Source organism: Citrobacter sp. JUb117 (genome assembly GCF_024809055.1).
Lineage (GTDB): Bacteria > Pseudomonadota > Gammaproteobacteria > Enterobacterales > Enterobacteriaceae > Citrobacter > Citrobacter gillenii.
Genome location: NZ_JANUFB010000001.1, coordinates 114597 through 172267 on the forward strand (window position 1 = coordinate 114597; position 57671 = coordinate 172267).

53 protein-coding genes and 7 tRNA genes (1 of these 60 only partly in view) are annotated in these 57671 nt (G+C 52.1%); 10 read left to right on the plus strand and 50 right to left on the minus strand.

Translation table 11 applies throughout. The features are described from left to right. Nucleotides 1–113: 113 nt before the first annotated feature. The 8 genes from ybeD to M2374_RS00565 form a co-directional block, all read right to left on the minus strand. The gene (ybeD, locus tag M2374_RS00530; protein WP_003022706.1) at nt 114–377 is read right to left on the minus strand and encodes a DUF493 family protein YbeD; all 264 of its coding nucleotides are present in this window, start codon (nt 375–377) and stop codon (nt 114–116) included. Between the two features lie 106 nt (nt 378–483). Beyond that, a complete protein-coding gene (gene dacA / locus M2374_RS00535; protein ID WP_096757902.1) occupies nt 484–1695 on the minus strand; it encodes a D-alanyl-D-alanine carboxypeptidase DacA in 1212 nt (403 codons plus the stop codon). 142 nt (nt 1696–1837) lie between these two features. Then, complete coding sequence (rlpA, locus tag M2374_RS00540) at nt 1838–2929, minus strand: endolytic peptidoglycan transglycosylase RlpA (protein WP_137362432.1); 1092 nt, start codon at nt 2927–2929, stop codon at nt 1838–1840. Nucleotides 2930–2939: 10 nt separating this feature from the next. Next, a complete protein-coding gene (mrdB, locus tag M2374_RS00545) occupies nt 2940–4052 on the minus strand; it encodes a peptidoglycan glycosyltransferase MrdB (protein ID WP_096757900.1) in 1113 nt (370 codons plus the stop codon). 2 nt (nt 4053–4054) lie between these two features. Continuing rightward, nucleotides 4055–5956, minus strand: a complete 1902-nt coding sequence (gene mrdA, locus M2374_RS00550) for a peptidoglycan DD-transpeptidase MrdA (RefSeq protein WP_181219187.1) — start codon at nt 5954–5956, stop codon at nt 4055–4057. Between the two features lie 30 nt (nt 5957–5986). After that, nucleotides 5987–6454: a 23S rRNA (pseudouridine(1915)-N(3))-methyltransferase RlmH gene (rlmH, locus tag M2374_RS00555; RefSeq protein WP_003022725.1), complete on the minus strand. Its 468-nt coding sequence runs from the start codon at nt 6452–6454 to the stop codon at nt 5987–5989. 3 nt (nt 6455–6457) lie between these two features. Continuing rightward, nucleotides 6458–6775 carry a ribosome silencing factor gene (rsfS, locus tag M2374_RS00560; RefSeq protein WP_096757898.1) on the minus strand — a complete coding sequence of 106 codons (318 nt, stop codon included), beginning with the start codon at nt 6773–6775 and terminating at the stop codon, nt 6458–6460. 254 nt (nt 6776–7029) lie between these two features. Then, nucleotides 7030–7641, minus strand: coding sequence for an adenosylcobalamin/alpha-ribazole phosphatase (locus M2374_RS00565; protein ID WP_115259102.1), 612 nt, complete (start codon nt 7639–7641; stop codon nt 7030–7032). 96 nt (nt 7642–7737) lie between these two features. Here M2374_RS00565 and cobD point away from each other — a divergent pair, with 96 nt between their 5' ends. Continuing rightward, a complete protein-coding gene (cobD, locus tag M2374_RS00570) occupies nt 7738–8832 on the plus strand; it encodes a threonine-phosphate decarboxylase CobD (protein ID WP_181688372.1) in 1095 nt (364 codons plus the stop codon). Here cobD and nadD read toward each other — a convergent pair. Genes nadD through leuS form a run of 4 tightly spaced genes read right to left on the minus strand, consistent with a single transcriptional unit; the run spans nt 8807 to nt 13671 of the window. Further along, nucleotides 8807–9448 (minus strand): nicotinate-nucleotide adenylyltransferase, encoded by a 642-nt coding sequence (gene nadD / locus M2374_RS00575; RefSeq protein ID WP_115259978.1) that lies wholly within the window; start codon nt 9446–9448, stop codon nt 8807–8809. The genes cobD and nadD overlap by 26 nt on opposite strands. Before the next feature lies 1 nt (nt 9449). Continuing rightward, complete coding sequence (holA, locus tag M2374_RS00580) at nt 9450–10481, minus strand: DNA polymerase III subunit delta (protein ID WP_181688371.1); 1032 nt, start codon at nt 10479–10481, stop codon at nt 9450–9452. Next, on the minus strand, nt 10481–11074 hold the full coding sequence (gene lptE / locus M2374_RS00585) for an LPS assembly lipoprotein LptE (RefSeq protein WP_181688370.1): 594 nt from the start codon (nt 11072–11074) through the stop codon (nt 10481–10483). Before lptE ends, holA begins: the two co-directional genes overlap by 1 nt. Nucleotides 11075–11088: 14 nt before the next feature. Continuing rightward, on the minus strand, nt 11089–13671 hold the full coding sequence (gene leuS / locus M2374_RS00590; RefSeq protein ID WP_181688369.1) for a leucine--tRNA ligase: 2583 nt from the start codon (nt 13669–13671) through the stop codon (nt 11089–11091). A 235-nt stretch (nt 13672–13906) separates the two neighbouring features. Between leuS and M2374_RS00595 the strand changes: the two genes are divergently transcribed. Next, complete coding sequence (locus tag M2374_RS00595) at nt 13907–14389, plus strand: zinc ribbon-containing protein (RefSeq protein ID WP_115259097.1); 483 nt, start codon at nt 13907–13909, stop codon at nt 14387–14389. 60 nt (nt 14390–14449) lie between these two features. On the opposite strand, the gene rihA is transcribed toward M2374_RS00595, so the two are convergent. The 5 genes from rihA to gltI form a co-directional block, all read right to left on the minus strand. Then, complete coding sequence (gene rihA, locus M2374_RS00600; protein ID WP_117342226.1) at nt 14450–15385, minus strand: pyrimidine-specific ribonucleoside hydrolase RihA; 936 nt, start codon at nt 15383–15385, stop codon at nt 14450–14452. Nucleotides 15386–15501: 116 nt separating this feature from the next. After that, the gene (gene gltL / locus M2374_RS00605) at nt 15502–16227 is read right to left on the minus strand and encodes a glutamate/aspartate ABC transporter ATP-binding protein GltL (RefSeq protein WP_096757890.1); all 726 of its coding nucleotides are present in this window, start codon (nt 16225–16227) and stop codon (nt 15502–15504) included. Next, nucleotides 16227–16901 (minus strand): glutamate/aspartate ABC transporter permease GltK, encoded by a 675-nt coding sequence (gene gltK, locus M2374_RS00610; RefSeq protein WP_096757889.1) that lies wholly within the window; start codon nt 16899–16901, stop codon nt 16227–16229. Before gltK ends, gltL begins: the two co-directional genes overlap by 1 nt. Then, nucleotides 16901–17641, minus strand: coding sequence for a glutamate/aspartate ABC transporter permease GltJ (gene gltJ / locus M2374_RS00615; RefSeq protein WP_096757888.1), 741 nt, complete (start codon nt 17639–17641; stop codon nt 16901–16903). The genes gltK and gltJ overlap by 1 nt, the downstream gene beginning before the upstream one ends. Nucleotides 17642–17799: 158 nt before the next feature. Further along, complete coding sequence (gene gltI / locus M2374_RS00620) at nt 17800–18708, minus strand: glutamate/aspartate ABC transporter substrate-binding protein GltI (RefSeq protein WP_096757887.1); 909 nt, start codon at nt 18706–18708, stop codon at nt 17800–17802. Between gltI and M2374_RS00625 the strand changes: the two genes are divergently transcribed. Next, nucleotides 18703–19044: a hypothetical protein gene (locus M2374_RS00625; protein WP_170974161.1), complete on the plus strand. Its 342-nt coding sequence runs from the start codon at nt 18703–18705 to the stop codon at nt 19042–19044. The two genes, gltI and M2374_RS00625, sit on opposite strands and share 6 nt — an antisense overlap. A gap of 34 nt (nt 19045–19078) precedes the next feature. Here M2374_RS00625 and lnt read toward each other — a convergent pair whose 3' ends face one another. From lnt to miaB, 5 genes are all read right to left on the minus strand, one after another. After that, nucleotides 19079–20617, minus strand: a complete 1539-nt coding sequence (lnt, locus tag M2374_RS00630; RefSeq protein WP_096757885.1) for an apolipoprotein N-acyltransferase — start codon at nt 20615–20617, stop codon at nt 19079–19081. Between the two features lie 24 nt (nt 20618–20641). Continuing rightward, nucleotides 20642–21520, minus strand: a complete 879-nt coding sequence (corC, locus tag M2374_RS00635) for a CNNM family magnesium/cobalt transport protein CorC (protein WP_096757884.1) — start codon at nt 21518–21520, stop codon at nt 20642–20644. A gap of 98 nt (nt 21521–21618) precedes the next feature. Further along, entirely contained in the window at nt 21619–22086 is a 468-nt protein-coding gene (gene ybeY / locus M2374_RS00640; RefSeq protein ID WP_096757883.1) for an rRNA maturation RNase YbeY, read from the minus strand. Continuing rightward, nucleotides 22083–23129 carry a PhoH family protein gene (locus M2374_RS00645; protein ID WP_167456046.1) on the minus strand — a complete coding sequence of 349 codons (1047 nt, stop codon included), beginning with the start codon at nt 23127–23129 and terminating at the stop codon, nt 22083–22085. The genes ybeY and M2374_RS00645 overlap by 4 nt, the downstream gene beginning before the upstream one ends. Before the next feature lie 254 nt (nt 23130–23383). Further along, nucleotides 23384–24814, minus strand: a complete 1431-nt coding sequence (gene miaB, locus M2374_RS00650; protein WP_181517417.1) for a tRNA (N6-isopentenyl adenosine(37)-C2)-methylthiotransferase MiaB — start codon at nt 24812–24814, stop codon at nt 23384–23386. A 145-nt stretch (nt 24815–24959) separates the two neighbouring features. On the opposite strand from miaB, the gene ubiF reads away from it, so the two are divergent. Beyond that, a complete protein-coding gene (ubiF, locus tag M2374_RS00655; RefSeq protein WP_115259092.1) occupies nt 24960–26135 on the plus strand; it encodes a 3-demethoxyubiquinol 3-hydroxylase in 1176 nt (391 codons plus the stop codon). A gap of 120 nt (nt 26136–26255) precedes the next feature. Here ubiF and M2374_RS00660 read toward each other — a convergent pair. From M2374_RS00660 to nagB, 12 genes are all read right to left on the minus strand, one after another. After that, nucleotides 26256–26330, minus strand: a tRNA-Gln gene (locus tag M2374_RS00660). 36 nt (nt 26331–26366) lie between these two features. Continuing rightward, a tRNA-Gln gene (locus M2374_RS00665) sits at nt 26367–26441 on the minus strand. Nucleotides 26442–26485: 44 nt separating this feature from the next. Further along, a tRNA-Met gene (locus M2374_RS00670) sits at nt 26486–26562 on the minus strand. Nucleotides 26563–26583: 21 nt separating this feature from the next. Beyond that, nucleotides 26584–26658 (minus strand) — tRNA-Gln (locus M2374_RS00675). Between the two features lie 36 nt (nt 26659–26694). Further along, nucleotides 26695–26769: transfer RNA gene (locus M2374_RS00680), tRNA-Gln, on the minus strand. Between the two features lie 23 nt (nt 26770–26792). Continuing rightward, nucleotides 26793–26877: transfer RNA gene (locus M2374_RS00685), tRNA-Leu, on the minus strand. Between the two features lie 8 nt (nt 26878–26885). Beyond that, nucleotides 26886–26962, minus strand: a tRNA-Met gene (locus tag M2374_RS00690). A gap of 223 nt (nt 26963–27185) precedes the next feature. Then, nucleotides 27186–28850 (minus strand): asparagine synthase B, encoded by a 1665-nt coding sequence (gene asnB, locus M2374_RS00695; RefSeq protein ID WP_181688368.1) that lies wholly within the window; start codon nt 28848–28850, stop codon nt 27186–27188. Nucleotides 28851–29103: 253 nt separating this feature from the next. Continuing rightward, complete coding sequence (gene nagD, locus M2374_RS00700; RefSeq protein ID WP_096757877.1) at nt 29104–29856, minus strand: ribonucleotide monophosphatase NagD; 753 nt, start codon at nt 29854–29856, stop codon at nt 29104–29106. Between the two features lie 103 nt (nt 29857–29959). After that, a complete protein-coding gene (locus M2374_RS00705; protein WP_115259091.1) occupies nt 29960–31180 on the minus strand; it encodes an N-acetylglucosamine repressor in 1221 nt (406 codons plus the stop codon). Between the two features lie 8 nt (nt 31181–31188). Further along, nucleotides 31189–32337, minus strand: coding sequence for an N-acetylglucosamine-6-phosphate deacetylase (nagA, locus tag M2374_RS00710; RefSeq protein ID WP_115259090.1), 1149 nt, complete (start codon nt 32335–32337; stop codon nt 31189–31191). Between the two features lie 60 nt (nt 32338–32397). Beyond that, on the minus strand, nt 32398–33198 hold the full coding sequence (gene nagB, locus M2374_RS00715; protein WP_003022803.1) for a glucosamine-6-phosphate deaminase: 801 nt from the start codon (nt 33196–33198) through the stop codon (nt 32398–32400). 344 nt (nt 33199–33542) lie between these two features. On the opposite strand from nagB, the gene nagE reads away from it, so the two are divergent. The 4 genes from nagE to chiQ all read left to right on the plus strand — a co-directional run bounded on the left by nagE (nt 33543) and on the right by chiQ (nt 39718). Next, entirely contained in the window at nt 33543–35489 is a 1947-nt protein-coding gene (gene nagE / locus M2374_RS00720; protein WP_117342231.1) for a PTS N-acetyl glucosamine transporter subunit IIABC, read from the plus strand. Nucleotides 35490–35701: 212 nt separating this feature from the next. Beyond that, nucleotides 35702–37369 (plus strand): glutamine--tRNA ligase, encoded by a 1668-nt coding sequence (glnS, locus tag M2374_RS00725; RefSeq protein WP_117342232.1) that lies wholly within the window; start codon nt 35702–35704, stop codon nt 37367–37369. A 560-nt stretch (nt 37370–37929) separates the two neighbouring features. Next, complete coding sequence (gene chiP / locus M2374_RS00730) at nt 37930–39336, plus strand: chitoporin ChiP (protein WP_115259087.1); 1407 nt, start codon at nt 37930–37932, stop codon at nt 39334–39336. A 49-nt stretch (nt 39337–39385) separates the two neighbouring features. Then, nucleotides 39386–39718: a ChiQ/YbfN family lipoprotein gene (chiQ, locus tag M2374_RS00735; RefSeq protein ID WP_181688367.1), complete on the plus strand. Its 333-nt coding sequence runs from the start codon at nt 39386–39388 to the stop codon at nt 39716–39718. A 49-nt stretch (nt 39719–39767) separates the two neighbouring features. Here the strand turns inward: chiQ and M2374_RS00740 are convergent, their stop codons facing one another. The 11 genes from M2374_RS00740 to ybfF all read right to left on the minus strand — a co-directional run bounded on the left by M2374_RS00740 (nt 39768) and on the right by ybfF (nt 48871). Then, nucleotides 39768–40586: a PTS system mannose/fructose/sorbose family transporter subunit IID gene (locus M2374_RS00740; protein WP_115259085.1), complete on the minus strand. Its 819-nt coding sequence runs from the start codon at nt 40584–40586 to the stop codon at nt 39768–39770. After that, nucleotides 40570–41331 (minus strand): PTS sugar transporter subunit IIC, encoded by a 762-nt coding sequence (locus tag M2374_RS00745; protein ID WP_115259084.1) that lies wholly within the window; start codon nt 41329–41331, stop codon nt 40570–40572. Before M2374_RS00745 ends, M2374_RS00740 begins: the two co-directional genes overlap by 17 nt. Nucleotides 41332–41341: 10 nt before the next feature. After that, nucleotides 41342–41815, minus strand: a complete 474-nt coding sequence (locus tag M2374_RS00750) for a PTS sugar transporter subunit IIB (protein ID WP_115259083.1) — start codon at nt 41813–41815, stop codon at nt 41342–41344. After that, nucleotides 41808–42539, minus strand: coding sequence for a BtpA/SgcQ family protein (locus M2374_RS00755; RefSeq protein WP_197970841.1), 732 nt, complete (start codon nt 42537–42539; stop codon nt 41808–41810). Before M2374_RS00755 ends, M2374_RS00750 begins: the two co-directional genes overlap by 8 nt. A 14-nt stretch (nt 42540–42553) precedes the next feature. Further along, nucleotides 42554–42976 (minus strand): PTS sugar transporter subunit IIA, encoded by a 423-nt coding sequence (locus M2374_RS00760; RefSeq protein ID WP_115259080.1) that lies wholly within the window; start codon nt 42974–42976, stop codon nt 42554–42556. A 149-nt stretch (nt 42977–43125) separates the two neighbouring features. Further along, nucleotides 43126–45852: a sigma 54-interacting transcriptional regulator gene (locus M2374_RS00765; protein ID WP_181688366.1), complete on the minus strand. Its 2727-nt coding sequence runs from the start codon at nt 45850–45852 to the stop codon at nt 43126–43128. Nucleotides 45853–46128: 276 nt separating this feature from the next. Beyond that, on the minus strand, nt 46129–46581 hold the full coding sequence (gene fur, locus M2374_RS00770) for a ferric iron uptake transcriptional regulator (protein WP_115259076.1): 453 nt from the start codon (nt 46579–46581) through the stop codon (nt 46129–46131). Further along, entirely contained in the window at nt 46574–46660 is an 87-nt protein-coding gene (locus M2374_RS00775; protein WP_115259075.1) for a ryhB-regulated fur leader peptide, read from the minus strand. The genes fur and M2374_RS00775 overlap by 8 nt, the downstream gene beginning before the upstream one ends. Nucleotides 46661–46870: 210 nt before the next feature. Beyond that, nucleotides 46871–47401, minus strand: a complete 531-nt coding sequence (gene fldA / locus M2374_RS00780; RefSeq protein WP_167456047.1) for a flavodoxin FldA — start codon at nt 47399–47401, stop codon at nt 46871–46873. 280 nt (nt 47402–47681) lie between these two features. Beyond that, entirely contained in the window at nt 47682–47969 is a 288-nt protein-coding gene (ybfE, locus tag M2374_RS00785) for a LexA regulated protein (RefSeq protein WP_096757867.1), read from the minus strand. A 128-nt stretch (nt 47970–48097) separates the two neighbouring features. Continuing rightward, the gene (gene ybfF, locus M2374_RS00790) at nt 48098–48871 is read right to left on the minus strand and encodes an esterase (RefSeq protein WP_181688365.1); all 774 of its coding nucleotides are present in this window, start codon (nt 48869–48871) and stop codon (nt 48098–48100) included. Nucleotides 48872–49066: 195 nt separating this feature from the next. Here ybfF and seqA point away from each other — a divergent pair, with 195 nt between their 5' ends. Continuing rightward, entirely contained in the window at nt 49067–49609 is a 543-nt protein-coding gene (seqA, locus tag M2374_RS00795; RefSeq protein ID WP_181688364.1) for a replication initiation negative regulator SeqA, read from the plus strand. Nucleotides 49610–49633: 24 nt separating this feature from the next. Continuing rightward, nucleotides 49634–51274 carry a phosphoglucomutase (alpha-D-glucose-1,6-bisphosphate-dependent) gene (gene pgm, locus M2374_RS00800; protein WP_181688363.1) on the plus strand — a complete coding sequence of 547 codons (1641 nt, stop codon included), beginning with the start codon at nt 49634–49636 and terminating at the stop codon, nt 51272–51274. Between the two features lie 98 nt (nt 51275–51372). Here the strand turns inward: pgm and kdpE are convergent, their stop codons facing one another. The 5 genes in view from kdpE to kdpA are tightly spaced (at most 20 nt apart) and all read right to left on the minus strand, a layout consistent with a single transcriptional unit that may run on beyond the window. Then, nucleotides 51373–52050, minus strand: coding sequence for a two-component system response regulator KdpE (kdpE, locus tag M2374_RS00805; RefSeq protein ID WP_115259071.1), 678 nt, complete (start codon nt 52048–52050; stop codon nt 51373–51375). Further along, nucleotides 52047–54731 (minus strand): two-component system sensor histidine kinase KdpD, encoded by a 2685-nt coding sequence (gene kdpD / locus M2374_RS00810; RefSeq protein ID WP_181219198.1) that lies wholly within the window; start codon nt 54729–54731, stop codon nt 52047–52049. Before kdpD ends, kdpE begins: the two co-directional genes overlap by 4 nt. Before the next feature lie 10 nt (nt 54732–54741). Then, entirely contained in the window at nt 54742–55308 is a 567-nt protein-coding gene (gene kdpC / locus M2374_RS00815; protein WP_115259069.1) for a potassium-transporting ATPase subunit KdpC, read from the minus strand. Between the two features lie 8 nt (nt 55309–55316). Beyond that, nucleotides 55317–57365 (minus strand): potassium-transporting ATPase subunit KdpB, encoded by a 2049-nt coding sequence (gene kdpB, locus M2374_RS00820; protein ID WP_181688362.1) that lies wholly within the window; start codon nt 57363–57365, stop codon nt 55317–55319. 20 nt (nt 57366–57385) lie between these two features. Beyond that, nucleotides 57386–57671, minus strand: the end of a protein-coding gene (gene kdpA / locus M2374_RS00825) for a potassium-transporting ATPase subunit KdpA (RefSeq protein ID WP_181688361.1). The gene runs 1394 nt beyond the window's last position; only the last 286 of its 1680 coding nucleotides appear in the window; its start codon lies off the right edge, out of view; the stop codon is at nt 57386–57388.

The following is a 57671-nucleotide window of genomic DNA, read 5'->3' on the forward strand; positions in this document are numbered from 1 at the left end:
GGTATCTCCGTAGATACTCACATCGAGTAGAGAATATAAAGAGGGGAAAGTATATCACAGGGGAAGGAGAGAGAGGTTACCCGAGCAGAATGCAACGGGTAACCGATAGGCTGTTACAGCACCATACGTACGATGTCGATGTTGCCTAATTCTTCGTACAGGGTTTCAACCTGCTCAATGTGCGTAGCAGTGATGGTGATAGAGACCGAGTGGTAGTTGCCTTTGCTGCTCGGTTTTACTGTTGGAGAGTAATCACCTGGCGCATGGCGCTGTACCACTTCAACCACCTGATCAACCAACTCCGGCAACGCCTGCCCCATTACTTTGTAAGTAAATGGAGTAGGGAATTCAAGTAGTTCGTTAAGTTTGGTTTTCATGTCAGCTCCGGCGTTACATCAAAAAATAATAACTCCCACGCTGAGTGGGAGTTATCTGGATACCTAGTATATGGGGACGTAAATCACACTTTCAAGTGCTCAATTTTTAGCCAAACCAGTGATGAAACATTAATTTAATGTAATCAATGATTTTACCAAAGAAGTTGCCTTCAGGGATTTCCTGCAGGACCACCAGCGGGCGCTGTTCAATGGTTTTGCCATCGAGCTGGAAATTGATGGTGCCGACAACCTGGTTTTTCTGCAGCGGCGCGTGCAGTTCAGTGGTGTTCAGCACATAGCTCGCTTTCAGATCTTTCATACGGCCGCGCGGAATGGTCAGGTAGACATCTTTATCAACACCTAACGAGGCACGATCGGTATTACCAAACCAGGCCGGTTCAGAGGCAAATTCTTTGCCGACCTTCAGTGGGTTCACGGTTTCAAAGAAACGGAAGCCCCAGGTCAGCAGCTTTTTGCTTTCGGTTTCACGACCTTTATAGGTACGACCGCCCATGACGGCAGAGATCAGACGCATCTGACCTTCGGTTGCGGATGCCACCAGGTTATAGCCTGCTTTATCGGTGTGACCGGTTTTAATCCCGTCAACATTCAGGCTGTTATCCCACAGCAGGCCGTTACGGTTTAACTGACGAATGCCGTTGAAAGTGAACTCTTTTTCTCGGTAGATAGAGTATTCGTTAGGCACGTCGCGAATCAGCGCCTGACCAATCAACGCCATGTCACGTGCTGAGCTGTACTGACCTTCAGCATCCAGACCGTGGACGGTCTGGAAGTGGGTGTTTTTCAGTCCCAGCGCATTAACATAGCTGTTCATCAGGCCGACGAAAGCATCCTGACTACCGGCAGCAAAGTCAGCCATTGCCACGCAAGCGTCGTTGCCGGATTGCAGGTTAATACCACGGATCAATTGTGAAACGGGAACCTGCATTCCCGGTTTCAGAAACATCAGCGATGAACCTTTAAACACCGGGTTACCGGTAGCCCACGCGTCATTGCCCACGGTGACCAAATCGGTTTCTTTGAATTTCCCGGCTTTCATGGCCTGACCGATGACATAGCTGGTCATCATTTTGGTCAGGCTGGCGGGGTCGCGGCGAGTGTCCGCATTCTGTTCGGCCAGAACCTTTCCTGAATTGTAATCAATCAGGATATAGGACTCCGCGTCGATCTGCGGAACGCCCGGGATCATGGTTTTAATATTCAGGTCATCGGCATGGGCAGCAGAGAGAGAGGCTGCGCAGAGAGCCGCGGTGAGCGCGATGCGCTGCACGAAACGAGCGGAAAAAGTGGTCTTCATGGTCTGAACTACGACGTCCGTGATGAAAGTAAAAAAAGTGCCCTACTATAGCAAATGCGTAACTTACAGGCATCCGACTTTCCACATGACTTTGTTAATGTCATTGACAGAAATTGACAGAACGGGTGCCTGCTTTACGTTACTACACGCCGGTGATGAAGGACTGTAATTGCGCTTCGGATTGCAGGCGCTGCTGCAATGTACTGGCTTCCGCTTTGCTGGTGAACGGCCCCATCTGGATACGCCATACGGCACCGTTTTGTACCACGCGGCCCGGCACGCCAAACTGCTGGCTCAGTCGTTTTTGGTACTGCTGCGCACGGGCCTGCTCGCTGACGGCACCCACCTGAACGACATAACGGCCATTGGTTGCAGCAACGGGTGTAGCAGCGGCCGGAGCAGATACCGGTGCTGACACTGTTGCAGGCGCTGTTGTTACGGGCTGTGGAGCCGGTGTGGGTTCGCTGCCTTCGAGCACGCCTGCGGCGAGCGTAGTTGGCGCACCAAGGAAACCATTGCTGTTAACTGGCGCACCGGTAGCGTCATCGCTTTTCAGCGTTGAATTACTGATAGGACGAATATCGCCTTGCGGCTGGTCTGCGTCCGGTGCAGAAGGCATAGTGTTACCCCCGCTTAAATCAGGACGAGACGGCAGGGCGTAAGTCTGTTTTGCGACCGTCGTACACGCCATACCAGGGCCTGACAACGAACCGTCTTGCGCGACGATTATCGGATCAATACGCACTTTCGTATTGTTCGAGGTGTTCAGACGATCGGCCGCAGCGCGTGAAAGTGAAATCACGCGATCGTTGCCATAAGGACCACGATCGTTAATCCGTACGACGATCATCCTGCCGTTTGCCAGGTTGGTAATTCGGGCGTAGCTGGGAACCGGTAATGTTGGATGCGCAGCGGTGAGCTGCATGGGATCAAATGCCTCACCGGATGCGGTTAAATTGCTGCCGGGTTCCGCATCATAGATTGCGGCCAATCCGGCCTGGCTAAAGCGAGAGGGATCCTGAACAATTTTATAGCTTTTACCATCACGCTGGTAATCCTGATTAGCCGTTGGGTTCAGGGGTTCAAAACGCGGATCGGCTCCGCTGATTTCAACAATCGGACCATTACACACCGCTGGTTGCGGCGCGACAGCACCCTGTTGCTGACCATCATCATTCGAACACGCCGCGAGCATTCCTGCTGCGATGCAGATTCCAAGCCACTGCTTACGCATTGCGTACCCCTTACACGCTTTTCGACAACATTTTTCTATGGGTGTGGATCGACATCACAATCCCGAACCCGGCCATCAGCACAATCAGTGCAGAGCCTCCGTAACTGACCAGCGGGAGTGGAACCCCTACTACGGGCAGAATACCGCTCACCATACCAATATTTACGAAGACATAAACGAATAATATCAACATTAAACCACCGGCCATGACGCGACCAAAAGTGGTTTGCGCTCGGGCGGCAATCCATAGCCCACGCATAATCAGCAAAATGTACAGCGCCAGCAGAATTAAGATCCCTACTAGCCCAAGCTCTTCGGCTAACACCGCAAAGATAAAGTCGGTGTGGCGTTCGGGTAAAAATTCAAGCTGTGACTGCGTACCGTGCAGCCAGCCTTTGCCGCTCAGACCGCCGGAACCAATAGCAATTTTAGACTGAATAATGTGATATCCCGCGCCCAGTGGGTCGGTTTCAGGGTCGAGAAGCATCATCACGCGCTGACGCTGGTAATCATGCATCAAGAAGAACCACAGTATCGGGATAAATGCGGCGACCAGAACTACGGCCACGCCGATTAAGCGCCAGCTTAAGCCCGACAGGAACAGCACAAACAGGCCGGAAAGGGCAACAAGGATAGAGGTCCCGAGGTCAGGTTGCGCGGCAACCAGCAGCGTAGGCATGAAAATCAACACCAGCGCGATAGCGGTATTCTTCAGCGACGGCGGACAAACATCACGGTTGATAAAGCGTGCTACCATCAGCGGGACTGCAATTTTAGCAATTTCAGACGGCTGAAAACGCACAATGCCGAGGTCCAGCCAGCGCTGTGCGCCTTTAGAAATGGCCCCAAAGGCATCTACCGCTACCAGCAGAATAATACAGACAATATAGAGATAGGGGGCCCAGCCTTCGTAGACCCTGGGAGGGATCTGCGCCATCACCACCATGATGACCAGACCCATGGCTATTTGGCCGACCTTACGCTCCATCATGCCAATATCCTGGCCGCTGGCGCTCCAGATAACCAGCGAGCTGTAAACCAGCAGTGCCAGCAAAATAAGCAACATCGTGGGATCGATGTGAATTTTATCCCAGAACGTTTTTTTGTTCGGATTATCCGTCACGATTATTGGTCCTCACCTGCGGCAGCCACCGGGTTTTCCGCAGGCAGATTGGTGTTGTTGTCGCCCAACATAATATGGTCAAGGATCTGGCGCATGATGGTACCTACAGGTGCACCGGCCCCGCCGTTTTCGAGGATAATCGCGACAGAGACCTCGGGTTTATCGTAGGGCGCAAATGCGATCATCAGCTTATGGTCGCGTAAACGCTCGGCAATTTTATGCGCATTATAGGTTTCATTGGCTTTCAGACCGAAGACCTGAGCGGTACCGGATTTTGCCGCAATTTTATACGGTGCACCGGCAAAATATTTATGCGCGGTACCGTTAGGACGGTTTGCAACACCGTACATACCGTCTTTGGCAATTTCCCAGTAACCGGAATGAATGTCACCCACCGGCGGCTCATGTGGCTGAACCCATGGCACCTGCTTGCCGTTTTCCGTGGTGCTCATCAGCAGATGCGGGACTTTTACCACGCCGTCGTTGATAAGAATCATCAGCGATTTGCTCATCTGAATAGGGGTTGCTGTCCAGTACCCCTGACCGATGCCCACCGGAATAGTATCACCCTGGTACCATGGCTTTTTAAACCGTTTTTGCTTCCATTCACGCGTTGGCATATTACCGGCTCGCTCTTCGGCCAGATCGATCCCCGTATAATGGCCATAGCCGAATTTACTCATCCACTCTGAAAGACGGTCTATCCCCATATCATAGGCGATTTGGTAGAAAAACGTATCCGCAGACTCCTCCAGTGAGCGGGTTATGTTCAGATGACCATGCCCCCACTTTTTCCAGTCGCGATAACGTTTTTCAGAACCGGGCAACTGCCACCAGCCTGGATCGAACAGCCCGGTATTACGGGTAATCACGCCCGCGCTTAGTGCGGATACCGCCACGTAAGGCTTAACGGTTGAGGCAGGGGGGTAAACACCTTGCGTCGCGCGGTTAACCAGTGGGGTATTGGGGTCATTGAGCAACCCTGCATAATCTTTGCTCGAGATACCGTCTACAAACAGGTTGGGATCGTAGCTGGGCATAGAAACCAGCGCCAGCACGCCGCCGGTACGCGGGTCTGTGACCACCACGGCGGCACGACTGCCGGCCAGCAGGGTTTCAATATACTGCTGGAGCTTTAAATCCAGCGTTAAATAGATATCGTGCCCGGCCTGAGGCGCCACTTCTTTCAATTGGCGAATCACGCGACCACGGTTGTTGACTTCAACTTCTTCGTAACCGGTCTGACCATGCAGAACGTCTTCGTAATAACGTTCAATACCCAGCTTGCCGATATCGTGGGTAGCGGCGTAGTTGGCGAGCTTGCCGTCTTTGTCCAGGCGTTCAACGTCTTTATCGTTAATTTTTGAGACGTAACCAATGACGTGAGTTAGCGCAGAGCCGTAGGGATAGTAACGGCGCTTATAGCCTTTGACTTCCACACCGGGAAAACGATATTGATTGACGGCAAAGCGTGCTACCTGCACTTCCGTCAGATTGGTTTTCACCGGAATGGACGTAAAGCGGTGGGAACGTGCTCGTTCTTTTTTAAAGGCGGCAATATCGTCGTCATTGAGATCAACCACTTCCCGCAGCGCATCCAGCGTTTGCTGAACGTTATCGACCTTCTCAGGCATCATTTCTATCTGGTAAATGGTGCGGTTGAGGGCCAGGGGGATGCCGTTACGGTCATAAATGATGCCGCGACTGGGGGCGATCGGCACCAGTTTGATGCGGTTTTCGTTTGAACGGGTCTGATAATCGGTGAAACGAACGATTTGCAGGTTATACAGGTTGGCGATCAGCACGCCAGTGAGCAGCAAAATCCCCAAAAAAGCAACCAGCGCCCGACGCACAAACAGCGCGGACTCAGCCGTATAGTCGCGAAAAGAATTCTGTAGTTTCATCCGCTGCTTAATCTACTCAAGACTCAATGATCACTCACGGTGATAAGGGTGGTTGGTGGTAATGCTCCACGCTCTGTACAGACTCTCTGCCACCAGAACCCGAACAAGAGGGTGGGGAAGGGTTAATGCAGAGAGTGACCAGCTTTGCTCCGCGGCAGCCTTACAGGCTGGAGACAATCCTTCCGGTCCGCCAATCAGCAGACTGACGTCACGACCATCCAGTTTCCAGCGTTCCAGCTCGGTTGCCAGTTGCGGCGTGTCCCAGGGTTTTCCTGGGATATCAAGGGTGACGATGCGATTTTTGCCAGCGGCAGCCAGCATCTGTTCACCCTCTTTATCGAGTATGCGTTTAATATCCGCGTTCTTGCCGCGTTTTCCTGCTGGGATCTCGATAAGCTCAAAAGGCATGTCTTTTGGAAACCGACGGAGATACTCCGTAAAACCGGTTTGCACCCAGTCAGGCATTTTCGTACCCACAGCGACAAGTTGCAGCTTCACGCATTAACTCCAGAGTTTTTCCAGTTCATACAGGCGACGGCTTTCTTCCTGTAAAACGTGGACAATCACCTCGCCGAGATCGACGACGATCCAGTCGGCCACGTTCTCACCTTCAACGCCAAGCGGCAGCAGGCCAGCGGCGCGAGATTCCTGAACAACGTGGTCAGCGATAGACATGACATGGCGGCTGGATGTGCCGGTGCAGATAATCATGCAGTCAGTGATGCTGGATTTGCCCTGAACGTCTAAGGCGATGATGTCTTGACCTTTAAGGTCATCAATTTTGTCGATTACAAAATCCTGAAGTGCTTTACCCTGCAAGTGTTCCCCCTGGGTGAAAAGAGTTAAAAAGGCTTGTTAGTATACCTGAACCAGAGGCGATATCGGGACAAATGTCTCCGAAAGCGCTTTTGAGGTGCGCTATCATCCCACCCCACACAACAGAATGCATCGCCATTTTTGTAAAACAATTTCTGCAAAGCTCTGAAAGGCGGGAAAAGTCAGGCTGCGGAGAATAGCAGCCTGTCATGGGGTGTCAATGGGCGCGAGCCCCTTCGACAGAAAAAACCGTGTATTCACTCCCCCTCGCGCCAGATGGCTCGGCTGTTTAACACTTTCAGCACCGCAAAATCGTCGCAGAAATCAATTGCGCTCCAGCACCCCTGTTCAACGCGGAAATGCCACATTGATGCCGCGGGCATTGACATGAGCCGGGCGATCAGCACGCTGAGTACGCCCTGATGGCTGACCACCAGAAGGTTCTGCGAATTTTTATAATCAGCAAGTTGGGCAATGAAGCGCTCAACTCGCTGTGAAAATGCCTGAAAACCTTCGCCGTTGGTGGGAGTCGCATTCTGCCAGTCGTTACACCACAGCGCATAGTTTTCTGCGTCCTCACGCGCCAGATCGCGATGGTGGCGCATTTCCCAGTCGCCAAAGAACATTTCATTAAGCTCGGGCATGATCCGCAGTGGAACGTCGCGCCCCGCTAAGACCAACTGCGTGGTATGGCGCGCGCGTTCAAGTTCGCTGCAGAGGACGTGGTCGAAAGGAACGTTGTGTAACAGTGCGGCCAGTGTTTCAGCTTGGGTTATTCCCCGCTGAGTGAGCGATGTAGGGGCATGACCGCTGTATAACCCGGCAACGTTGGCATCGGTTTCTCCATGACGTACTAACCAGAGTCTCATTTTTCCCTCGTGAGGCTATTCGCATAAAACATGATGTTTGCCCTGATTACGCAGAGATTTTTCAATAAAATACCCTTTTTAAACTGGAGCGGCACGATGTCTTTATTGAAAAGCGCGCATGGCGGTAACACCCGGGAAGCCGCCGCATTGTTGGGTATCCCGCCTGAGCAATTGCTGGATTTTAGCGCGAATATTAACCCGCTGGGTATGCCGGCAAGCTTAAAACGCGCACTAATCGACAATTTGGACCGTGCTGAGCGCTATCCGGACGTGGATTACGCCCACTTGCATGCCACGCTGGCGGAGCACCATCATGTTCCTGCGTCGTGGATCCTCGCCGGTAACGGGGAGACGGAGTCGATCTTTACGTTGGTTGATGGTCTTAAGCCGCGTCATGCGATGATTGTCATTCCCGGATTTGCGGAATATCGCCGGGCACTGCAATGGGGCGAATGCGCAATACACGAGTTTGCGCTGCGCGAAGAGGACGGTTGGCAGCTGACCGGAGAGATTCTCGATGTACTCACTCCGGAATTGGATTGCCTGTTCCTGTGTACACCTAACAATCCCACCGGGCTGTTGCCCGAACATCACCTGTTGCAGGAGATAGCTCGGCGTTGTAAACAGCTCGGGATCGCATTGATCCTCGATGAAGCGTTTGTCGATTTTATCGCCGGGGAACAGGGGTTTATTCCGCTGTTGCAAGAGAATCCGCACATCTGGGTTTTGCGTTCACTCACCAAATTTTATGCGATACCCGGCCTGCGCCTGGGATATCTGGTTAACAGCAACGAGCAGGCGGTAGCACACCTGCGCAGCCGGCAAATGCCCTGGTCAATCAATGCCTTTGCCGCACTGGCGGGCGAAATGATTCTCCACGATAGCGTCTATCAGCAGGCGACATGGGAATGGCTGGCGCATGAGGGGAACCGATTCGATCAACAACTGCAAAATCTGCCTGGCCTGACGGTGTATCCCGGACGGGCAAATTATCGCCTGTTACGCTGCGAAAGACCGGGTTTAGATTTGCAAAAATCATTGCTGGAACAGCATGTGTTGATCCGCAGTTGCGCTAACTATCCGGGGCTGGATGCGCGTTACTACCGGGTGGCTGTCCGTGGCGCTGAAGAGAACAACCGCCTGCTGGTGGCATTACGCTACGCGCTTAGCGGTACAACCCTTGCTGATTGATATAGTCCAGCACGGAGTCTGGCATTAAATCGTCACACGGCTCACCGTGTTCCAGTCGTTCGCGGATAAGGGTAGCGGAGATATTGAACCAGGGGGTTTCTGCCAGGTAAATTTTCCCGGCAGGAAGCTGGTGCAGGTCATCTGGCGAATGAGTCAGATGACGTTCGAGCCACTGCTGGTGCTGCGCCTGCGCCATCTCCAGCGGATACCCCGGTCGTCGGCAGACGATGAGATGGGTATTGTCCAGAATGGTGTCGGAATCGTGCCAGGAAGGAAAGGTGAGCAGTGAGTCCTGACCAATAATAAACGCCAGCGGCGCGAGTGGCCCTTGTTCCTCGCGCCACTCCTTGAGAGTTTGGGCGGTGTAAGAAGCCGTATCTCGTTTTAGCTCACGTTCATCCAGGATAAACAAAGGCTTGTCAGCAATTGCCAGCTCAAGCATCTGTTTACGCTGTGCGCTGGAGGCTTCGGGTTGCGCACGATGCGGCGGCACATTATTAGGCATGATAATCACCCGTGATAGGCCAATCAGATTAGCCAGAATTTCCACGGGTTTAAGATGACCATAATGCACCGGATCAAAGGTGCCACCGAACAAAGCCTGTAATGATTTCATATCAACCATCAATAAAAACATCTGCCAGTGATTTATGGCAGAGCAGAAGAGAAAGTCCCTCAAGCTCGGCCCATACTGACTGACCATAATCTTGTTTAAGCGTAATTTCCGTGCGCGTTAACAACTGTACCGCCTGACGTAATTGCTCAGATGACAGCCGGTTTAGCGCATCACCCATCATGCCGCGGCGGTTTTGCCATACCCGATGCTTATCAAACAAGGCGCGTAATGGTGTGTGGGCTGATTGCCTTTTCAGGTTGACCAGTAACAGTAATTCACGCTGTATCGTGCGCAGCAGAATAACCGGCTCACTGCCTTCAAGGCGCAGTTGCTGCAGGATATGTAGCGCGCGTTTACTTTTGCCCATCAACAGCGCATCGACCCAATGGAAGGGGGTAAAGTGCGCCGCATCGTTAACCGCTTGCTCCACACGAGGCAACGTGAGTTTTCCATCAGGCCACAGCAATGATAACCGCTCCAGCGCCTGCGCCAGGGCTAATAGGTTACCTTCATAGCAATAACATAATAGCTGATTGGCGGCTTCGTCCAGTTGCAGGTTGCTTTGTTTCGCTCTGGCGGCAACCCAGCGAGGGAGCTGCGCCTGCTCTGGCGTCTGGCAGCTCACCTGAACAGCATGGCTCGCCAGACTGGTATACCACGCGGCATTTTCCTGTGCTTTGGTCAGCTTGTTGCCGCGAACAATCAGCAGCAGATCGTCATGCAGCAGGGTAACCAGCGTGGCGAGTTGTTCGTTAAGGGTGGCATTAGGGCCGTTTTCAGGCAGTTGTAGAAGTAATGTCTGCCGGCTGGAAAATAGGCTCATGGCCTGGCAGAGGGAAAAAATAGCCCCCCAGTCAGTGCTGGTATCAAGGGTGAACGTGTGGTGTTCTTCGAATCCTTGCACAGTGGCGGCCAGACGGACGGCATCCTGGCTTTCCTGCAACAAGAGGGGATCGTTGCCCAGTAATAAGTACGCCGCGCGCAGCCCTTCTTTGAGCTGTGCGCGGAGTTGTTCAGGGTACAACTTGAGCATCAGTTACCCAGCGTGGTGGAAACACGCGCCGGAGAAGACGTTGGCGCGGATGTTTCATTCTCAGCAGGCTGTACGTCATCACTGGATGACTGAGTATCAGCAATATGTATGCTTGGCAGCTTACGAATCAACTGTTCGGCCGCTTTGTCATACATTTCTTTAACGATCATTTCCTGCTCGTTATCCTTCGCCAGTGCAGCCTGCGGGTTGTCAAAGAACGAACGATAGACCTTGGCACTGATCGGATAAATGTCATGGCCTGGAATCAGAACGGAGGCACTGACCGACATCACCATCTGATATTCAGCCGTTTGACCGTTCTGGAATACAGATGCCGTATCCTGAGAAATGCTGACCGCACCCAGACGCAGGGACGGCACGTCTTTACGCATAGAACCGCTTTCGAGCAGTTCGATGTCGTTCAGACGTAACTGGTTGCGTACCGCGCGGCTTAACGGGCCGTTCGGATCGCCAGAGTCCAGGATCATAGTTTTCATTGTGGGCGGTACCTGCGTAGTACTACGCAGATGCCAACCACACCCAGCGGTGACCAGCACCACCAGGGATAACAACAGAGTTGTCAGATGTCGCACGCTTCCTCCCGCGCTTAGCCAACGACCAGATTGAGGAGTTTACCCGGTACATAAATCACTTTACGTACGGTAACGCCATCAAGATATTTTGCTACCAGATGCTCCTGGCCAGCACGCTCACGAACTTGCTCTTCGGTGGCGTTGACTGGAACGGTGATTTTGCCACGTACTTTACCGTTCACCTGCACCACAACCAGCGTTGAGTCTTCGACCATTGCGCTGTCGTCAGCAACCGGCCACGGTGCGTTGTCGATATCGCCTTCGCCCTTCAGCGCATGCCACAAGGTGAAGCATACGTGCGGGGTGAACGGGTTGAGCATACGCACAACGGCCAGCAACGCTTCCTGCATCAGGGCTCTGTCCTGCTCGTCTTCCTGCGGTGCTTTCGCCAGCTTGTTCATCAGTTCCATAACCGCTGCAATTGCGGTGTTAAAGGTCTGACGACGGCCGATATCATCGGTCACTTTCGCAATAGTTTTGTGAACATCGCGACGTAGCGCTTTCTGATCGTCGCTCAATGCGTCAACGTTCAGGGCTGCAACATCACCTTTGCTGGTGTGTTCGTATACCAGTTTCCAGACACGTTTCAGGAAGCGGTTAGCTCCTTCAACACCGGATTCCTGCCATTCAAGCGTCATATCAGCCGGAGAGGCGAACATCATGAACAGACGCACGGTGTCTGCGCCGTAACGCTCAACCATCACCTGCGGGTCGATACCGTTGTTTTTTGACTTGGACATCTTGCTCATGCCGGTATAGACCAGTTCATGACCTTCGGCGTCCTGCGCCTTCACGATACGGCCTTTTTCATCGCGCTCAACGATAGCATCAACCGGAGAAACCCAGTTACGCTCGCCGTTGGCACCGACGTAGTAGAAGGCATCCGCCAGCACCATGCCCTGACACAGCAGCTGTTTAGCCGGTTCGTCAGAGTTTACCATGCCCGCGTCACGCATCAGCTTGTGGAAGAAACGGAAATAGAGCAGGTGCATGATGGCGTGTTCGATACCGCCAATGTAGATATCAACCGGCAGCCAGTAGTTGGCAGCCTTAGAGTCCAGCATGCCTTCCTGATACTGCGGGCAGGTGTAGCGCGCATAGTACCAGGATGATTCCATAAAGGTATCAAAGGTGTCGGTTTCACGCAGAGCCGGCATACCGTTAACGGTGGTTTTTGCCCACTCTGGGTCGGCTTTAATCGGGCTGGTGATACCGTCCATCACCACATCTTCCGGCAGAATAACCGGCAGCTGATCTTCTGGGGTTGGCAACACGGTGCCATCTTCCAGCGTGACCATTGGGATTGGAGCGCCCCAGTAACGCTGACGGGAAACGCCCCAGTCACGCAGACGGTAGTTAACTTTACGCTCACCCACACCTTTTTCGACAAGCTTGTCGGCAATGGCGTTGAAAGCCGCTTCGAAATCGAGACCGTTAAACTCACCAGAGTTAAACAGCACGCCTTTCTCGGTCAGTGCCTTCTCAGACAGATCCGGTTCTGAACCGTCCGCCGCCAGGATAACTGGCTTGATGCTCAGACCATATTTGGTTGCGAACTCGTAGTCGCGCTGATCGTGACCCGGCACGGCCATCACGGCACCTGTACCGTATTCCATCAGCACGAAGTTTGCAGCCCAAACCGGGATCTCTTTACCGGTCAGCGGATGAATCGCTTTAAAGCCAGTGTCGACGCCTTTCTTCTCCATGGTCGCCATTTCAGCCTCGGCAACCTTGGTGTTGCGGCATTCGTCAACAAACGCCGCCAGTTCCGGGTTATTCGCCGCGGCTTTCTGCGCCAACGGGTGACCTGCGGCAACGGCCAGATAAGTGGCACCCATAAAGGTGTCCGGGCGGGTGGTGTAAACGGTCAGCGTGTTGTCATAACCGTTGACATCAAAGGTGATCTCCACGCCTTCAGAGCGGCCAATCCAGTTGCGCTGCATCGTTTTTACGGTGTCAGGCCAGTGATCCAGACGGTCCAGGTCGCGCAGCAGTTCGTCAGCGTATGCGGTGATTTTGATGAACCACTGCGGGATCTCTTTCCGCTCAACTTTGGTATCACAACGCCAGCAGCAGCCGTCAATAACCTGTTCGTTCGCCAGTACTGTCTGGTCATTAGGGCACCAGTTAACCGCAGAGGTTTTCTTGTACACCAGACCTTTTTTGTACAGTTCAGTGAAGAACTTTTGCTCCCAACGGTAATATTCCGGGGTGCAGGTCGCCAACTCACGGCTCCAGTCATAGCCGAAGCCCAGCATTTTGAGCTGGTTCTTCATGTAAGCGATGTTGTCGTACGTCCACGGAGCAGGCGCGGTATTGTTTTTCACCGCCGCGCCTTCAGCTGGCAGGCCGAATGCATCCCAGCCAATCGGCTGCAGAACGTTTTTACCCAGCATACGCTGATAGCGGGCGATCACATCACCGATAGTGTAGTTACGTACGTGGCCCATGTGTAGTCGACCAGAAGGATAGGGAAGCATAGACAGGCAGTAATACTTCTCTTTGCTCTCGTCTTCGGTAACTTCAAATGTGCGCTTCTCATCCCAGTGAAGCTGTACTTTGGATTCTATCTCTTCCGGGCGGTATTGCTCTTGCATGGCAGCCAGTGGTCCTGTTTTCAATACAGCTACAAACGTAGCTTTAGATGTGGTGTTTCAGATCCGCATAGCATAGCCCAAACGTCCGCGTCAAAACAGCCTTTCGCGCATTCAGCATTGAATTCCCGCAAGGATAAATATTGCACGAATTTACATACTCTGTGGACAGTCTTGCAAAGCGTAGTGTAAATAACGTCTATTATTATAGACAGTTAACGACCCAGGAGGCGAAGCGATGAACAAGGTTGCTCAATATTACCGTGAACTGGTGACGTCACTTAGCGAACGTCTGCGCAATGGTGAACGCGATATCGATGCGCTGGTGGACCAGGCACGTCAGCGAGTTATGCAGACCGGGGAGTTAACGCGAACCGAGGTAGAAGAACTCACCAGGGCCGTCAGACGCGACCTTGAAGAGTTCGCGATCAGTTATGAAGAGAGTCTTGATGAGGAGACTGACAGCGTTTTTATGCGGGTCATCAAAGAGAGTATCTGGCAAGAACTGGCGGATATTACCGATAAAACCCAGCTTGAATGGCGCGAAGTATTCCAGGACCTGAGTCATCACGGGGTTTATCACAGTGGTGAGGTGGTCGGGTTGGGGAATCTGGTCTGTGAGAAATGCCACTTCCATTTAGCCGTTTACACGCCAGACGTGCTGCCGCTATGCCCGAAATGTGGTCACGATCAGTTCCAGCGCAGACCATTTGAGCCGTGATTATTTGTGCCGGATTCGACGCGACGCGTCTTATCCGGCCTACGCACTTAATGATAAATATCAGGCGTAAAACCTGAGCCGTTCGGCCAGCAGATCGACAAAACCTTGCCGGTCAACGTCAACCATAACCGTGGCGTTGGGTTTATTTCCGCTCAGGAAATAGTAATCCACTACGGTCATTCCCTGCGTGTATTTTCCCTGCGTCTCTACGCCGACCCAGCGTTCAACGGTGGTAAACAGTTCGGGCTTCAGTAACCAGGCAATGGTGCATGGATCGTGTAGCGGTGCGCCTTTGAATCCCCATTTCTCGTCTTTGTGATATTCGAAGAAGAAATCCAGTAACTCAGCGACAATGCTCGCCACAGGATTGCCAATCGCGCGCAATCGCTCGGTGTCTTCACGATGAATTTGTGCTTTATGTGTGACGTCCAGCCCAGCCATCACTACCGGAATACCTGATTGAAACACCATCTCTGCCGCTTCGGGATCAACATAAATATTGAACTCAGCAGCCGGTGTCCAATTTCCGAGTCCCATCGCGCCGCCCATAATCACAATACGGGCGATTTTCTTATGCAACTCGGGGTGGCTATTCAGCAGCAGTGCTACGTTAGTTTGGGGGCCAGTTGATACAATCGTGACCGGTTCCGGACTTTCGCGCAGGGTTTTCGCCATTAACTCCACGGCTGTACAACTTTGCGGGGCAAATGCCGGCTCCGGCAGTACGGGGCCGTCCAGGCCACTTTCTCCGTGAACGTTATCGGCAATTATCAACTCGCGCATCAGGGGCTTCAACGCGCCTCCGGCAACGGGAATATCCGATCGGTTGAGCAGCGTTAACATACGCAACACATTACGCAGGGTTTTATCAGGCGTCTGGTTGCCCGCTGAGGATGTTATGGCTTTAACATCAAGTTCCGGTGAGGCGAGGGCGAGAACCATTGCGATAGCGTCGTCATGACCTGGATCGCAATCAAAAAGGATCGGAAGTGCCATTGTGACTCCTTGTGGGTGGGACTTCGTGACAAGGTTAACGCCGGGCTGTATGTGATTCGAGATGCGAAGAAAGAAAGCGTGATTTGGCGCGCACTTTGATGTGCGCGCCGGAAAGATTAATGCAATATTTTGGCGAGGAAGTCTTTGGCGCGGTCTGATTTTGGATTGGCAAAGAACTCTTCTTTCGGCGAGTCTTCCACAATCTTACCCTCATCCATAAAGATTACCCGGTTCGCCACTTTCCGAGCGAAGCCCATTTCGTGGGTGACCACCATCATGGTCATCCCTTCATGAGCCAGCTCGACCATGACGTCCAGCACCTCGTTGATCATTTCTGGATCGAGCGCTGAGGTGGGTTCATCAAACAACATGGCGATAGGATCCATACACAGCGCCCGGGCAATGGCCACGCGCTGCTGCTGTCCACCAGAAAGCTGGGCCGGAAACTTATCGGCATGGGCCGACAGTCCTACGCGCTCAAGCAGTTTTTGTGCTTTGTCGCGAGCAGGCTTTTTATCGCGTTTAAGTACTTTTACCTGGGCCAGGGTCAAGTTTTCGATGATCGACAAATGTGGGAACAGTTCAAAGTGCTGGAAGACCATGCCCACGCGAGAACGCAGTTTGGCCAGATCGGTTTTTTTGTCATTCACGACGGTACCGTCAACGGTGATCACACCCTGCTGCACTGGCTCCAGGCCGTTTACCGTTTTGATCAGCGTCGATTTACCGGAGCCTGACGGACCGCAAACTACCACCACTTCACCTTTTTTAACTTCCGTGGAGCAGTCGGTCAGAACCTGAAAGTGACCATACCATTTAGAAACATTTTTCAGGGTAATCATTAAACTGTCCTTTTCTTCAAATAGCTGACCAACAACGATGCGCTCAGACTGAATACAAAATAGACGGCGCCAGCAAACAGGATCATCTCGACCTGTGTGCCGTCACGCTCGCCAATGGTGGAGGCGGTACGGAAGAAATCTGCCAGACTTAATACGTAGACCAGCGAGGTGTCCTGGAATAGAACAATGCCCTGGGTCAGCAGCAACGGCACCATCGCGCGAAATGCCTGCGGCAGAATAATGAGCTTCATCGACTGCCAGTGGGTCATCCCTAACGCCAGCGCGGCGCTGGACTGTCCACGAGAAATACTCTGGATCCCGGCACGGATAATCTCTGAGTAGTACGCCGCTTCAAACATCGAAAACGCCACCATCGCTGAGATCAGACGAATATCGGTTTTCGGTGACAGGCCTAATACGTTCTGTAAGAACCCTGGTACAATCAGATAGAACCACAGCAGCACCATGACCAGCGGAATAGAGCGGAATACGTTCACGTAGATCTTCGCAAACCAGGCAATGGGCGCGAAGCTGGACAGACGCATTACCGCAAGGATAGTTCCCCAAACGATGCCAATAATGACCGCCGTAACGGTAATTTTCAGCGTGATCATCAGCCCATCCAGCAGATACGGCAGGGAGGGGACAATGGAACTCCAGTCAAATTCGTACATTATTTGCCTCCCAAATTGCCAGGCAGGCGAGTTTTACGTTCAACCAGATTCATCACCAGCATAATAAAGGCGTTAATCAAGACGTAGGCAAGGGTGATAGCCGTAAACGACTCCCAGGCGTGGGCAGAGTAATCCAGCAGCTTGCCTGCCTGTGCTGCCATATCGACCAGACCGATGGTTGAGGCGATGGCGGAGTTTTTCACCAGGTTCATCATTTCTGATGTCATCGGCGGTACGATCACGCGGTAGGCGTTGGGCAGCAGAACATAGCGATAGGCCTGCGGTAGCGTCAGCCCCATCGCCAGCGCGGCGTTTTTTTGTCCGCGAGGCAAAGACTGAATCGCGGCGCGCACCTGCTCACAAACGCGGGCGGCGGTAAACAGCCCCAGGCAGAGCATTGAGGAGAGGAAAAACTGGATGTTGGGATCCAACTCAGCCTTGAACCACATGCCAATGTTTTCTGGGAGCAGTTCCGGGATCACCAGATACCAGGTAAAAAATTGTACGATCAGCGGAACGTTACGAAACAGTTCAACATACAACGTGCCTATCCCGGAAAGGAAACGGTTGGGAACGGTGCGTAAGATGCCGAATAGGGAACCTATCAGGAAAGCAATAATCCAGGCGGTGATTGAAAGCGCGACGGTGACCTGGAAACCACTCCAGAGCCAGCCGAGATAGGTGGTGTTGCCGAACGGGGCTTCTTGTAAAAAAATCCCCCAGTTCCAGTCTATAGACATAAATCTACTCCAGAAAAAAAAAGGGTAGCAGCGCTACCCTCGAAGATTGTTGAGAAGCTCATTTTTCGCGCTGAGTGGGGAACGGCCACTCAGCGTATAGTCTGTCCATGCTTCCCGACAATCGTGAGGGCCAGGTGAACTCGCCCCATTTATTTTAGTTAGTTGAGTGCTTTATCATTTGGTTCTTTGAACAGGGCCTTCATCTCGCTCGACAGTTCGAAATTCATATTCAGGTTCTTTGGCGGAATAGGGTTTTTAAACCATTTATCAAACCACTTCTCTGCTTCACCTGAAGTTTGTGCCTGTGCAATGGTGTCATCCATCAGCTTTTTGAACGCGACGTCGTCTTTACGCAGCATACAGCCGTACGCTTCCTGAGATTGTGGCTTGCCGACGATCTCCCAGTTGTCCGGTTTCTTCGCCTTCGCGCGTTCACCAGCCAGCAGGGCGTCATCCATCATAAAGGCGACGGCGCGACCGCTTTCGAGGGTACGGAAAGAGTCACCGTGGTCTTTCGCACTGATGATGCGCATATCCATTTTTTGTTCTTCGTTCAGCTTATGCAGCAGCACTTCCGAGGTGGTACCGGAAGTCACAACCACCGCTTTGCCTTTCAGGTCAGCGAAATCTTTGATGTCGCCGCCTTTTTTCGCCAGCAGGCGGGTGCCGACAACGAAAATGGTGTCAGAAAATGCCGCTTGTTTCTGGCGTTCAACGTTGTTGGTGGTTGAACCACATTCAAAGTCGAAGGTGCCGTTTTGCAGCAGCGGAATGCGGTTCTGGGAGGTAATCGGAATCAGCTTCACCTGCAGGTCAGGTTTGTTCAGCTTTTTCTTCACGGCCTCAACAATTGCGTTGGAGTAATCCTGTGAATAACCGACCACTTTCTGCTGATTATCGTAGTAGGAAAACGGGACCGAGGATTCACGGTGTCCGACGACGATGACGCCATTTTTAGCGATCTTGTCCAGGGTGCTGCTTGCCGCAGGGGCGGCATCTTCCGCGTGCGCCAGACCGGCAGACATTCCCACGACCAGCATGGCAGTGGCGAGCTTACGTAATTGCATATCCAACTCCTTTATCGTCTGCGTCAGGGACGCATTGATACCCATTGTGATGTTGTTATTGTTTGCTACTTAAAAGTGCAGTCTTGTATGTGTTTGTTAACATTTAGTTTGGATGAATGTAAAGAATTTGCTGTGTTATTGTTTATTTTTGCGAAGTGCGCCGCACCGTTTGAGGGCAAAAATATCTTGTTGCACATTTCAGGTGCTACCTGTGCTCAAATTTGGTGCGACCAGGTTGCACATTCAACCAAAACAGCGTTTGCCTTGTATAACAAAGCAATAGGCGTGCCAGAATGGGAGAGGAGAGGGGATGTGTTAGCCGGACAAGGCGCGTGAGCGCCAACATCCGGCAATATGACGAGAGCAGAGATTATTTACGACGCTGGCGCAGACTCATGACGATCGCGCCAAAGCCTAACAACGCGGTAATCAGCCATAACGGCCAGTTTCCGGTACGCGCATACGGCGTGAGACCCGTTGTCGGGGTAACGCTGGTGGTCAGTACCTGTCGGGTAAATTGCGGGATCATGGCCTGCACTTCACCTTGCGGGCCAATCACCGCCGTGATGCCATTATTAGTGCTACGCAACAGCGGACGCGCCAGCTCCAGTGACCGCATGCGCGCCATCTGGAAGTGCTGCCATGGACCGATGGATTTACCAAACCAGGCATCATTGGAGATGGTCAGCAAGTAGTCCGTATCCGGGCGGAAGTTATCCCGTACCTGTTCGCCAAGAATAATTTCGTAGCAGATTGCCGCCGTCAGCTTAAAGCCGTGCGCCTGCAGCTGTGGCTGCACATACGGCCCTCGGCTGAAGGATGACATGGGTAAGTCAAAGAACGGCGCCAGCGGGCGTAGAATCGATTCCAGCGGCACAAACTCACCAAACGGGACAAGGTGATTTTTGTTGTAACGATTGCTGGAGTCATAGCTGTACGGACTGTCTTTACCCAGCGTGATGATGGTGTTGTAGGTATCGTAGCGGTTTTGCTTGTTAAGGCGCGCGTCAACAATACCGGTGATTAGCGTGCTGTTTTTAGATTTTAGCAGGTCATCCATCATGCCGAGGAACCGCTGCTGATTGATCTCCAGATCAGGAATAGCGGACTCTGGCCAGATGATCAGCTGTGATTTGCCCATTTCAGGCTGCGTGGCATCAAGGTAAATCTTCAACGTGTTGATGAGCTGACCTTCATCCCACTTCAGCGACTGCGGAATGTCACCTTGCACCATCGAAACTTGGGTGGTTTTTTCTGGCTCCAGCGTATACCACTGGATGTAGCGCAGCGGGAAGGGCAGAGCGAACAATACCACGGCAGTAACCAGAGGACGCCAGTTACGTGTGACTAACGCCAGCGCCAGCAGGCCGCTGACCATCATCAGCAGGAAGTTAATCGCCTCGACGCCCATTACCGGCGCCAGGCCTTTCAGCGGGCCGTCAATCTGGCTGTAGCCAAACTGTAGCCATGGGAAGCCGGTCAGCACCCAGCCGCGCAGGAATTCGGTTATCTGCCAGACTACCGGGGCAGCAATCGCCACCCGCAGCCAGCTGGTTTTTGGCCACAGGCGTGACAGAACGCCCGCAAACAAACCTGTGTACAGCGAGAGGTATGCCGCAAGCAATACCACAAGGAATACGTTAACCGGGCCTGGCATACCGCCAAATTGCGCAATGCTGACATAGACCCAGTTGATGCCGGAGCCAAAAAGACCCATTCCCCAGACATAGCCGATAGCGGCAGACTGGAGTGGGCGACGGTTGAGAGTTAAGGCCTGCAGACCCATCAGCGAAATAATCGCCGCAGGCCAGATGTCATACGGAGAGAACGCCAGCGTCCCGCAGGCACCGAATAATAACGCCAGCAGCAGGCGAATGCGCTGGCGTTCAATTAAGGGGGCAAATGCCATGTAGTCTTTGATCCAGTTTCGGGTTTATTCGTCCAGTTTTGGCTGGGGTGAGTCGTCCGGAATTCTGACATGAACCTGAATAATACGACGGCTGTCGGCCATGGCAACTTTGAACTGGTAGCCATCAATGTCGATAGTCTCTCCACGTGCGGGCAGATGACCAAAGGCCTGCATCACCAAACCGCCAATAGTATCGACTTCTTCGTCGCTAAAGTGGGTGCCGAAGGCTTCGTTGAAGTCTTCGATCGGGGCCAGCGCACGAATGGTCCAGGTGTGGCGACTAAGCTGACGGAAATCGATATCGTCTTCTTCGTCGTATTCATCTTCGATTTCACCGACGATCAGTTCAAGAATGTCCTCAATGGTCACCAGACCCGAGACACCGCCGAACTCGTCGATAACGATAGCCATATGGTACCGCTGAGAGCGGAACTCTTTCAGCATGCGGTCAACACGCTTGCTCTCAGGTACGACAACCGCCGGGCGTAACACTTTTTCCATGCTGAAAGCTTCGGCATCACTGCGCATAAACGGCAGCAAGTCTTTCGCCATCAGAATCCCTTCAATGTGATCTTTGTCTTCGCTGATCACCGGGAAACGCGAGTGGGCGGACTCGATGATGACATCAAGACACTCATCCAGAGTCTGGTTGCGTTTCAGTGTGATCATCTGGGACCGGGGGATCATGATGTCGCGAACACGTTGGTCCGCAATGTCCATCACCCCTTCGAGCATATCGCGCGTATCTTCATCGATAAGGTCGTTTTGCCCGGAATCACGGATCAGCTCCAACAGTTCGTCGCGGTTTTTTGGTTCACCGTGGAAAAGTTGGCTCAGTAACAGGGAAAAGAATCCCTTTTTGCTGTGTAAGGTGTCACTACTGTGTGAATTGTCGTCGCTCATGGCGTCGTATGGGTTCTCATGTTAGTTAATAGATTGCTCAAGGCACGTAAACTCAGTGCCCGGCGTGGTGACCTGTCACCGGCTTGACCGGTAGCAGGTTATTCCTTCTCGGCAATGTACGGATCCTCATAGCCCAGAGCAAGCATAATCTCTGTTTCGAGGGATTCCATTTCTTCCGCTTCGTCGTCTTCGATATGGTCGTAGCCTAAGAGATGCAGGCTACCGTGTATAACCATGTGTGCCCAGTGGGCTTCAAGAGGCTTACCTTGCTCCTGCGCTTCTTTTTCGACCACTTGACGACAGATAACCAGATCGCCCAGCAGCGGCAGTTCGATGCCCGGTGGGGCCTCAAACGGGAAGGACAGCACGTTGGTTGACTTGTCTTTCCCGCGATAGGTCAGGTTCAGTTCGTGGCTTTCAGCGTCATCGACCAGGCGAATGGTGACCTCTGACTCTTCCTGAAACTGCGGGATCACCGCATCCAGCCATGCCTGAAACTGGCGCTCATCCGGTAAACCGGCGTTATCTTCACATGCCAGCTGTAAATCGAGAATAACCTGACTCATTTTTGTTCCTGTTCCTGGGCTTCACGCTTGCGTTCCGCTGCCTGTTCGGCTTTACGTTTTTGTTCTGCTTCTTCCCAGGCTTCATACGCCGTCACTATACGGGCAACCACCGGGTGGCGTACCACGTCTTCGCTATGGAAGAAATTAAAGCTAATCTCATCGACCTCAGCCAACACTTCGATGGCATGACGCAGGCCGGATTTGGTGCTGCGCGGCAGGTCAATTTGGGTAATGTCACCGGTGATCACCGCTTTGGAGTTGAAGCCAATACGGGTCAGGAACATTTTCATCTGTTCGATAGTCGTGTTCTGGCTCTCATCAAGGATAATGAACGCATCGTTCAGCGTACGACCGCGCATATAAGCCAGCGGTGCTACTTCAATGACGTTACGCTCGATAAGCTTCTCCACCTTCTCAAAACCGAGCATTTCGAACAGCGCATCATACAGCGGACGTAAATAAGGATCGACTTTCTGGCTGAGATCGCCCGGCAGGAAGCCCAGTTTTTCACCGGCTTCAACCGCCGGACGGGTCAGCAGAATACGACGAATTTCCTGACGCTCGAGCGCATCGACCGCGGCGGCTACCGCAAGGTAGGTTTTACCCGTCCCTGCAGGACCGACGCCGAAGGTGATGTCGTGGTCGAGAATATTGGCGATGTACTGCGCCTGATTCGGCGTACGCGGTTTGATCACGCCACGCTTGGTTTTGATATTCACCGCTTTGCCAAACTCTGGCACGCTGTCTGCGCTCTGCTCAAGGACACGCGCTTCTTTGATTGCCAGGTGAATTTGTTCCGGCTCGATGTCCTGCGTCTTGCCGCGCATTGGCGCGGTATCGACGTACAGGCTGTGTAAAATATCTGCCGCAGCGGTAACGCAAATCGGGCGACCGGTCAGCTTAAAGTGGTTGTCGCGGCGGTTAATTTCGATACCAAGGCGACGTTCCAGCTGTTTGATGTTGTCATCAAAAGGACCGCACAGGCTCAACAGACGGGCATTGTCTGCGGGCTCAAGGGTAATTTCGCGAGTGTCTATGTTCAAACCGTTCCTCTTATGCAGATATCGCCGGACGTCGAACATTTACCGGCATGTAGGGAAATTATTCACGCCACAGGGAAAAGGCGCAAGCATTGCAATGAAGATGGGGGCGTAGAGAGGAAATACAAGACCCTCCCCGTCATACTTCAAGCCGCAGAGGCGTTGCCTGCACTCGCGCACCCCAGTCACATAGTTATCTATGCTCCTGGGGATTTGCTCGTTTGTCGCTTTAGGGGATAGAGGAGGGGGTATGGTAATTACGGCTGAAAAATGCCAACACCCAGATCGTTCTCTTTGCGGGTACGCGCAATGACCGACTCCGGACTTTCTGCGATGCGCAGGCCCATTTCGTCCTCGGTACGCACGACTTTACCGCGCAGGGAGTTAGTCCAGACGTCGGTAATTTCAACATCCACAAACTTACCGACCATATCCGGGGTGCCTTCAAAATTCACCACACGGTTATTTTCAGTACGACCCGACAGCTCCATTACGCTTTTACGCGACGTGCCTTCGACCAGAATACGCTGGGTGGTGCCGAGCATACGGCGGCTCCAGGCCATGGCCTGCTGGTTGATGCGATCCTGCAGGATATACAGACGTTGCTTTTTCTCTTCTTCCGGGACGTCGTCAACCATATCGGCGGCAGGCGTGCCAGGACGAGCTGAGAAGATAAAGCTGTAGCTCATGTCGAAGTTAACGTCGGCAATCAGCTTCATGGTCTGCTCGAAATCTTGTGTGGTTTCGCCAGGGAAGCCCACGATGAAGTCGGAGCTAATCTGAATATCCGGGCGTGCAGCGCGCAGTTTGCGGATGATCGCCTTGTATTCCAGCGCGGTATGGGTACGTCCCATCAGGTTTAGTACGCGATCTGAGCCACTCTGTACCGGCAGGTGCAGGAAGCTTACCAGCTCCGGGGTGTCGCGATAGACTTCAACGATATCGTCGGTGAACTCAATTGGATGACTGGTAGTGAAACGGATACGGTCAATGCCGTCGATCGCTGCTACCAGACGCAGTAAATCTGCGAATGAGCCGGTCGTGCCGTCGTAGTTCTCACCGCGCCAGGCGTTAACGTTTTGCCCCAGCAGATTGACTTCACGTACGCCCTGCGCCGCAAGTTGGGCAATTTCAAGCAGGATATCGTCCGCCGGACGGCTGACTTCTTCACCACGGGTGTAGGGCACCACGCAGTAAGTGCAGTATTTGTTACAGCCTTCCATGATGGACACAAACGCGCTTGGACCTTCAGCACGCGGTTCCGGCAGGCGGTCGAACTTTTCGATTTCCGGGAAGCTGATATCCACCACTGGACTACGGCTGGTGCTACCGCGCACTTTGTTGATCATTTCCGGCAGGCGGTGCAGGGTTTGTGGCCCAAAAATAATGTCGACGTAGTGTGCACGTTGACGAATATGGTCGCCTTCCTGGGAGGCGACACAGCCACCCACGCCGATAATCAGATTCGGGTTTTTCTCTTTTAAGAGTTTCCAGCGACCTAACTGATGGAAAACTTTTTCCTGAGCCTTCTCGCGAATTGAGCAGGTATTCAGCAGCAGCACATCCGCTTCTTCCGCCACGTCGGTCAGTTGATACCCGTGAGTGGCATCCAGCAGATCGGCCATCTTCGATGAATCGTATTCGTTCATCTGACAGCCCCAGGTTTTAATATGGAGTTTTTTAGTCATCGACTTGCTCTTGCGAAATTGTGGCTGAAATGCAGGGCGCATAGTGTACTGCGTTGGCGCGGTTGTGACCAGTATGACGGATGTCAGCCTCAAGGGGTAAAAAATCCTGTAAACTTACACAATACATGTAACAGGATGATTGACCATGACAAATCAACCAACGGAAATTGCCATTGTCGGCGGGGGGATGGTCGGCGGCGCGCTGGCGCTGGGACTGGCGCAGCATGGATTCAGGGTGACGGTAATAGAGCACGCCGCGCCCGTGCCGTTTGTGGCTGACAGTCAGCCCGATATCCGTATTTCAGCCATTAGCTCCGCGTCTGCATCGTTGCTGAAAGGGTTGGGTGTCTGGGATGCGGTGCAGGGCATGCGCACTCATCCATATCGTCGTCTGGAAACCTGGGAGTGGGAGAATGCCCATGTGGTGTTTGATGCGGCAGAGCTAAAACTCCCATTGCTGGGCTATATGGTCGAAAACAACGTCCTGCAACAGGCGTTGTGGCAGGCGATGGAGGCGCATCCCAACGTGACCCTGCGCGTGCCGGCATCACTGATTTCTCTGCATCAACATAACGATCGGCATGAGCTTGAACTGACTGGCGGTGAAAAGATAACGGCTAAACTGGTGATTGGTGCCGATGGCGCGAATTCTCAGGTACGTCAAATGGCCGGGATTGGCATCCATGCCTGGCAGTACGCGCAATCCTGCATGCTGATTACCGTGCAATGTGAGAATTCACCGGGAGACAGTACCTGGCAGCAGTTTACCCCTGACGGACCGCGGGCGTTTTTACCGCTGTTCGATAACTGGGCTTCGCTGGTGTGGTATGACTCTCCGGCCCGCATCCGCCAGTTGCAGAGTCTCGATATGGCGCAGCTCCAGGCGGAAATCGCAAAATATTTCCCTTCACGTCTGGGTGACGTTACGCCTGTTGCCGCAGGGGCGTTTCCACTTACTCGTCGCCACGCGTTGCAGTATGTACAGCCAGGACTGGCGCTGGTGGGCGATGCCGCGCACACCATTCATCCGCTTGCCGGGCAGGGGGTGAATCTGGGGTACCGTGATGTCGATGCGTTAATTGATGTGCTGGTGAACGCCCGTAGCTATGGTGAGCAGTGGGCCAGTCAGCGGGTACTGAAGCGCTACCAAACGCGTCGTATGACCGATAACTTCATCATGCAAAGTGGTATGGATCTGTTTTACGCCGGATTCAGCAACAACCTGCAGCCGCTGCGTATTATGCGCAATCTTGGTCTAATGGCCGCCGAGCGTGCAGGCGTTTTAAAACGTCAGGCGCTGAAGTATGCATTAGGGTTGTAGCTCAAGTGGTGCCTGATGGCGCTGCGCTTATCAGGCCTACGCGTCATGTAGGCCGGGTAAGGCTTGCCGTCACCCGGCGTTAGAAAAGCAAAAAGCTCGCCGAAGCGAGCTTTTCTAAAATGGCTGGGGTACGAGGATTCGAACCTCGGAATGCTGGTATCAGAAACCAGAGCCTTACCGCTTGGCGATACCCCAACGGGTGCACCCACAGAGTGGACGACTTTTTGAAATTGGCTGGGGTACGAGGATTCGAACCTCGGAATGCTGGTATCAGAAACCAGAGCCTTACCGCTTGGCGATACCCCAACAATTTTTTGGATTTACCGAATTAAATCGATACGCCCTTAATATGGTGGCTACGACGGGATTCGAACCTGTGACCCCATCATTATGAGTGATGTGCTCTAACCAGCTGAGCTACGTAGCCAAATACTATCATATTCTTCGATGGCTGGGGTACCTGGATTCGAACCAGGGAATGCCGGTATCAAAAACCGGTGCCTTACCGCTTGGCGATACCCCAATGACCGTTGCGGTGAACCGCTATATCGAAGAAAAGTGGCTGGGGTACCTGGATTCGAACCAGGGAATGCCGGTATCAAAAACCGGTGCCTTACCGCTTGGCGATACCCCATCCGTGCAACGCTTACGGGTGAATGGTGCGGGAGGCGAGACTTGAACTCGCACACCTTGCGGCGCCAGAACCTAAATCTGGTGCGTCTACCAATTTCGCCACTCCCGCAAAAAAGATGGTGGCTACGACGGGATTCGAACCTGTGACCCCATCATTATGAGTGATGTGCTCTAACCAGCTGAGCTACGTAGCCATCTTTTTTTCGCGTTACCTTATCGGCGTTGCGGGGCGCATTATGCGTATTGAGCCTTGAAGCGTCAACCCCTTTTTCATTGAAAATAGCTGGAATGTGACTGTTTGGTTAGGTTGCGAACAGCGTGACGCAATATTCGGCAATTATTCGTTATTAATTGTTTTTCCGCACGTAAAACCGACATAAAAAAAGAGCCCCTCAGGGCTCTTAGTGGATGATGGGCTTACTTATAAGCCGACTGGTGCACGCCAACCGCACGGCCTGATGGATCGTTCATGTTTTTGAACGCTTCGTCCCATTCGATGGCTTTGGCAGAAGAACAGGCGACGGACGGGCCACCTGGCACACACTCGGCGGCGCTGGCTACCGGGAACAGCTCTTCAAAAAGCTCACGGTATAAATACGCTTCTTTAGACGATGGTGTGTTGTACGGGAAGCGGAAGCTGGCGGTTTCCAGTTGTTGATCGGAAACGTGCTCTGCCGCCACTTCTTTCAGCGTGTCAATCCAGCTATAACCGACGCCGTCAGAGAACTGCTCCTTCTGACGCCATGCAATGCTGGCTGGCAGGTAGGATTCAAAACATTCACGCAGGACATGTTTTTCCATCTTTCCGTTACCGCACATTTTATCCTGTGGGTTGATGCGCATCGCGACATCGAGGAATTTCTTGTCGAGGAACGGTACGCGGGCTTCAACGCCCCAGGCCGACATGGCTTTGTTGGCTCGGGCGCAGTCGAACATATGCAGTGCCTGCAGTTTACGTACCGTTTCTTCGTGCAGTTCTTTTGCGTCCGGCGCTTTGTGAAAATAAAGATAGCCGCCAAATACTTCATCAGAACCTTCGCCTGACAGCACCATTTTAATGCCCATCGCTTTGATTTTTCTTGACATTAAGTACATCGGTGTTGAGGCGCGAATGGTGGTGACGTCATAGGTTTCAATGTGATAAATCACATCGCGGATGGCATCCAGGCCTTCCTGTACGGTGAAATGGATCTCGTGGTGTACGGTCCCCAGGTGGTTGGCGACTTCCTGAGCGGCTTTCAGATCCGGTGCGCCTTTCAGGCCCACGGCGAAGGAGTGCAGTTGCGGCCACCAGGCTTCACTGCGCTCTTGATCTTCAACACGGCGCGCTGCGTATTTTTTGGTGATTGCGGAAATCACGGAGGAATCCAGGCCACCAGACAGCAGCACACCATAAGGCACATCTGACATCAGATGGCTTTTAACCGCATCTTCCAGCGCCTGACGCAGTTCGTCTTTATCCGTCACATTGTCTTTTACGGCATCGTATTCGAACCAGTCGCGCTGATAGTACTGACGGATTTCCCCGTCTTTGCTCCACAGGTAGCTACCGGCCGGGAATTCTTTAATGGTGCGGCAAACAGGAACCAGCGCTTTCATTTCAGACGCCACGTACAAGTTGCCGTGTTCATCATGACCCATGTACAGCGGGATAATCCCAATGTGATCGCGGCCGATCAGATACGCATCCTGCTCGCTGTCGTACAGTGCGAAGGCGAACATGCCCTGCAGGTCGTCAAGGAATTCAGGCCCTTTTTCCTGGTACAGCGCAAGGATAACTTCGCAGTCGGAACCGGTCTGGAACTGATAGCGATCGCCGTATTCAGCACGTAACGCCTGATGGTTATAAATCTCGCCGTTTACCGCCAGGATATGCGTCTTTTTCACGTTGTATAGCGGTTGAGCACCGGCGTTAACGTCGACAATGGACAGACGTTCATGTGCCAGGATCGCGTTATCACTGGCGTAAATACCCGACCAGTCCGGGCCGCGGTGGCGCATCAGACGAGACAGCTCGAGGGCTTTTTTACGCAGCTCAACTGCGTCGGTTTTAATATCAAATACGCCAAAAATAGAACACATAACCTTCTCCGTTAACCCGTTGCGTGATGCTTTTTATGTTTGCTTAATAAAGAAAATGCCGTAAAGCCGCAGAGGGCGCAAGGAGTTTGGTGAGGAGAAAAGAAAAAACTCAATGATGATTGTTGAATAGTGAAAAAAGAGTATGTAATGAGCGTATTTATTGATGAATCGCCAGAAAAATGGCGGTTTTATTAGATGAGGTTATTTAGTGTGCCGGTTAACGTGTTCTTAGGGTTATCCGGCACAGCGTTGCTTAAATAACATCTATCTCGGCAACGGACGGGTAGATCCAGCTTGGTCGGAACGGCATGCTGTCGATATCATCAAGGGTGGAAATGCCAGACAGTACCAGGATAGTTTCAAGACCGGCCTGGAAGCCAGCCAGAATATCGGTACGCAGGTTGTCGCCAACAATGACGGTCTCTTCCGAGTGCGCCTGCATTTTGTTGAGTGCCGCGCGGATAATCCACGGGCTGGGTTTACCTACGTAGAAGGGCTCACGGCCTGAAATCTTCTCAATACCAGCGCACAGCGCACCACAGGCAGGATAAAAACCGCGACCGTGCGTATCCGGGTTGGTGGCAATGAAACGTGCGCCATTGGCCACAAAGTATGCCGCTTTATGCATCATGTCCCAGTTGTAGGAACGCGTCTCGCCGACGATCACAAAATCGGGGTTAACGTCGGTAATGGTGAAGCCCGCTTTGTACAGTTCGTGGATCAGTGCGCCTTCACCGACAACATAGGCTTTTTTTCCTTCCTGGCGACGCAGGAAATCGGCGGTAGCCATGGCGGAGGTATAAAACACGCTGTCAGGAACATTGACACCTGCGGTGGCAAAGCGGTTTGCCAGATCCTGTCCGGTCTGCGAAGGGTAGTTAGTCAACAGGACTAACGGCAAGCCTTTCTCCATCACGCCGGTCAAAAATTCTGCCGCACCCGGTACGGCAACATTGTCGTGCATCAGCACGCCGTCGATATCACAAATTACATTCTTAATGGCCATGGACAATCCGACATCAAAATAAGAAGGCGTTACTATACATAAAATACACTCAATTATTCGAGTTGCCTCAGCGACACAGAGGCAGCTTGAAGGATGAAGTGTATTAGCTTTCCAGCAAACGTTGTAGCAACGTTCCGTTGAGCATGGCACGTTTCACCAGCGCAAATGCGCCAATGGCGGAACGGTGGTCCAGCGTGGAGCGAACCACGGGCAAATTGTGGCGAAATGCCTTCAACGCTTGGGCATTAATGCAGCTTTCGATCGCTGGCAGCAGGACCTTATCTGCCTCTGTAATCTCACCAGCAATAACGATTTTTTGTGGGTTAAACAGGTTGATGGCAATAGCGATGGTTTTACCCAGATGGCGGCCCACGTGCTCAATCACTTCCGATGCCAGGTTATCGCCTTTGTTGGCAGCCTTACAGATCGATTTGATACTGCAATCATCAAGCGTTAGCCGACTTGGATAACCTTGCTTGAGTAAGTTTTGCACGCGATGCTCGATGGACGCGTTGGCCGCGATAGTTTCCAGACAACCAAAGTTACCGCAGTGGCAGCGCTCGCCCAACGGCTCTACCTGAATATGGCCAATCTCGCCAACGTTGCCGTTACGGCCAATAAAAATGCGGCCATTAGAGATGATCCCGGCACCGGTTCCGCGATGCACTCGCACCAGAATGGAGTCTTCGCAGTCCTGACTTGCCCCGAAATAGTGCTCGGCAAGTGCCAGACTACGGATATCGTGACCAACAAAGCAGGTCACCTGGAACCGTTTTTCCAGCGCCTCGACCAGCCCCCAGTTTTCAACCTGAATATGCGGCATATAGCGAATGACGCCACTTTCTGGGTCAACCAGGCCAGGTAGAATAACGGAGATGGCAATTAGCTCACGGACTTTCCGTTGGCAGCTGTCCATAAAGGTGGCAATGGTATTGAGTAGCGCATGTTCCAGCGTTTCCTGGGTGCGCTCGGGTAAGGGGTAGTGCTCCTCAGCGACGGCTTTGCTGCTCATATCGTACAGCGTTAGCGTAGTGTCATGACGGCCAAGACGCACGCCAATGGCGTGGAAATTGCGTGTTTCAGTGACGATAGAGATAGCGCGGCGGCCCCCGGTGGAGGCCTGCTGATCCACTTCTTTGATCAGCCCGCGTTCAATAAGCTGGCGCGTAATTTTAGTTACGCTGGCGGGAGCAAGCTGGCTCTGTTCGGCAATCTGGATGCGCGAGATTGGCCCATGCTGGTCAATCAGGCGATAAACTGCCGCGCTGTTAAGCTGTTTTACGAGATCAACATTACCTATTTGAGCTTGTCCGCCTGGTGTCATTCTTTCTCTTACTCTGTAACGACCTCGTTGCCATTAACGATGGTCTTGATAATTTTAAAGTCGTGTGTGAACGCGGTCAGGTTGGCGACTTTGCCAGGGGCGATACTGCCGAGTTGCTTGTCCACGCCGATGGCGCGAGCGGGGTAGAGTGTTGCCATACGCAGCACTTCATCCAGCGCAATGCCGCAATGTTCAACCAGATTACGTACACCTTCAATCATGGTTAATGACGAGCCGCTCAGGGTGCCGTTCTCATCCACACACAGTCCATTGCGGTAGTATATTGTTTTACCAGCGAAAATGAACTGTTCAATATTTGCACCCGCCGGCGCGGTGGCGTCGGTCACCAGGCACAGCTTGTCACCTTTCAGGCGTTTAGCGTTACGGATGTTAACGTAATCGACGTGCAGACCATCGGCGATGATACCGCAATAAATATCGGCTTCATCAAGGATGGCACCAGCCAGACCCGGTTCGCGGCCAGTAATGTAAGGCATGGCGTTGAACAGGTGTGTTGCAAAGGTAATGCCCGCACGGAAACCGATTTTGGCTTCTTTTACCGTCGCGTTTGAGTGACCCGCTGAAACGACAATACCGGCATTGACCAGTCGGGTGATCACGTCAGCAGGAACCATTTCTGGTGCCAGCGTAACTTTGGTGATCACATCGGCATTATCGCACAGGAAGTCGACCAGCGCAGCGTCAGGCTGACGAACAAAACTTGGGTTATGGGTACCTTTTTTCACCAGATTCAGCCATGGGCCTTCAAGGTGAAGTCCTAATGCCTGATTCGGGTGTTTTGCCAGGTATTCACGCATCACGCGAACGCCTTGTTTCATCAACTCATCGCTGGTGGTGATAAGCGTAGGCAGGTAGTTAGTGCAGCCCGATTTCTCGTTGGCTTTCTGCATGATTTCCAGTGTTTCAACGGTCACAGCTTCTGCCGTATCGTTGAACTGCACGCCGCCGCAGCCGTTTAACTGCACATCAATAAAACCGGGGGAAAGAATGGCCCCATTCAATGAGCGTTGTTCAATCTCCGGCGGTAATTCAGCCAGTGGGCAAACGCTGGCTATCAGGCCATCAGCGACGACAATCGCATGGTCATCAAGAATTTCGTGACCGGTAAAGATCCGGCCCTGGGTTAAAGCATACATTCCGACCCCCGATTTCAAAAAATGCCGCCCTGCAACGCTTTCGGCTGGGCGGAAACAGCATTACAGACCTTTAATATTTTCGGCTTCTAACTCGTTAAAGTATTTCAGCGTCTTCACTTTCAGTTCCATTGTGGAAGGTTCATCGCAAACCACAACGGCTTTTGGATGCAGCTGCAGGCAGCTGATGGTCCACATATGGTTGACGTTACCTTCAACGGCAGCCTGCAGAGCCTGCGCTTTCTGGTGGCCCAGCACCAGAATCATCACTTCTTCGGCATCAAGCAGTGTACCCACGCCAACGGTCAGCGCATATTTCGGCACCTGGCTTACGTCACCGTCAAAGAAACGAGAGTTCGCCACGCGTGTGTCGTGGGTCAGCGTTTTGATACGCGTACGAGAGGCTAAAGACGACGCCGGTTCGTTAAATGCGATGTGCCCGTCGTTGCCTACACCACCCATAAACAGGTGGATTTTACCGTAGGAACGGATTTTTTCTTCATACTGACGGCATTCTGCATCGATATCTGGTGCGTTACCATTGAGGAGGTTGATGTTTTCTGCTGGAATATCAACATGATCAAAGAAGTTGCGATGCATGAAGCTGTGGTAGCTTTCTGGATGCTCTTTCGGCAGGCCAACATACTCGTCCATATTAAATGTGACAACATGTTTGAAGCTAACCTGGCCCGCTTTGTGCATTTCAACTAATGCTTTATAGGCTGTCAGTGGGGTGCCGCCAGTCGGCAGGCCCAGAACGAACGGACGATCTGCCGTTGGTTTGAACGCGTTGATACGGTTAACGATATGGCGAGCAGCCCATTTGCCGACTTGTTCAGCGGTATTCAGGGGGATCAGTCTCATTCTTCACCTCAGTAGTCAATGTAAGCAGTTGGCGGATTGAGTCGCTGTGCAGTATTAAGCGTAACCTGGTTTTGCATCGGTAAGGATCAATCCGTTTCGATTTTTTGAATGATAAAATAAGTTTTCGTAGTTAGCCAGTGGAAGGGAGGGTTAATAACGATATTTGGTGACTGTAATCACAAAAAACACGCTTTTAATTTGCGATACGAATTAATTTTCCACACACTCTGAATGTAGATGAATGGTTAATATCGTTGTTCCAGAATATCTTGCTGTCAGAATTGGTCGCACAATAAAAATATGGCTTCAAAGGAGCCTAATCGGGGTCTCGTAGGGGGAATAAAATGAATATTTTAGGTTTTTTCCAGCGGCTGGGTAGGGCGTTACAGCTCCCCATCGCTGTGCTGCCTGTCGCGGCACTGTTGCTGCGATTTGGCCAACCAGATTTGCTTAACGTCGCCTTCATCGCGCAAGCGGGTGGGGCCATTTTTGATAACCTCGCGTTAATATTTGCCATCGGTGTGGCATCCAGCTGGTCTAAAGACAGTGCGGGTGCGGCAGCGTTGGCAGGTGCCGTTGGTTATTTCATATTGACCAAAGCAATGGTTACCATTAACCCGGCGATCAATATGGGTGTGCTGGCAGGTATCATTACCGGTCTGGTCGGCGGTGCCGTGTATAACCGCTGGTCTGGCATCAAACTGCCTGACTTCCTGAGCTTCTTCGGCGGTAAACGCTTTGTGCCAATCGCCACCGGTTTCTTCTGTTTGGTTCTGGCGGCTATCTTCGGCTACGTATGGCCGCCGGTACAAAATGCCATCCATGCGGGTGGTGAGTGGATCGTGGGCGCTGGCGCGCTGGGTTCCGGTATTTTTGGTTTCATCAACCGTCTGCTGATCCCAACCGGTCTGCATCAGGTTCTGAACACCATCGCCTGGTTCCAGATTGGTGAATTCACCAACGCGGCAGGTGCGGTCTTCCACGGTGACATCAACCGCTTCTACGCGGGTGACGGCACTGCAGGTATGTTCATGTCCGGCTTCTTCCCGATCATGATGTTTGGTCTGCCGGGTGCGGCACTGGCAATGTACTTTGCCGCTCCGAAAGCGCGTCGTCCGATGGTTGGCGGTATGCTGTTGTCCGTGGCCATCACCGCGTTCCTGACCGGTGTGACCGAGCCGCTGGAATTCCTGTTCATGTTCCTGGCGCCATTGCTGTATCTCCTGCACGCACTGTTAACGGGTATCAGCCTGTTCGTTGCGACATTACTGGGGATCCACGCGGGCTTCTCCTTCTCAGCAGGTGCTATCGACTACGTGTTGATGTACAACTTGCCGGCTGCAAGTAAGAACGTCTGGATGCTGGTCGCGATGGGGCTGGTGTTCTTCGTCATCTACTTTGTGTTGTTCAGCGCGGTTATTCGTATGTTTAACCTGAAAACGCCGGGCCGCGAAGATAAAGACGATGAAATTGTTACTGACGAAGCCAACAGCAACACCGAAGAAGGTTTAGCACAACTGGCCACCAGCTACATTGCTGCGGTTGGCGGTACCGATAACCTGAAAGCCATTGATGCCTGTATCACTCGCCTGCGTCTGACCGTTGTCGACTCCGCGAAAGTGAGCGATGCAATGTGTAAACGCCTGGGTGCTTCCGGTGTGGTTAAGCTGAACAAGCAGACTATTCAGGTTATCGTCGGTGCGAAAGCGGAATCTATTGGCGACGAAATGAAGAAAGTTGTCGCACGTGGTCCAGTTGCCGCAGCGTCTGCTGACAGCGCGCCTGCAGCAGCCCCGGCTGCAAAACCGCAGGCTGTGGCGAATGCTGTCACCGTTGAAGCGCTGGTTTCTCCGATTACCGGTGACGTGGTTGCGCTGGAGCAGGTGCCTGATGAAGCCTTCGCCAGCAAAGCGGTCGGCGACGGCGTGGCGGTGAAACCAACCGACAAAATCGTGGTTTCTCCGGCAGCGGGTACCATTGTGAAAATCTTCAATACCAACCATGCGTTCTGCCTGGAAACGCTGAAAGGCGCGGAGATCGTGGTCCACATGGGTATCGATACCGTGGCGCTGGAAGGTAAAGGCTTTACGCGTTTGGTGGAAGAAGGTGCAGAAGTCAAAGCAGGTCAGCCAATCCTTGAAATGGATCTGGAATACCTGAACGCCAATGCTCGTTCAATGATTAGCCCGGTTGTCTGCAGCAACAGCGATGACTTCGGTGGCCTGGTGATTAAAGCCGAAGGCCATGTGGTTGCCGGTCAAACGCCACTGTACGAGATTAAAAGTAAGTAATCGCGCGTAGGCCGGAGAAGGCGTAAGCGCTGCCATCCGGCAACATGAAATGCGTCACCAGCGGCGGGGAGCAATCTCCGCCGCTTTTTTTTGCAGCAAATGCCCGCATAATGACTGTCTGATACGTATTTTGCGTAACTAAAGGTTGTCAGTCAGTCCTGCTTATAAGATCATACGCCGTTATACGTTGTTTACGCTTTGAGGAATCCACGATGAGTGAGGCTGAAGCCCGCCCGAGTAACTTTATTCGTCAGATCATCGATGAAGATCTGGCCAGTGGTAAGCACACCACTATCCATACCCGTTTTCCGCCGGAGCCAAATGGCTATCTGCACATTGGCCACGCGAAATCCATTTGTCTGAACTTTGGTATTGCGCAAGATTACCAGGGCCAGTGCAACCTGCGTTTTGATGATACGAACCCGGTTAAAGAAGACATCGAGTACGTTGAATCCATCAAAAATGACGTTGAATGGTTAGGTTTCCACTGGACTGGCGATATTCGCTACTCGTCGGATTACTTCGACCAGCTGCATGCCTATGCGGTAGAGCTTATCAACAAAGGCCTGGCGTACGTCGACGAACTGTCAGCTGACGAGATCCGTGAATACCGTGGCACCTTGACGCAGCCTGGTAAAAACAGCCCGTACCGCGATCGTAGCGTTGAAGAGAACCTCGCGCTGTTCGAAAAAATGCGTACCGGTGGTTTTGAAGAAGGGAAAGCCTGCCTGCGCGCGAAAATCGATATGGCCTCGCCGTTTATCGTCATGCGCGACCCGGTGCTGTACCGCATTAAATTTGCCGAGCACCACCAGACCGGTAATAAGTGGTGCATCTACCCGATGTACGACTTTACCCACTGCATCAGCGATGCGCTGGAAGGCATCACGCATTCCCTGTGTACGCTGGAGTTCCAGGACAACCGTCGTCTGTACGATTGGGTACTGGACAACATCACCATTCCGGTTCACCCGCGCCAGTACGAATTCTCGCGCCTGAATCTGGAATATACCGTGATGTCCAAGCGTAAGCTGAACCTGCTGGTCACCGACAAGCACGTTGAAGGCTGGGACGATCCGCGTATGCCGACTATCTCTGGCCTGCGTCGCCGTGGTTATACTGCTGCCGCTATCCGTGAGTTCTGTAAACGTATTGGCGTGACCAAGCAGGATAACACCATTGAGATCGCCTCTCTGGAATCCTGTATTCGTGAAGATCTCAACGAAAACGCACCGCGCGCGATGGCGGTTATCGATCCAGTGAAACTGGTTATCGAAAACTATCCGCAGGGTGAAAGCGAACTGGTTACTATGCCGAACCATCCGAATAAACCGGAAATGGGCAGCCGTGAAGTGCCGTTCAGCGGTGAGATTTGGATCGATCGCGCAGATTTCCGCGAAGAAGCCAACAAGCAGTACAAGCGTCTGGTGATGGGCAAAGAAGTGCGTCTGCGCAATGCGTATGTTGTTAAAGCCGAGCGTGTTGAGAAAGACGCAGAAGGCAATATCACCACTATTTTTTGCACCTATGACGCTGACACGTTGAGCAAAGATCCGGCCGATGGGCGTAAAGTCAAAGGCGTTATTCATTGGGTCAGTGCGGCACATGCACTGCCAATTGAAATCCGTCTGTACGATCGTCTGTTCAGCGTGCCGAACCCAGGGGCGGCGGATGACTTCCTGTCCGTTATTAACCCGGATTCACTGGTTATCAAACAGGGCTATGGCGAACCATCGCTGCAGGCTGCCGTTGCGGGTAAAGCCTTCCAGTTTGAACGTGAAGGGTACTTCTGCCTCGATAGCCGCTATACAACGGCGGATAAGCTGGTGTTTAACCGTACTGTGGGTCTGCGTGATACGTGGGCTAAAGTGGGCGAGTAAGCTGCAATACCCCCTGTCAAACGCCGCGCTCTGCGGCGTTTTTTTTATCTCGACATCCTGCATTACTGGCTCTGTTTGCAGAGCGAATTAATTATTATTACGTCGTGTCCTGAGAATTAGTTAATTACCTATCAAAACCTTATGCCCGAGGACGACTCTGACTGTAACCGCTTTCATCCATATGGAAAACAAGCATTTTTTTCATTTTTCAACGTTTTTATATCTGCACATGAAAATGTAACAGAAAGCAATCAAATATGTGCGGTTGCTCATATTCTTACATACTGGTTACAAAAAGAGATTGATAATTCGCGTCGCGAAAAATAGTCTATTCATTGTAGTCAATGAGGTTTTCTCAGCGCTACTTTTTTTACTTTTTGTTTTTTCGCTGACCGCTTTTACCGGCAGCATTTTATACCCAATGGATTTCGAGTTGCATCAAGGCGGCGACGCAGCGAATTCCCAAGAGCGTACATCAGTACGTGACTGGGATGAGCGAGGAACGCCAACGCAGATGCGGCTTGAAAGACGAAGGGTTATACGTCAAAGAGGATTAACATATGCGTACGTTTAGTGGCAAACGTAGTACGCTGGCGCTGGCTATCGCCGGTATCACAGCAATGTCGGGTTTTGTTGTCGCTCCCCAGGTACATGCCGAAGGATTTATTGATGACTCAACCTTAACCGGCGGCATCTATTACTGGCAGCGTGAGCGTGACCGTAAAGATGTGACCGATCATGACAAATACAAAACCAACCTTTCGCACTCCACCTGGAACGCCAACCTCGACTTCCAGTCCGGTTACGCGGCTGATATGTTTGGTATTGATATCGCTGCATTTACCGCTATTGAAATGAACGAAAGTAGCGAAAGCGGTCATCCAAACGAAATCGCATTCTCTTCCAAAAATAAAGGCTATGACGAAGATTACTCCGGCGATAAGAGCGGGATTAGCCTTTATAAAGCAGCAGCTAAATTCAAATATGGCCCAACCTGGGCGCGCGCTGGTTATATTCAACCCACCGGGCAGACGTTGCTGGCTCCGCACTGGAGCTTTATGCCGGGTACTTATCAGGGTGCTGAAGCCGGTGCTAACTTTGACTATGGTGATGCCGGTGCGCTGAGCTTCTCCTACATGTGGGCTAACGAATATAAAGCACCGTGGCACATCGAAGTCGATAAATTCTATCAGGCCGATAAAAAGACCAAGGTAGATTACCTTCATTCGGTCGGCGCGAAATATGACTTCAAAAACAACCTGTTGCTGGAAGCGGCATTTGGTCAGTCCGAAGGCTATGTCGATCAATACTTCGCGAAAGCCAGTTACAAATTTGATTTAGGCGGCAATCCATTCACCACCAGCTATCAGTTCTACGGCGCACGCGATAAGGTTGATGACCGTACCGTTAACAATATTTATGACGGTACCGCCTGGCTGCAGGCGCTGACCTTTGGCTACAAAGTGGCAGAAGTGGTTGATCTGCGTCTGGAAGGTACCTGGGTGAAAGCGGACGGACAGCAGGGCTATTTCCTGCAGCGTATGACGCCAACCTATGCCTCCTCAAACGGTCGTCTGGACGTGTGGTGGGATAACCGCTCTGACTTCAACGCCAACGGCGAAAAAGCGGTTTTCTTTGGCGCAATGTATGACCTGAAAAACTGGAACCTGCCGGGTTGGGCTGTGGGTGCCTCCTATGTTTACGCCTGGGACGCTAAGCCATCGACCTGGCAGACTAACCCGGATGCATACTACGACAAAAATCGTACCATCGAAGAATCGTCTTACAGCCTGGATGCGGTCTACACCCTGCAGGACGGTCGTGCGAAAGGCACGATGTTTAAACTGCACTTCACCCAATACGACAACCATTCAGACATCCCAAGCTGGAGTGGTGGTTACGGCAACATGTTCCAGGATGAGCGCGACGTGAAGTTCATCGTGATTGCACCATTCACCATCTTCTAATGCCAACCGCGGCAGGCCAGGTGCCTGCCGCAACGTTGAGGACTGTTCTATGAAAAAACTGATACTCATCGCCGTCATGGCATCTGGGCTGGTGGCCTGCGCACAATCTCCGGCGCCAAAAGAAGACAGCCGTTTGAAAGAAGCCTACAGCGCCTGCATCAACACCGCACAGGGATCGCCAGAGAAAATCGAGGCCTGCCAAAGCGTGTTAAACGTGCTGAAGAAAGAAAAGCAGCACCAGCAGTTTGCCAATGAAGAAAGTGTTCGCGTACTGGATTATCAGCAGTGTATCCAGGCGACGCGTACGGGCAACGATCAGGCCGTTTCGGCTGATTGCGACAAGGTATGGCGGGAAATCCGCAGCAAGAACACAGCGGAGTAAAATGACAGGTAAAAAACGGGCGGATAGTCTCCGCCCGTTGCTGTTTTTGTTAACCCAGAATATTCAAATAGGCACCCAGTATTGATACGACAACGATGCCAATAAGAATGCGGGAAATTTGGATGTTCTTCCCTAACAGATAATACATTACGCCAAATGCCCCCATCGGTAACAGACACGGCATAATATCGTTTAAAATCTTTTGTAACGGCACGGCATAAGCACCTTCGCCAATCACAAAGGGAACGTTCAATGAGACCATGGTGGCGGTCATTCCTCCTATGACCATCAGCCCCAATATTGCCGCACCGTAGGTGATTTTCTGCATCATTCCCGACTCCTCCATTTTTTTGAAGAAATCAGCACCCAGTCGGTAACCGCCCATCAAACAGAAGTAGCGGATAAAGTAGTGGGGAATGTTAAACACCAGCAGGAACAGTAGCGGTCCCAGAATATTGCCGGATGATGCTAATGAAATCCCCAACCCCGCGGCGATAATACGCAGCGTTCCCCAGAAGAATGAATCACCAATACCCGCTAATGGACCCATCAGCGATGCCTTCACGGCGTTGATTGAGCTGGCGTCGAAGTCATCGTCGAGCATCCGGCGCTCTTCCATGGCTGACGTAATCCCCAGCGGCAGCGTCGACAAGTGAGGCGTGGTATTAAAAAACTCCAAATGCCGGACCAGCGCGTCGGAGATTTCCTGGTCGGTTTTACACGTTTTACGGATAATGGGCACCATCGAAAAGGTATAACCCATATGCATCATACGCTCATAGTTCCACGACGATTCCATGGTCAATGAGCGGAAATAGACGCTCCAGAGATCGCGTTTGGTAATTTTGACATCAGAATTCGTTGTCATCGATGACCTCTTGTTTTTTTGCTTCGTTATTAACGAGTACGATTGCGAGGAACAGGCCAAACAGGGCGATCCCGACCAGCGGTAGTTTTAAATATGCCGCTAGTAGAAAACCAAAGAAGAAATAGGGGAATACTTTTTTGTTGATGATCATTCTCGCCAGCATGGCAAAACCGAGCGCCGGTAAGATGCCCGTGGCGATAGTCATTCCCGTCATAATATCTTTGGGGATCGATTCGAGAATGGCATTAACCACCGGCGTCCCAACATAAAAAGCAAAACCAACCAGAATCGCAAACGGCACGGAACAGGCGAGGGTAGAGTAAATATGCATGCGGACCACGCCGCTGATATTGGCATTTAACGCATGTTTGTCTGCGCGACGGCAAAATATCGGCAAGACAAAGATATACACGGCGTTTTGTAATACCAATACCAACGTAGCAATAGGTACCGCAAGAGCTACGGCAGTGGCCACGTTTTGCCCAGAGGCAATGGCAAAGGCGGTGCCTAAAATACCGCCAGACGTCACATCAGGGGGATTAGATGCGCCAATCTGGAATGCGCCTAACAGCACAAGTTCAATGGCCGAACCAATAATGATGCCATTGGTGAGATCGCCCATAATTAGCCCCACCAACGGCCCCATTACGATCGGACGTCGGAGCATGGCGGTACCGAAGATGGAGTCCAGGTAACCGACACAGGATAAACCACCCAATAAAAAGGATTGCATTAGTAAGCTCATATCCACTACCTCATCCCAGTAAGGCGATAGCTTTCAGTCGGGTATCGTTCGGTACTTGCCTGATCTCAAGTTCGACACCTTTGTTATCCAGTTCTTTTAATTGTGTAACGTCGTGGTCGGTAATAAATATGGCTTTTGATATTTGACGCGTGCCCGGTGCAGATTTAATCCCACCCAGATTGATACTGACAATTTTTTCGTATTCCATTGCCAACGCGTGTGCATCATTAATCGATGCAACAACAATAAAGAGGTTATATTTTTCTGTCGCGCCGCTTTGTAAGGCTTTGATCGAATCTGCAATATTTTTAATAACCAATTTAACGTTATTCGGTCGCGCCAGGCGCATGGCCGTCATTTTTAACTCATCATTGATGATGTCATCATTGGCAATAAGAATGCAATCGGCCTGCAGCGCCGCAGTCCAGGCAAAAGCTACCTGGCCATGTAATAAGCGATGGTCTACACGTAATAATTTAATCATTTTGTTTAACCTTTTGCATTAGCTGTGAAACGTGTTCGGCACAGACATCGCCGGTGTCTTTATAGGTATCTTTGAAATAACTTCCTACCACTGCACCTGAACCCATGGTCAACTGATGCTGACAATTGTCGAGGGTGATCCCGGCACCAATAATTAATGGAAAGTCACCAATGATGGCCCTGAATTCGCGGATTTTATCTTCATCTGTTTCCTGTCCGGTGGCATCACCGGTGACGACAATGGCGTCACAGCGTTGCATCCCTAGCGTCAGGTCTTCCTGCAAGCTGCGTCCAGATTTGTAGGGTTGATACTTGAAACGTACACCACCGAATACGGCAAAAGAAGCATTGCGACGATTTTCCTCAATAAATTGGGCAAATGAGAGGTCTTCATCGACAGGCAAATGTCCGGCAACAGAATCTAACTGGATAAAGCTGGCGTGATATTTTTTGGCTAACTCAAACCCTTTCTTATCATCGTCTAACAGATTGACGCCGTAGGTAATACCCGGTTGAGTGCTGTCGAGGTAATGCAGCACGCTTTCAACTTGTGCAGGGGTGCCAAAATAGTTTTCAACAATCACCGCATCTACGCCATTTTGTTGATAGATAGCGATCTCTTTTTTTGCATTTTCGAGGACATCACGGTCGTTTTCACCTTTCAAATGCAGCATGGCAAGAATGAATTTATTGTCACCAAATAACGTTTCAACTTTATTTTTCATGTTCGCTCCTGGCATTAAAAATCATCTGATTTTGGGGTGCTGTTGAATAACACATCATTGCAGTACTGGATGGTTTCTTTGGATTCCAGAACGGCGGTTCTAATTAGCGCTTGGGTGTCGTCGGTATCGGGGTTTTCCAGAATCAATGCAATCAGTAACGGTAAATTGAGTCCGGTGATTAAATGCAGGCGCGGATCGTCAAGATGAGTAATAAACTCGTTAGTCACGCTTCCCTTAGAGATATCGGTGATCACAATGGCTTCATCTTGGCTGCCCAACGTGCTCATGAATTTTTGTACGCTGAGTTTGATATCAGGCACATCCTCGGTGTAGGCACACAGCGTGGAAATATCTTCATTTTTACCCACGACCATTTCCAGTGAATCCCTGATTCCATCAGCAAATCTGCCATGACTGGCGAACAAAAACTTACGCATACCGCTCCATGCTCCACAATGAGTGACGACACTACAGGTGTCGCCATAAATGATGAGACTGAATTGAGATAGCAGGAATCATGCCAGCTAATGTCAAAGCGGAAGGAGGTGAGAGGGGGGAGTTAATCCATCATTATGATTTTAAAGGATTAATTTGATTTTATGATATCGTAAATATAGCCGATTTCGCTGAACGGAATGGTGACACTATAGGTATCTTCTATGACACTAAAGGCATCCTGAATCATGCACAGTGTTTCTTTATCACTTTGACTAAGCGTCTGCTGTGCCGGGTAGTTCTCAAGAGGAATCTGACGAATCAAACGTTCCAGCATGCAGCTGGCATGGACATACAGGTTAATCTTCGTCTCATTGGCTAAGCGTTTTTTGAGTAATCTTTCGAGAGTACTGATACAGATATCAAGGTGCTCAAGGATTTTTCCGGTATCCAGAATCGTCAACTGAGCGATGACCCGCTTGAGCGAAAAGTTATGTACCAATCTGTCGTTGATGGTCTGAATCATATCGGTATCAGCAATGCCCTGGAAAACCGTTTCCAGGCGAACATCACCCCGGCCGCTGATCAGGTCATCCAATGAAATATAGGGAATAAAGGGGATATCCGGATTAGCTGTTCCGACAACAGCAATAATGTCATAGAACTGAGACAGTGACTGGCGGGAGGACTCTGAAAGCAGTAGCTGGTGGTCATAGGCGATAACATCCACCCCTGCTTCTTTCGGAATACTGTCTTCCAGCAATGTCTGTATTCGCTGCGCCGTACCCATTCCGGTATAGCAGCTGGTAATGATTACTGGACGTTTGACCTGCTCTGAATAGATGATTTTACTGTCATTCTTTTGGTAAGAGGTGACGTTCTCAACAATGCTTTCCAGCGGAGCGTTATCTAATAATAACTCACCGACGTGTAGCGCCATTGCCGTGGAGACATTATTAATAATGGCGACAGGGAAATGGATGCTTTTATTGAACTCAGAGTAAATATCCGTTAACGACCCCATATCTACCAGAATGACCAGCCCATTGGACATATCATTATCATTAATGTACTGCAGTATATTACTGGCGATATCTTTGATGGCCGTGTCGATAGGCATATCGAAGGAGGCAAAAAGGGTTTCACCCAACATGCGGTTCACGACATTGGCAATACTGCTGGCCGTTGCATAGCCATGTGCCAGAATGACCGCTTTGGTTCGTGGTGCAACGGCCACCATCTTCATACTTTTCAAATATAGCGTGAAGAAAACGTCATCTTCCTGGGTAATCTTGAGATCAAATCGCTGGGCGATTTGTGTTGATAACATACTCGCAATCAGGTTCTCTTCTGCCAAATGTTGGCTAATATACTGATGTAAATTTTTGAGCGTTTTTTTATGCGCCAGGATGCCGTCATTACCCTGCTTATTTTTAGTGAATAAATACCATGCTAAGCCGTACAGTCGATTACCGTTAAATTGGACCGAATGTTTGCTTTCTATCTGCTGAACAATATCCTGGATAGTATTGAGATGTGAATAAATGGCCGGGTGATCGTTTTGTGCTGTTGGGTTAAATATGATCTTATCGAACAGCGTATCGATTTCACGAGAGACTTCTGGGAGCAGTACATTTTCGCTATTTTGCTGAAACAGGCTGAAGATCTTATCCCAGAATTCACTAATAAAATGGTTCAACGGTACTACAGGGAGAACCAATTGCTGTAGCGTCATCGAAGGGGTAAATACGACAGCGGTTCCTACAACCTGGTGATTAATTTGCACACCATGCGGCATAAAGCTGTCTGGTAGATCGTCTAAGTGTAAAGAGAGGCACTGATCTGCTTGAGACTTTGCAAAACGCGTGGCACTCAGGCAGGTGATGGTATTTTTTAATTCACCGATATTTCCGCTGTAGATGTGTCGTTTTAAGACGTTCAGCACCTGTGGGGACAGTTTGATATTGCGCTTGAGCAGTTTCGACTCATGCAGGAAAAAGGCATAAATAAACTGGATTTTTTCCGCTTCACCGCGCTGTTCCAACGAAGGAATGGCAATATTCAGCGGGATACGACGTATAAACGTGTCCAGAAAATACTCTTTGGGCGAGACGGTTGTGGCGAAAACCAGTCTGACCTGAGCGCTGATTTCTTTTTCGCTTTCCCCCATGCGACGAAAACGCCCGGTATCCATAAAGGTGAATAACTTTTCCTGACCCTCCGGATGTAAGCGGTGGATCTCATCCAGAAATAGCACCCCTCCATCGGCTTTTTGCAGAAGTCCTTCGCTGGTTTTATCTGCCCCTGTAAATGCACCTTTGATATAGCCAAAGAGGTGACTCGAAAGTAATTCAGGGTTGTTGGCATATTGAGCACAATTGAACGCAATAAATGGCGCGGTGGGGGGCAGGATTTTCTTCTCCACAGCTCGCTGCCAGGATAATTGTGCCAGCATGCTCTTACCGCTGCCGGTCGGGCCATACAGCATTACTGACAGACCGTGAGGGGGATAACAGATCGCGGTATTCAATTTTTCTATAACGGGGACTAAACTTCCCTGGGAACCGATCAATCCGGCAAACGTGTCTTGTTGTTTATATTGATGCTTTTTTAGCTCAGCGGCGCCTGAGAAGACGGACTGACTGACACGAAAAAACTGTTCTTCAAAAACGGCTTTGTGCAGAAAATAGACGGGCCGGGTATTCAGTTTTATGACCAGATTATCGTCAATGAGCTGATTCAGATAGTGGCTGATGGTATTACGCTTCACATTGAAGTGTTCTGCCATCGTTTGGGCCGTATGAAAGTCGTCCAGCGAGTCAAAAGAAAAATGACGGGTCTCTTCTGCCAAAAATGCAAAGATCTCTTCTTTTAACACCGTGAGCCTCTTAACTGTTCCATGCGGGTTCTAACGTCTGGTGCGCATATAAAAGTAACAAAAATAAAATGTTGTGGGACATCATGGCTCATTTGGAGTTTTTGAGTCATCACGTTTTCTACGCGTGTTATTTTGATTTAGCCGCGGGGGAGGTTATCACATTTTGCGGATAGTCGGCGGATGGTTGGCGGTGATTGTGACTATTTCGTACTTAAATTTTACTGATACGTTAATCCCCGGCTCAACGTTGAGCGGGGGACTGACGTGATTCAAAACTTATTTTGCAACACCGTCGTGCGCATGCTCATCTTCGCGGCAATCGCCTTCAGCGCAGTGGCCGTAAAGATAGAGGCTATGATTCGTTAAACGAATACCATGTTTAGTGGCAATCTCACGCTGGCGCGCTTCGATAGAGTCATCGCTGAATTCGACCACTTTGCCACAGTCGAGGCAAATCAGGTGATCGTGATGATGCTGTTGAGTCAGTTCGAAGACGGATTTGCCCCCTTCGAAATTATGTCGGGTCACGATACCGGCATCATCAAACTGGTTCAGTACGCGATACACGGTCGCCAGACCAATCTCTTCACCCATATCGATCAGGCGTTTGTATAAGTCTTCCGCACTGACGTGATGGTTATCCGGTTCCTGAAGAACTTCCAGAATTTTTAAACGAGGAAGCGTTACTTTCAGGCCAGCCTTCTTTAATGCGGTATTGTTGTCAGTCATGCGGAATCTGTCCTGTAGCTAAACGGTTCACTTCATTAAAAGAAGTGACAGAAATTGCACTTGAGATAATGCGTATCATTATAGAACTGCCACGCCTAAATGAAAACTGCAAGCCTCTGGCAAATATTGTTAATCAAAACGTGGTATCGCCAACAAACACACTGTGCAATACCCGATTGGCATCCAGCCATTGTACAGGGTCAGGCGAGAAAGTTACAAATTTGTAGCAATTATTTTGATTGGTTTTATCTATTGATGCGGCACAGATGAAGATCTGCGCCGCACGAAATTAGGCGTTAATAATCTCGTCGAGATGCAGTTCTGCTGAAATCTGCTTAACCCATTTTTCAACGCGTTCTGCGGTCAGTTCAGGCTGGCGATCTTCATCGATAGCCAGGCCGACAAAGTGGTCGTCGTCAGCCAAACCTTTGGATGCTTCAAAGTGGTAACCCGCCGTTGGCCAGTGACCGACGATGGTTGCGCCGCGCGGTTCGATGATGTCGCGAATCGTGCCTAACGCATCGCAGAAATATTCTGCGTAATCTTCCTGATCGCCACAGCCAAACAAAGCAACCAGTTTACCGTTAAAATCAATGTCTTCGAGGGTCGGGAAGAAGTCGTCCCAGTCACACTGCGCTTCGCCGTAGTACCAGGTCGGGATGCCGAGCAGCAGAATGTCATACCCTTCCAGGTCTTCTTTGCTGCTTTTTGCAATGTCATGTACATCGGCAACGTCTTTACCAAGCTGTTTTTGAATCATTTTTGCGATGTTTTCGGTATTACCGGTGTCGCTGCCGAAAAAGATGCCAGTGATTGCCATGAGTAAAATAACCTCTTGAAACTTATTGAAATGGTGGTGGCGCATTGCCCACGGATAAGGGCAATCATAGCAGAACAGTCAGGCATGCGGAAACAGCAAACACGCTGGACTGCACTCTGTGCTACACGATTTATGATTTATACCCGTCATACTTCAAGCTGCATGTGCGTTGGCTTTCCTCGCTCACCCCAGTCACGTACTTATGTACACTCCTGGAGATTCGCTGCGTCGCCGCCTTGATGCAACTCGAATTATTAAGGGTATAGAGCAGAATTTCAGACTATGCCTGACCACGCAATGTGGCGAGTTGGATCATCAGCATTTCTTCAATGAGTTCACTGCGGCTCATATTACGCGCATCAGCCAGCTCATTCAGCGCGTCAACGGCGTCGGCGTTCAGTTTCAGTTCGACACGCTTAAGCCCACGAACTTTGTCGCGTTTAAGCTGATTACGTTTGTTAATACGTAACTGTTCATCACGCGAAAGCGGATTGGTTTTGGGTCGTCCCGGGCGACGCTCCTGCGCGAACAGATCTAATGTCGTACGGTCCGTTTGTTCTTTGGCCATGATCTTGGTGACTTCGGGGAAACAATCAGCCAGGCGTCTGCCCGGATGGATAGCGCGCCATCATACATCAGCAGGGGAGGCGCGCCAACGCCCACGCACGTAATCGCGCGCGGACGCTGAGTTTTTAATCAGTTAGCCTGTTCTGTCAGATAACGACGGATGGCGCGCAGCACGGCTTCGGGTTTTTCTGCATGCACCCAATGGCCCGCGCCGGCAATAACATGTGCCCGAGCCTGGGGAAATTGCGCCAGCAATGGGGCTCGATACGCTTCAGTAACGTACGGTGAGTTCCCCCCAGGGATGAACAGCGCCGGGTGATCCCAGGCCGGAATGGTTTCCCAGCCGACAATATGCGGATACTGATCCCACAATACCGGGACGTTAAAGCGCCATTCACCGTCTATAAATGATTTCAGCAGAAACTGGATCACGCCTTCTTCTTTAAGATGTTGGCGCATCACGCTAGCCGCCTGCTGGCGCGACGCGGCTTCTGTATCCGTCACCGCATTAATCGCCGCAAATATCTCATCGTGACGGCGGACCAGGTAATCAACCGGGGCAATATCGATAGCCACCAGCTTATCGATACGTTCCGGTGCCAGGGCGGTTAGCGCCATCACGGCTTTGCCCCCCATTGAATGGCCAATAAAGGTGGCTTTTTCTATCTGTTGGGCATCCAACGTATCCAGCAGATCTTGCGCCATCGCCGGGTAGTTCATCTCCGGAGAACGGGGTGAGAGGCCATGATTTCGCATATCAACCTGGATGATATTGTGATCGACAACCAGAGAGCGGGCCAGTATGCCCAGATTGTCCAGGCTGCCAAACAGCCCGTGCACCAGGACGATGGGAGAATTATTGTGCAGGTTTTGTGCAGATTGCGCTCGGATATTCAATTTCATGGCAAAGTTCTTTTTTTCACGCTAGCGGGTTAGGGTATCATGTTGACCATTCTGCCACACGGCTGCAACAACTACGGTTACTCCGAGTTTTTCCGGCCATCGGGCTTGACGCTATCCGCTGTTGGGATTTGCCTTTACACTACGCGTGTACAGTCCCAACAACTTGTATTCAGCTAAACACCGCACTGGATTAAGATGAAAACGATTGAAGTTGATGATGAACTCTATAGCTATATTGCCAGCCATACCAAGCATATCGGCGAGAGCGCATCCGACATTTTACGGCGTATGTTGAAGTTTTCCGCCGCATCACAGCCTGCCACGCCGGTGGTGAAAGACGTCCGCGCCGTGCAACCTGTCGTGGAAGCCAAGCCGATTAACCCTGTAAAAGACAAAGTGCGCGCCATGCGTGAACTGCTGCTTTCCGATGAATATGCGGAACAGAAAAAAGCAGTGAATCGCTTTATGCTGGTGCTGTCTACACTCTATTCACTGGATCAACACGCGTTTGCCGAGGCAACAGAATCGTTGCATGGTCGCACGCGCGTCTATTTTGCAGCGGATGAACAGACGCTGCTGAAAAATGGTAATCAAACCAAGCCGAAACACGTGCCAGGCACGCCGTATTGGGTGATCACCAACACGAATACCGGCCGTAAATGCAGCATGGTTGAACACATCATGCAGTCAATGCAATTCCCTGCGGAATTGATTGAAAAGGTTTGCGGAACAATTTAATCCTTGCATTAGAAGGACCAGGCAATGGCAATCCACAATCGTGCAGGTCAACCTGCACAACAGAGTGATTTGATTAACGTCGCCCAACTGACGGCACAGTACTATGTACTGAAACCAGAAACAGGGAATGCAGAGCACGCCGTTAAGTTCGGTACGTCCGGGCATCGCGGCAGTGCAGGTCGTCACAGTTTTAACGAACCGCACATTCTGGCTATCGCTCAAGCGATTGCTGAAGAACGTGCGAAAAACGGAATTACTGGCCCTTGTTATGTGGGCAAGGACACTCACGCGCTGTCTGAACCGGCATTTATCTCTGTACTGGAAGTGCTGGCGGCAAACGGTGTTGATGTCATCGTGCAGGAAAATAACGGCTATACGCCAACGCCCGCCGTGTCTAACGCTATCCTGGTCCACAACAAAAAAGGCGGCCCGTTGGCTGACGGTATTGTGATCACACCGTCCCATAACCCGCCGGAAGATGGCGGGATTAAATACAACCCGCCAAACGGTGGTCCAGCAGATACTAACGTCACTAAAGTGGTGGAAGACAGGGCCAATGCACTACTGGCCGATGACCTTAACGGCGTGAAACGTATTTCACTGGATGCGGCGCTGGCGTCGGGTCACGTGAAAGAACAGGATCTGGTGCAACCGTTCGTTGAAGGATTGGCAGACATCGTCGATATGGCCGCGATCCAGAAAGCGGGCCTGACGCTGGGTGTTGATCCGCTGGGTGGCTCCGGTATCGAATACTGGAAGCGTATTGCTGAGCACTACAAACTGAATCTGACCATCGTTAACGATCAGGTTGATCAGACCTTCCGCTTTATGCATCTCGACAAAGATGGCGCCATCCGTATGGACTGCTCTTCTGAGTGTGCCATGGCGGGTCTGTTGGCGCTGCGTGATAAGTTCGATCTGGCGTTTGCCAACGATCCGGACTACGACCGTCACGGCATTGTTACCCCGGCTGGGTTGATGAACCCGAACCATTATCTGGCGGTGGCAATCAACTACCTGTTCCAGCATCGTCCGCAGTGGGGCAAAGAGGTTGCTGTCGGTAAAACGCTGGTGTCCTCCGCGATGATTGACCGCGTGGTGAATGACCTGGGTCGCAAGCTGGTGGAAGTGCCGGTTGGCTTTAAATGGTTCGTTGACGGTCTGTTTGACGGCAGCTTTGGCTTTGGCGGTGAAGAGAGCGCGGGCGCGTCATTCCTGCGTTTCGACGGTACGCCATGGTCGACGGACAAAGACGGGATCATCATGTGCCTGCTGGCGGCGGAAATTACCGCGGTTACCGGTAAAAATCCGCAGGAACACTATAATGAACTGGCCGCGCGCTTTGGTGCGCCAAGCTACAACCGTTTACAGGCTCCCGCGACGTCTGCGCAGAAAGCAGCGCTGTCTAAACTGTCTCCGGAAATGGTTAGCGCCAGTACGCTTGCCGGTGACCCGATCACTGCACGTCTGACCGCTGCACCAGGTAACGGTGCCTCCATTGGCGGTCTGAAGGTGATGACCGACAACGGCTGGTTTGCCGCACGCCCGTCCGGCACCGAGGACGCCTACAAAATTTACTGTGAAAGCTTCCTCGGCGCTGAGCATCGCCAGCAAATTGAGAAAGAAGCGGTTGAGATTGTCAGTGAAGTGCTGAAAAACGCATAAGGCGTAGACCGGATGACGATGCTCGCGTCGCCATCCGGCATGAATTATAAAAGCCGGATAGCTTATATGCTGATCCGGCTTTTTTATTCAGCATCTGTTCACGGCATAAATCGATAGCCGATCCCGGTTTCGGTAATAAAGTGACGTGGACGGGCCGGATCCAGCTCGAGCTTCTGGCGCAAGTGCCCCATATAGATTCGCAGGTAGTGGCTGTGCTCGACGGCATTGGGTCCCCATACCTGGTTTAACAACTGGCGTTGGGTGAGCACTTTACCCGCGTTGTTCAGCAGGACCGCAAGCAGGCGAAACTCAATCGGCGTCAGATGTATTTCCTCTTCACCACGGTGTACCAGCCGCGCGGCAATATCCACTTTAATGTTTGAGAATTGAACCACCGGTTCGGGCGTTTGCCCGGTTGCGTGGCGGCGTAAGGCCACGCGTAAACGCGCCTGCAGCTCGCCAATACCAAACGGTTTGCTGAGATAATCATCGGCACCGGCGTCCAGCGCGGCGATTTTGTCGCTCTCCTCACTGCGGGCAGAAAGCACAATCACCGGGATGGCACTCCATTGTCGCAGGTCGCGAATAAAATCGATGCCGTCACCGTCCGGCAGGCCGAGATCGAGAATGATGAGATCGGGTTTTCGCGTGGCCGCTTCCAGCAGGCCACGTTGCAGCGTTTCTGCTTCGTAAACGCGCAGGCCATCGGCTTCCAGTGCGGTGCGCAGAAAGCGGCGAATGGCCTGTTCATCTTCAACAATCAGTACGTTTGTCACATATCCTCATGAAAATCTTCAAGTTCAGGGGGCGTTTCCTGCGGGAGTGTAACACGGAAGCATGCGCCACCCTGCGGTCGATTATGGGCGGTAATCGTCCCGCCGTGTACGTTCACAATCGCCTGACAAATAGCCAGTCCCAGCCCTACGCCCGGTACAGAGGATTCTTTGTTTCCCCGGGAGAACTTGTCGAAAATAGCGTGCTCCTGGCCCGCTGGAATGCCGGGGCCATTATCCCATACATCCAGAAACAGATGCTCACCTTCTACCTGCGCATCAATGCCGATTTGCGCCTGTGGACCTGCGTACTTAATGGCGTTTTCCAGCAGGTTAATCAGCACCCGTTCAAACAGTGGACCGTCAACGTGAATCAGCGTCAACGGCGCCGGAAGCGACAGATTAATCGGCGCGGCTAAGCCAGGTTCCAGCATTTGCAGGGCGCTACCTACTACTTCTTCCAGCGTTAACCACTCCTTCTTAAGATTAAAGCCGCCAGATTGAATCCGCGCCATATCCAGCAAATTATTGACCAGCCGGGTGGTATTGAGCACGTGCTGGCGAATTTCGCTGGCCTGGCGGGCGTGGGGAGAACCTTCGCTGGCGAGGTCCAGTGTTAAAATCTCTGCCTGACCGAACAGCACCGTGAGTGGCGTGCGTAAATCATGGGAGAGGGCCGCCAGCAGGGCATTGCGGATGCTCTCTCGTTCGCTGGCCAATCGCGCCAGTTCTTCGCTGGCGGTCAGCGTCAGGCGTTCGAGCGCACTGGCAACCAGCAGGGTAAAGGTTTCCAGCAGACGCTGCTGTTCCGGGATCATCAACTGACGCAGGTTTCCCGGCTCCACTACCAGCAGCCCGTGCGTTTTGTCAGCGCTTTTCAGCGGCAAGATTTGATACGGCACGCCGGGGAGGGTATCGGTGCCGGCACCTGCCGGTTGTCCTTTATCAAAACTCCATTGGGCAATGGCGTCATCCCACGGCGTCATGCCCTGCTGCTGCGTCAGCGGTGCCAGCTTTCCGTGCTCATCCGGCAATAACACCTGGCTGCGGGCCTGAAAGGTGGAGGCGATAAACTGTTCGCTGGTGGTGGCGATATCTTTCTGGCTACGTCCCACGGCCAGCGCTTTGGACATCTCATACAGATGACGCGTTCGCTGCTCCCGATAACGCGCGACCCGCGCCTGATAGCGCACGCCTGCGGTCAGATTCCCAATAACCAGACCAACCGTTAACATGACCGCAAAAGTGAGCAGATACTGGACGTCTGAGACGGCAAGCGTCCCGCGTGGCGCAATAAAGAACAGATCGAAGCTGGCGACGTTGATCATGGTCGCCACTACCGAGGGCCAACGACCATAAAACAGGGCGATAACCACCACGCCTAACAGATAGAGCATCACCAGATTGGCGGCATCAAAGGTAACCAGCCATTGCATGGCAATCAGCGTGGTGATGGCGCACAGCGCGGCGGCCACCACACAGCCCTGAATTTGTACCCGCCATTTATCCTTAAAGGTGCGGGTATCCATGGTTTGGGCTGCCGCGCGTGGTGGAGGCTCGTCCAACGCGACAATCATCAGATCGAGATCTGGTGCACGATGAGCCAGCTTGTCGGCAAAGGAATCGCTGCGCCACCAGCGGCGCGTGGTTGGCCGTCCCAGCACAATTTTTCCCAGGTTATGCTCCCGGGCGTAGCGAATCACCGCCTTGTCTTCGGCGGGATCGGAAAGGGTGGCGGTTTCCGCACCCAGTTCCTGTGCCAGCCGTAGCGCGCTTAAGATCGCACGGCGCTGTTTTTCCGGGAGCTGATGCAGCGCCGGGGTTTCGACATACACCGCGTGCCACACGCTGCCAAGGCGAGCAGCCAGACGTGCGGCGGCGCGTACCAGCTTTTCACTGCCGGTATTGTGTCCAATACACAGCAAAATAGCGTCGCGGGTGTGCCAGACTTTTTCCTCTCCCGGTCGTCCTCGCCAGGCGCGCATTTGATCGTCTACTCGATCGGCGGTACGGCGTAGGGCCAGTTCGCGCAGGGCGATTAAATTACCTTTGCGAAAGAAATGTTCGATTGCCCGTTCCGCCTGACCGGCGATGTAGACCTTGCCTTCGTTGAGGCGCTGGCGTAAGTCGTCAGGCGGCAGATCGACCAGCACCACATCATCGGCGGCATCGAAAAAGGGATCGGGGACGGTTTCACGCACTTGGATACCGGTCACGCCGCTGACCACGTCGTTCAGGCTTTCCAGATGCTGCACGTTAACGGTAGTAAAGACATCAATGCCCGCTTCCAGCAGCTCTTCAATGTCCTGCCAGCGGCGGGGATGGCGCGAGCCTGGCGCATTGCTGTGCGCCAGTTCGTCCATTAATATCAGCGCCGGGCGGCGGGCGAGGGCCGCATCAAGATCGAACTCGCTGATGCGTCGCCCGCGGTGAGTCTGACGTTTTAACGGCAGCACGGCAAGACCGTCCAGCAGCGCGGCGGTCTCTTTGCGTCCGTGGGTTTCCACCACACCGATCAACACATCCAGGCCTTGCGCCCGCAGCCGCTGGGCCTCTGCCAGCATGGCCCAGGTTTTACCCACGCCGGCACAGGCACCGAAGAAAATTTTCAGTTTTCCACGATGCGGGGCGGTCGTTTGTTCCAGTAAACGGTCCGGATCGGGGCGTAAGGGTTCGCTATGCATGTCCTTTGTCTCAGTGCTTATCCAGCGCTAAATTAAGTTCCACCAGGTTCACCACCGGTTGACCGATAAAACTGACCAGCGGCTTTTGCGTGTATTGTGCAACCAACTGCGTAACCTCTTCAACGCTGAGGTTGCGCGCATGTGCCACGCGTGGAATCTGCCAGGCAACGGCCTCTGGCGTCAGGTTATTATCCAGCCCGCTGGCGGATGCGGTTACTAACTCCACAGGAACGACAGGGCTGGCCTGCGGGTTGGCGGCACGCAGCGCGGCGATCCGGCTTTGTAGTTGCTTATCCAGCTCCGGGTTGCTGGCGGCCAGATTACTGCCACCCGAACCCATTGGATTATAGGGTATTTCCGCCGTTGCTGACGGGCGTCCCTGAAAATATCCGGCGGCGGTAAAGTGTTGCCCGATGCGTTCAGAACCGCGGATCGTCTGACCTTCGCGGATGAGCGACCCGTTGGCCTGATGGGGAAACCACCACTGCCCCAGTGCGGTGGTCAACAGCGGGTAGACCCCGCCGGTAATAAGCATCAGGAAAAATAATGTTGATAATGCAGGACGTAATCCACTCATCTGAAACCTCACACCAGACCCAGCAGGGTCAGCAGTAAATCAATCACTTTAATGCCGATAAATGGCACGACCAGGCCGCCGAGGCCGTAAATCCACAGATTGCGGCGTAACATGGCGGAGGCGGACAACGGTTTGTAGCTCACCCCTTTCAGTGCCAGTGGGATCAGAAAGACAATCACCAGCGCATTGAAGATAACTGCGCTGAGGATTGCCGAATCCGGCGAATGCAGACGCATCACGTTAAGCGCGTTGAGCTGCGGATAGGTGGTGGCAAACGCCGCCGGAATAATGGCAAAATATTTGGCGACGTCGTTGGCAATACTGAAGGTGGTCAGTGAACCGCGCGTCATCAGCATCTGTTTGCCAATGTGGACCACTTCGATAAGCTTGGTGGGGTTAGAATCAAGGTCCACCATGTTGCCCGCTTCTTTAGCCGCCTGGGTCCCGGAGTTCATGGCGACAGCAACGTCTGCCTGCGCCAGTGCGGGGGCGTCGTTCGTGCCGTCACCGGTCATTGCCACCAGACGGCCTTCCGCCTGGTACTGACGAATCAGCGCCAGCTTAGCTTCCGGTGTGGCTTCGGCTAAAAAGTCGTCCACCCCGGCCTCCGCTGCAATCGCGGCGGCAGTCAGACGGTTATCGCCGGTAATCATCACCGTTTTGATACCCATTTTGCGTAGCTGGGCAAACCGTTCTTTGATCCCGCCTTTGACGATATCTTTCAGGGCAATGACGCCCAGAACGCGCGAACCTTCGACAACCACCAGCGGCGTCGCGCCAAGACGGGCAACGTTTTCCACTTTCTGTTCGACATCTGCAGGGAAGTGTCCGCCGTTGGCCTCAACGTGACGACGAATGGCGTCGACCGAGCCTTTACGGATCATGCGGTTGTCGATGTTAATGCCGCTCATCCGGCTTTGCGCGGTGAACGGCACAAACGTGGCGTGCAGCGATTGCACATCGCGTATGCGCAGATTAAAGCGCTGTTTTGCCAGAATCACGATGCTGCGACCTTCCGGCGTTTCATCCGCCAGTGATGAAAGCTGCGCCGCGTCGGCCAGCGTTTTTTCGTCGACACCGTGGGCGGGAATAAAATCTGATGCCTGACGGTTACCCAGCGTAATGGTGCCGGTTTTATCCAGCAACAGTACGTCGACGTCACCTGCTGCTTCGACCGCCCGCCCGCTGGTGGCGATCACGTTCGCGCCGAGCATTCGGCTCATACCGGCCACGCCAATCGCCGAGAGTAGCCCACCAATAGTTGTCGGGATCAGGCACACCAGCAGGGCAACCAGCACCGTGACGCTAACTGCACTGCCGCCCCAGGCAGAGAACGGCCACAGGGTGGCGGTTGCCAGTAAAAAGACGATGGTCAGGGCTATCAGCAGGATTGTCAGCGCGATTTCGTTGGGCGTCTTACGCCGCTGGGCGCCTTCAACCATGGCGATCATCCGGTCGAGGAAGGTTTCACCGGGGTTCACGCTGCATTCGATAACCAGCCAGTCGGAAAGAATGCGGGTCCCGCCGGTTACGGAAGCAAAATCACCGCCGGACTCACGGATAACCGGCGCAGATTCCCCGGTAATGGCGCTTTCGTCCACCGATGCGCCGCCTTCAATCACCTCGCCGTCGCAGGGAATAATATCGCCTGCTTCTACCAGCACGATATCGCCTTTGCGTAGTTCCTCTGCGGGAACATGATCCATTTCTGCACCGTATTTCGGTTCACGCAATTTGCGGGCAAACGCCGTCTTCTTAACGCCTTTCAGGCTGTTGGCCTGAGCTTTACTGCGTCCTTCCGCCAGCGCTTCGGCAAAATTGGCGAAAAGGACGGTGACCCACAGCCAGAGGCTTATCGCACCGGTAAACAGGGGATTGCCTGTCATGTGCCCGGTTGCCATTGCAACGGTTAACAAGGTTGTCAGCAGGCTGCCCAGCCAGACGATAAACATCACCGGGTTGCGCCACTGAGTATGTGGGCTTAACTTTTTGACTGCGTCCATCAGCGCGTGTGTGACCAGAGACGGTTCGAACAGTGCCAGTTGTTTGCGACTCATAACAATGTGCTCCGCATCGCTCAACGTAAAGAGAGGTATTCTGCGACCGGGCCAAGCGCCAGTGCAGGAATAAAGGTGAGGGCGCCAACCAGTAACACCGTACCGATCAACAACCCGACAAACAGTGGGCCGTGAGTGGGGAGCGTCCCCTGGCTTGCCGGTTGGCTCTTTTTAGCCACCAGCGAACCGGCAATGGCCATCACCGGAATAATGACCCCGAAGCGGCCGAAGAACATGCACAACGCCAGCAGGCAGTTCCAGAAGGGGCTGTTAGCGCTTAACCCGGCAAAGGCGCTGCCGTTGTTG

Coding starts and splice junctions, on each gene's coding strand:
- M2374_RS00755 (WP_197970841.1), bottom strand. CDS start 42,539: ATGAAAAATAAAGTTGAAACGTTATTTGGTGACAATAAATTCATTCTT.
- ubiF (WP_115259092.1), top strand. CDS start 24,960: ATGACAAATCAACCAACGGAAATTGCCATTGTCGGCGGGGGGATGGTC.
- dacA (WP_096757902.1), bottom strand. CDS start 1,695: ATGAAGACCACTTTTTCCGCTCGTTTCGTGCAGCGCATCGCGCTCACC.
- miaB (WP_181517417.1), bottom strand. CDS start 24,814: ATGACTAAAAAACTCCATATTAAAACCTGGGGCTGTCAGATGAACGAA.
- M2374_RS00740 (WP_115259085.1), bottom strand. CDS start 40,586: ATGACAACGAATTCTGATGTCAAAATTACCAAACGCGATCTCTGGAGC.
- lnt (WP_096757885.1), bottom strand. CDS start 20,617: ATGGCATTTGCCCCCTTAATTGAACGCCAGCGCATTCGCCTGCTGCTG.
- holA (WP_181688371.1), bottom strand. CDS start 10,481: ATGCTCAAGTTGTACCCTGAACAACTCCGCGCACAGCTCAAAGAAGGG.
- glnS (WP_117342232.1), top strand. CDS start 35,702: ATGAGTGAGGCTGAAGCCCGCCCGAGTAACTTTATTCGTCAGATCATC.
- M2374_RS00595 (WP_115259097.1), top strand. CDS start 13,907: ATGAACAAGGTTGCTCAATATTACCGTGAACTGGTGACGTCACTTAGC.
- gltL (WP_096757890.1), bottom strand. CDS start 16,227: ATGATTACCCTGAAAAATGTTTCTAAATGGTATGGTCACTTTCAGGTT.
- nagE (WP_117342231.1), top strand. CDS start 33,543: ATGAATATTTTAGGTTTTTTCCAGCGGCTGGGTAGGGCGTTACAGCTC.
- M2374_RS00745 (WP_115259084.1), bottom strand. CDS start 41,331: ATGAGCTTACTAATGCAATCCTTTTTATTGGGTGGTTTATCCTGTGTC.
- rlpA (WP_137362432.1), bottom strand. CDS start 2,929: ATGCGTAAGCAGTGGCTTGGAATCTGCATCGCAGCAGGAATGCTCGCG.
- M2374_RS00750 (WP_115259083.1), bottom strand. CDS start 41,815: ATGATTAAATTATTACGTGTAGACCATCGCTTATTACATGGCCAGGTA.
- pgm (WP_181688363.1), top strand. CDS start 49,634: ATGGCAATCCACAATCGTGCAGGTCAACCTGCACAACAGAGTGATTTG.
- kdpD (WP_181219198.1), bottom strand. CDS start 54,731: ATGCATAGCGAACCCTTACGCCCCGATCCGGACCGTTTACTGGAACAA.
- asnB (WP_181688368.1), bottom strand. CDS start 28,850: ATGTGTTCTATTTTTGGCGTATTTGATATTAAAACCGACGCAGTTGAG.
- ybfF (WP_181688365.1), bottom strand. CDS start 48,871: ATGAAATTGAATATCCGAGCGCAATCTGCACAAAACCTGCACAATAAT.
- kdpC (WP_115259069.1), bottom strand. CDS start 55,308: ATGAGTGGATTACGTCCTGCATTATCAACATTATTTTTCCTGATGCTT.
- ybeY (WP_096757883.1), bottom strand. CDS start 22,086: ATGAGTCAGGTTATTCTCGATTTACAGCTGGCATGTGAAGATAACGCC.
- M2374_RS00775 (WP_115259075.1), bottom strand. CDS start 46,660: ATGATACGCATTATCTCAAGTGCAATTTCTGTCACTTCTTTTAATGAA.
- corC (WP_096757884.1), bottom strand. CDS start 21,520: ATGAGCGACGACAATTCACACAGTAGTGACACCTTACACAGCAAAAAG.
- nagB (WP_003022803.1), bottom strand. CDS start 33,198: ATGAGACTGATCCCCCTGAATACCGCTGAACAAGTCGGCAAATGGGCT.
- ybeD (WP_003022706.1), bottom strand. CDS start 377: ATGAAAACCAAACTTAACGAACTACTTGAATTCCCTACTCCATTTACT.
- gltI (WP_096757887.1), bottom strand. CDS start 18,708: ATGCAATTACGTAAGCTCGCCACTGCCATGCTGGTCGTGGGAATGTCT.
- nagA (WP_115259090.1), bottom strand. CDS start 32,337: ATGTATGCTTTAACCCAGGGCCGGATCTTTACCGGTCACGAAATTCTT.
- fldA (WP_167456047.1), bottom strand. CDS start 47,401: ATGGCAATCACTGGCATCTTTTTCGGCAGCGACACCGGTAATACCGAA.
- gltK (WP_096757889.1), bottom strand. CDS start 16,901: ATGTACGAATTTGACTGGAGTTCCATTGTCCCCTCCCTGCCGTATCTG.
- ybfE (WP_096757867.1), bottom strand. CDS start 47,969: ATGGCCAAAGAACAAACGGACCGTACGACATTAGATCTGTTCGCGCAG.
- gltJ (WP_096757888.1), bottom strand. CDS start 17,641: ATGTCTATAGACTGGAACTGGGGGATTTTTTTACAAGAAGCCCCGTTC.
- seqA (WP_181688364.1), top strand. CDS start 49,067: ATGAAAACGATTGAAGTTGATGATGAACTCTATAGCTATATTGCCAGC.
- cobD (WP_181688372.1), top strand. CDS start 7,738: ATGTCTTTATTGAAAAGCGCGCATGGCGGTAACACCCGGGAAGCCGCC.
- nagD (WP_096757877.1), bottom strand. CDS start 29,856: ATGGCCATTAAGAATGTAATTTGTGATATCGACGGCGTGCTGATGCAC.
- M2374_RS00705 (WP_115259091.1), bottom strand. CDS start 31,180: ATGACACCAGGCGGACAAGCTCAAATAGGTAATGTTGATCTCGTAAAA.
- chiP (WP_115259087.1), top strand. CDS start 37,930: ATGCGTACGTTTAGTGGCAAACGTAGTACGCTGGCGCTGGCTATCGCC.
- chiQ (WP_181688367.1), top strand. CDS start 39,386: ATGAAAAAACTGATACTCATCGCCGTCATGGCATCTGGGCTGGTGGCC.
- kdpB (WP_181688362.1), bottom strand. CDS start 57,365: ATGAGTCGCAAACAACTGGCACTGTTCGAACCGTCTCTGGTCACACAC.
- nadD (WP_115259978.1), bottom strand. CDS start 9,448: ATGAAATCATTACAGGCTTTGTTCGGTGGCACCTTTGATCCGGTGCAT.
- leuS (WP_181688369.1), bottom strand. CDS start 13,671: ATGCAAGAGCAATACCGCCCGGAAGAGATAGAATCCAAAGTACAGCTT.
- fur (WP_115259076.1), bottom strand. CDS start 46,581: ATGACTGACAACAATACCGCATTAAAGAAGGCTGGCCTGAAAGTAACG.
- mrdA (WP_181219187.1), bottom strand. CDS start 5,956: ATGAAACTACAGAATTCTTTTCGCGACTATACGGCTGAGTCCGCGCTG.
- M2374_RS00760 (WP_115259080.1), bottom strand. CDS start 42,976: ATGCGTAAGTTTTTGTTCGCCAGTCATGGCAGATTTGCTGATGGAATC.
- rihA (WP_117342226.1), bottom strand. CDS start 15,385: ATGGCACTTCCGATCCTTTTTGATTGCGATCCAGGTCATGACGACGCT.
- M2374_RS00565 (WP_115259102.1), bottom strand. CDS start 7,641: ATGAGACTCTGGTTAGTACGTCATGGAGAAACCGATGCCAACGTTGCC.